The sequence below is a fragment of the Agrobacterium sp. A3-95 genome (assembly GCF_053521785.1).
Window position 1 is genome coordinate 622,021 of record NZ_JBNWDR010000002.1, and the last position, 56,130, is coordinate 678,150.

54 protein-coding genes (2 of these 54 cut by a window edge) are annotated in these 56,130 nt (G+C 58.8%); 28 read left to right on the forward strand and 26 right to left on the reverse strand.

The features are described 5' to 3' along the window. Positions 1–204: the 3' end of a sugar ABC transporter ATP-binding protein gene (locus ACQZ5Y_RS08430; protein WP_174050528.1), read on the forward strand. It extends 1,338 nt beyond the left edge of the window; the window shows 204 of its 1,542 coding nt (coding positions 1,339–1,542); its start codon lies off the left edge, out of view; its stop codon occupies positions 202–204. A gap of 32 nt (positions 205–236) precedes the next feature. Then, on the forward strand, positions 237–1,268 hold the full coding sequence (locus ACQZ5Y_RS08435; RefSeq protein ID WP_003510990.1) for an ABC transporter permease: 1,032 nt from the start codon (positions 237–239) through the stop codon (positions 1,266–1,268). 98 nt (positions 1,269–1,366) lie between these two features. On the opposite strand, the gene ACQZ5Y_RS08440 is transcribed toward ACQZ5Y_RS08435, so the two are convergent. Continuing rightward, positions 1,367–2,122 (reverse strand): gamma-glutamyl-gamma-aminobutyrate hydrolase family protein, encoded by a 756-nt coding sequence (locus ACQZ5Y_RS08440; RefSeq protein WP_174050526.1) that lies wholly within the window; start codon positions 2,120–2,122, stop codon positions 1,367–1,369. A 304-nt stretch (positions 2,123–2,426) separates the two neighbouring features. On the opposite strand from ACQZ5Y_RS08440, the gene ACQZ5Y_RS08445 reads away from it, so the two are divergent. Next, a complete protein-coding gene (locus ACQZ5Y_RS08445; protein ID WP_174050523.1) occupies positions 2,427–3,524 on the forward strand; it encodes a TRAP transporter substrate-binding protein in 1,098 nt (365 codons plus the stop codon). A 313-nt stretch (positions 3,525–3,837) separates the two neighbouring features. Here ACQZ5Y_RS08445 and ACQZ5Y_RS08450 read toward each other — a convergent pair whose 3' ends face one another. Together ACQZ5Y_RS08450 and ACQZ5Y_RS08455 are read right to left on the reverse strand one after the other, a co-directional pair. Further along, complete coding sequence (locus ACQZ5Y_RS08450) at positions 3,838–5,319, reverse strand: TRAP transporter large permease (RefSeq protein WP_003510985.1); 1,482 nt, start codon at positions 5,317–5,319, stop codon at positions 3,838–3,840. A gap of 32 nt (positions 5,320–5,351) precedes the next feature. Continuing rightward, positions 5,352–5,891, reverse strand: a complete 540-nt coding sequence (locus ACQZ5Y_RS08455; RefSeq protein ID WP_003510982.1) for a TRAP transporter small permease subunit — start codon at positions 5,889–5,891, stop codon at positions 5,352–5,354. A gap of 415 nt (positions 5,892–6,306) precedes the next feature. On the opposite strand from ACQZ5Y_RS08455, the gene ACQZ5Y_RS08460 reads away from it, so the two are divergent. Both ACQZ5Y_RS08460 and ACQZ5Y_RS08465 read left to right on the forward strand, forming a co-directional pair. Next, positions 6,307–6,531, forward strand: coding sequence for an aa3-type cytochrome c oxidase subunit IV (locus tag ACQZ5Y_RS08460; protein WP_003510978.1), 225 nt, complete (start codon positions 6,307–6,309; stop codon positions 6,529–6,531). Positions 6,532–6,613: 82 nt separating this feature from the next. After that, positions 6,614–7,147, forward strand: a complete 534-nt coding sequence (locus tag ACQZ5Y_RS08465; RefSeq protein WP_019564701.1) for a hypothetical protein — start codon at positions 6,614–6,616, stop codon at positions 7,145–7,147. 61 nt (positions 7,148–7,208) lie between these two features. On the opposite strand, the gene ACQZ5Y_RS08470 is transcribed toward ACQZ5Y_RS08465, so the two are convergent. After that, the gene (locus ACQZ5Y_RS08470) at positions 7,209–8,462 is read right to left on the reverse strand and encodes an NAD(P)/FAD-dependent oxidoreductase (RefSeq protein WP_003510975.1); all 1,254 of its coding nucleotides are present in this window, start codon (positions 8,460–8,462) and stop codon (positions 7,209–7,211) included. Between the two features lie 332 nt (positions 8,463–8,794). On the opposite strand from ACQZ5Y_RS08470, the gene ACQZ5Y_RS08475 reads away from it, so the two are divergent. After that, a complete protein-coding gene (locus ACQZ5Y_RS08475; RefSeq protein ID WP_019564699.1) occupies positions 8,795–10,531 on the forward strand; it encodes a methyl-accepting chemotaxis protein in 1,737 nt (578 codons plus the stop codon). Between the two features lie 70 nt (positions 10,532–10,601). Here ACQZ5Y_RS08475 and ACQZ5Y_RS08480 read toward each other — a convergent pair whose 3' ends face one another. The 8 genes from ACQZ5Y_RS08480 to ACQZ5Y_RS08515 all read right to left on the reverse strand — a co-directional run bounded on the left by ACQZ5Y_RS08480 (position 10,602) and on the right by ACQZ5Y_RS08515 (position 20,361). Beyond that, complete coding sequence (locus ACQZ5Y_RS08480) at positions 10,602–11,921, reverse strand: LLM class flavin-dependent oxidoreductase (RefSeq protein ID WP_174050521.1); 1,320 nt, start codon at positions 11,919–11,921, stop codon at positions 10,602–10,604. An 18-nt stretch (positions 11,922–11,939) separates the two neighbouring features. Next, on the reverse strand, positions 11,940–13,286 hold the full coding sequence (locus tag ACQZ5Y_RS08485; RefSeq protein WP_111828864.1) for an MmgE/PrpD family protein: 1,347 nt from the start codon (positions 13,284–13,286) through the stop codon (positions 11,940–11,942). Between the two features lie 4 nt (positions 13,287–13,290). Beyond that, entirely contained in the window at positions 13,291–14,091 is an 801-nt protein-coding gene (locus ACQZ5Y_RS08490) for an amino acid ABC transporter ATP-binding protein (protein WP_013761605.1), read from the reverse strand. Positions 14,092–14,103: 12 nt separating this feature from the next. Next, entirely contained in the window at positions 14,104–14,886 is a 783-nt protein-coding gene (locus ACQZ5Y_RS08495; RefSeq protein WP_013761604.1) for an amino acid ABC transporter permease, read from the reverse strand. Continuing rightward, positions 14,883–15,626: an amino acid ABC transporter permease gene (locus ACQZ5Y_RS08500; protein ID WP_003510965.1), complete on the reverse strand. Its 744-nt coding sequence runs from the start codon at positions 15,624–15,626 to the stop codon at positions 14,883–14,885. The genes ACQZ5Y_RS08495 and ACQZ5Y_RS08500 overlap by 4 nt, the downstream gene beginning before the upstream one ends. A gap of 204 nt (positions 15,627–15,830) precedes the next feature. Next, entirely contained in the window at positions 15,831–16,670 is an 840-nt protein-coding gene (locus tag ACQZ5Y_RS08505; RefSeq protein ID WP_112650763.1) for a transporter substrate-binding domain-containing protein, read from the reverse strand. A 267-nt stretch (positions 16,671–16,937) separates the two neighbouring features. Then, positions 16,938–19,226, reverse strand: coding sequence for an NADP-dependent malic enzyme (locus ACQZ5Y_RS08510; protein ID WP_003510961.1), 2,289 nt, complete (start codon positions 19,224–19,226; stop codon positions 16,938–16,940). Between the two features lie 160 nt (positions 19,227–19,386). Then, entirely contained in the window at positions 19,387–20,361 is a 975-nt protein-coding gene (locus ACQZ5Y_RS08515) for a LysR family transcriptional regulator (RefSeq protein ID WP_025595631.1), read from the reverse strand. 327 nt (positions 20,362–20,688) lie between these two features. Here ACQZ5Y_RS08515 and ACQZ5Y_RS08520 point away from each other — a divergent pair, with 327 nt between their 5' ends. Beyond that, positions 20,689–23,118, forward strand: a complete 2,430-nt coding sequence (locus ACQZ5Y_RS08520; RefSeq protein WP_174050519.1) for a glucose/quinate/shikimate family membrane-bound PQQ-dependent dehydrogenase — start codon at positions 20,689–20,691, stop codon at positions 23,116–23,118. A 267-nt stretch (positions 23,119–23,385) separates the two neighbouring features. Further along, positions 23,386–24,816, forward strand: a complete 1,431-nt coding sequence (locus tag ACQZ5Y_RS08525; RefSeq protein WP_025595636.1) for a mannose-1-phosphate guanylyltransferase/mannose-6-phosphate isomerase — start codon at positions 23,386–23,388, stop codon at positions 24,814–24,816. Between the two features lie 86 nt (positions 24,817–24,902). On the opposite strand, the gene ACQZ5Y_RS08530 is transcribed toward ACQZ5Y_RS08525, so the two are convergent. After that, positions 24,903–25,601, reverse strand: coding sequence for a CPBP family intramembrane glutamic endopeptidase (locus ACQZ5Y_RS08530; protein ID WP_236762992.1), 699 nt, complete (start codon positions 25,599–25,601; stop codon positions 24,903–24,905). Between the two features lie 332 nt (positions 25,602–25,933). Here ACQZ5Y_RS08530 and ACQZ5Y_RS08535 point away from each other — a divergent pair, with 332 nt between their 5' ends. The 6 genes from ACQZ5Y_RS08535 to ACQZ5Y_RS08560 all read left to right on the forward strand — a co-directional run bounded on the left by ACQZ5Y_RS08535 (position 25,934) and on the right by ACQZ5Y_RS08560 (position 32,218). Then, on the forward strand, positions 25,934–27,166 hold the full coding sequence (locus ACQZ5Y_RS08535; protein ID WP_026330684.1) for an ABC transporter substrate-binding protein: 1,233 nt from the start codon (positions 25,934–25,936) through the stop codon (positions 27,164–27,166). Positions 27,167–27,307: 141 nt separating this feature from the next. After that, a complete protein-coding gene (locus ACQZ5Y_RS08540; RefSeq protein WP_003510951.1) occupies positions 27,308–28,210 on the forward strand; it encodes a carbohydrate ABC transporter permease in 903 nt (300 codons plus the stop codon). Next, on the forward strand, positions 28,203–29,144 hold the full coding sequence (locus ACQZ5Y_RS08545; protein ID WP_003510950.1) for a carbohydrate ABC transporter permease: 942 nt from the start codon (positions 28,203–28,205) through the stop codon (positions 29,142–29,144). Before ACQZ5Y_RS08540 ends, ACQZ5Y_RS08545 begins: the two co-directional genes overlap by 8 nt. A gap of 5 nt (positions 29,145–29,149) precedes the next feature. Continuing rightward, entirely contained in the window at positions 29,150–30,238 is a 1,089-nt protein-coding gene (locus tag ACQZ5Y_RS08550) for an ABC transporter ATP-binding protein (protein ID WP_003510949.1), read from the forward strand. 60 nt (positions 30,239–30,298) lie between these two features. Then, a complete protein-coding gene (locus tag ACQZ5Y_RS08555) occupies positions 30,299–31,063 on the forward strand; it encodes a sugar phosphate isomerase/epimerase family protein (RefSeq protein ID WP_174050516.1) in 765 nt (254 codons plus the stop codon). 21 nt (positions 31,064–31,084) lie between these two features. Beyond that, on the forward strand, positions 31,085–32,218 hold the full coding sequence (locus ACQZ5Y_RS08560) for a Gfo/Idh/MocA family protein (protein WP_174050514.1): 1,134 nt from the start codon (positions 31,085–31,087) through the stop codon (positions 32,216–32,218). Between the two features lie 249 nt (positions 32,219–32,467). Here the strand turns inward: ACQZ5Y_RS08560 and ACQZ5Y_RS08565 are convergent, their stop codons facing one another. After that, entirely contained in the window at positions 32,468–32,605 is a 138-nt protein-coding gene (locus ACQZ5Y_RS08565) for a hypothetical protein (protein WP_162995256.1), read from the reverse strand. 225 nt (positions 32,606–32,830) lie between these two features. Between ACQZ5Y_RS08565 and queC the strand changes: the two genes are divergently transcribed. From queC to queE, 3 genes are read left to right on the forward strand one after another with little or no spacing between them, the layout of a single operon-like run. After that, complete coding sequence (gene queC, locus ACQZ5Y_RS08570) at positions 32,831–33,541, forward strand: 7-cyano-7-deazaguanine synthase QueC (RefSeq protein ID WP_035199463.1); 711 nt, start codon at positions 32,831–32,833, stop codon at positions 33,539–33,541. After that, a complete protein-coding gene (gene queD / locus ACQZ5Y_RS08575) occupies positions 33,541–33,897 on the forward strand; it encodes a 6-carboxytetrahydropterin synthase QueD (RefSeq protein WP_003510937.1) in 357 nt (118 codons plus the stop codon). The genes queC and queD overlap by 1 nt, the downstream gene beginning before the upstream one ends. Further along, a complete protein-coding gene (gene queE / locus ACQZ5Y_RS08580; RefSeq protein ID WP_174050512.1) occupies positions 33,894–34,649 on the forward strand; it encodes a 7-carboxy-7-deazaguanine synthase QueE in 756 nt (251 codons plus the stop codon). The genes queD and queE overlap by 4 nt, the downstream gene beginning before the upstream one ends. Before the next feature lie 102 nt (positions 34,650–34,751). Here queE and ACQZ5Y_RS08585 read toward each other — a convergent pair whose 3' ends face one another. The 6 genes from ACQZ5Y_RS08585 to ACQZ5Y_RS08610 all read right to left on the reverse strand — a co-directional run bounded on the left by ACQZ5Y_RS08585 (position 34,752) and on the right by ACQZ5Y_RS08610 (position 40,823). Then, positions 34,752–35,801: a Gfo/Idh/MocA family protein gene (locus tag ACQZ5Y_RS08585; RefSeq protein ID WP_003510934.1), complete on the reverse strand. Its 1,050-nt coding sequence runs from the start codon at positions 35,799–35,801 to the stop codon at positions 34,752–34,754. A gap of 6 nt (positions 35,802–35,807) precedes the next feature. Further along, positions 35,808–36,593, reverse strand: coding sequence for a ThuA domain-containing protein (locus ACQZ5Y_RS08590; protein WP_003510932.1), 786 nt, complete (start codon positions 36,591–36,593; stop codon positions 35,808–35,810). A gap of 56 nt (positions 36,594–36,649) precedes the next feature. Then, the gene (locus ACQZ5Y_RS08595; protein WP_013761592.1) at positions 36,650–37,678 is read right to left on the reverse strand and encodes an ABC transporter ATP-binding protein; all 1,029 of its coding nucleotides are present in this window, start codon (positions 37,676–37,678) and stop codon (positions 36,650–36,652) included. 10 nt (positions 37,679–37,688) lie between these two features. Then, a complete protein-coding gene (locus ACQZ5Y_RS08600; protein ID WP_003510927.1) occupies positions 37,689–38,522 on the reverse strand; it encodes a carbohydrate ABC transporter permease in 834 nt (277 codons plus the stop codon). After that, entirely contained in the window at positions 38,519–39,493 is a 975-nt protein-coding gene (locus tag ACQZ5Y_RS08605; protein WP_003510926.1) for a carbohydrate ABC transporter permease, read from the reverse strand. Before ACQZ5Y_RS08605 ends, ACQZ5Y_RS08600 begins: the two co-directional genes overlap by 4 nt. Positions 39,494–39,557: 64 nt before the next feature. Continuing rightward, positions 39,558–40,823, reverse strand: a complete 1,266-nt coding sequence (locus ACQZ5Y_RS08610) for an ABC transporter substrate-binding protein (RefSeq protein WP_111789780.1) — start codon at positions 40,821–40,823, stop codon at positions 39,558–39,560. Between the two features lie 268 nt (positions 40,824–41,091). On the opposite strand from ACQZ5Y_RS08610, the gene ACQZ5Y_RS08615 reads away from it, so the two are divergent. The 3 genes from ACQZ5Y_RS08615 (at position 41,092) to ACQZ5Y_RS08625 (ending at position 42,868) form a co-directional block, all read left to right on the forward strand. Then, the gene (locus ACQZ5Y_RS08615) at positions 41,092–42,105 is read left to right on the forward strand and encodes a substrate-binding domain-containing protein (protein WP_003510924.1); all 1,014 of its coding nucleotides are present in this window, start codon (positions 41,092–41,094) and stop codon (positions 42,103–42,105) included. 173 nt (positions 42,106–42,278) lie between these two features. Continuing rightward, positions 42,279–42,476 carry a hypothetical protein gene (locus ACQZ5Y_RS08620; protein WP_003510923.1) on the forward strand — a complete coding sequence of 66 codons (198 nt, stop codon included), beginning with the start codon at positions 42,279–42,281 and terminating at the stop codon, positions 42,474–42,476. 233 nt (positions 42,477–42,709) lie between these two features. Beyond that, positions 42,710–42,868 (forward strand): hypothetical protein, encoded by a 159-nt coding sequence (locus tag ACQZ5Y_RS08625; RefSeq protein WP_034501930.1) that lies wholly within the window; start codon positions 42,710–42,712, stop codon positions 42,866–42,868. Positions 42,869–42,871: 3 nt separating this feature from the next. On the opposite strand, the gene ACQZ5Y_RS08630 is transcribed toward ACQZ5Y_RS08625, so the two are convergent. Beyond that, entirely contained in the window at positions 42,872–43,447 is a 576-nt protein-coding gene (locus ACQZ5Y_RS08630) for a DNA-3-methyladenine glycosylase (protein ID WP_174050510.1), read from the reverse strand. Between the two features lie 97 nt (positions 43,448–43,544). On the opposite strand from ACQZ5Y_RS08630, the gene ACQZ5Y_RS08635 reads away from it, so the two are divergent. From ACQZ5Y_RS08635 to ACQZ5Y_RS08650, 4 genes are all read left to right on the forward strand, one after another. Further along, positions 43,545–43,928: a hypothetical protein gene (locus ACQZ5Y_RS08635; protein ID WP_174050508.1), complete on the forward strand. Its 384-nt coding sequence runs from the start codon at positions 43,545–43,547 to the stop codon at positions 43,926–43,928. Then, positions 43,925–44,710, forward strand: a complete 786-nt coding sequence (locus ACQZ5Y_RS08640) for an SDR family oxidoreductase (RefSeq protein WP_111800231.1) — start codon at positions 43,925–43,927, stop codon at positions 44,708–44,710. Before ACQZ5Y_RS08635 ends, ACQZ5Y_RS08640 begins: the two co-directional genes overlap by 4 nt. Before the next feature lie 156 nt (positions 44,711–44,866). After that, a complete protein-coding gene (locus ACQZ5Y_RS08645; protein WP_162716301.1) occupies positions 44,867–45,922 on the forward strand; it encodes a L,D-transpeptidase family protein in 1,056 nt (351 codons plus the stop codon). A gap of 19 nt (positions 45,923–45,941) precedes the next feature. Next, a complete protein-coding gene (locus ACQZ5Y_RS08650) occupies positions 45,942–46,727 on the forward strand; it encodes a L,D-transpeptidase (RefSeq protein ID WP_174050506.1) in 786 nt (261 codons plus the stop codon). Between the two features lie 110 nt (positions 46,728–46,837). Here the strand turns inward: ACQZ5Y_RS08650 and ACQZ5Y_RS08655 are convergent, their stop codons facing one another. Next, positions 46,838–48,658, reverse strand: coding sequence for a HAMP domain-containing methyl-accepting chemotaxis protein (locus ACQZ5Y_RS08655; protein ID WP_065662591.1), 1,821 nt, complete (start codon positions 48,656–48,658; stop codon positions 46,838–46,840). A 144-nt stretch (positions 48,659–48,802) separates the two neighbouring features. Beyond that, complete coding sequence (gene aptA / locus ACQZ5Y_RS08660) at positions 48,803–50,137, reverse strand: omega-aminotransferase AptA (protein WP_174050504.1); 1,335 nt, start codon at positions 50,135–50,137, stop codon at positions 48,803–48,805. Positions 50,138–50,283: 146 nt separating this feature from the next. On the opposite strand from aptA, the gene ACQZ5Y_RS08665 reads away from it, so the two are divergent. Next, complete coding sequence (locus ACQZ5Y_RS08665) at positions 50,284–50,832, forward strand: cupin domain-containing protein (protein ID WP_003510910.1); 549 nt, start codon at positions 50,284–50,286, stop codon at positions 50,830–50,832. Between the two features lie 21 nt (positions 50,833–50,853). Here ACQZ5Y_RS08665 and ACQZ5Y_RS08670 read toward each other — a convergent pair whose 3' ends face one another. Next, entirely contained in the window at positions 50,854–51,063 is a 210-nt protein-coding gene (locus ACQZ5Y_RS08670; protein WP_141682936.1) for a hypothetical protein, read from the reverse strand. A gap of 385 nt (positions 51,064–51,448) precedes the next feature. Between ACQZ5Y_RS08670 and ACQZ5Y_RS08675 the strand changes: the two genes are divergently transcribed. From ACQZ5Y_RS08675 to ACQZ5Y_RS08685, 3 genes are all read left to right on the forward strand, one after another. Continuing rightward, positions 51,449–52,129 carry a sugar transferase gene (locus tag ACQZ5Y_RS08675; protein WP_003510909.1) on the forward strand — a complete coding sequence of 227 codons (681 nt, stop codon included), beginning with the start codon at positions 51,449–51,451 and terminating at the stop codon, positions 52,127–52,129. Between the two features lie 194 nt (positions 52,130–52,323). After that, entirely contained in the window at positions 52,324–53,610 is a 1,287-nt protein-coding gene (locus ACQZ5Y_RS08680) for a polysaccharide biosynthesis/export family protein (protein WP_013761580.1), read from the forward strand. 7 nt (positions 53,611–53,617) lie between these two features. Beyond that, positions 53,618–54,886, forward strand: a complete 1,269-nt coding sequence (locus ACQZ5Y_RS08685; RefSeq protein WP_174050502.1) for an O-antigen ligase family protein — start codon at positions 53,618–53,620, stop codon at positions 54,884–54,886. A 19-nt stretch (positions 54,887–54,905) separates the two neighbouring features. On the opposite strand, the gene ACQZ5Y_RS08690 is transcribed toward ACQZ5Y_RS08685, so the two are convergent. Both ACQZ5Y_RS08690 and ACQZ5Y_RS08695 read right to left on the reverse strand, forming a co-directional pair. Next, positions 54,906–55,400, reverse strand: coding sequence for a hypothetical protein (locus ACQZ5Y_RS08690; protein ID WP_013761578.1), 495 nt, complete (start codon positions 55,398–55,400; stop codon positions 54,906–54,908). Positions 55,401–55,537: 137 nt separating this feature from the next. Further along, positions 55,538–56,130: the 3' end of an HlyD family type I secretion periplasmic adaptor subunit gene (locus ACQZ5Y_RS08695; RefSeq protein WP_065662595.1), read on the reverse strand. Its footprint extends 772 nt past the window's final position; only the last 593 of its 1,365 coding nucleotides appear in the window; its start codon lies off the right edge, out of view; the stop codon is at positions 55,538–55,540.

Here is a 56,130-nt window from a genome sequence, read left to right on the forward strand (position 1 = left end):
GATGTCGGGGCAAAAGCCGAAATCCACAAGCTGGTCGGCGAGATGGCGCGCAATGGCGTCGCCGTCATCATGATTTCCTCCGAAATGCCGGAGGTTTTGGGCATGAGCGACCGTATCATGGTCATGCATGAGGGTCGCGTGACGGGCTTCCTTGACAGAAGTGAAGCCACACAGGTGAAGGTGATGGATCTCGCATCGCGGTGAGGCGCGCCGGGATTTCTCGAGGAGGAATGACTATGAATACGAACGCCGCCGCCAACGCAGAGTTGGATGCAAAATCCGGGCGCAAGCCGCACAGGCGCATACCGCCCGAAGCAAATATATTTTTCGTGCTGATTGGCATCGCGCTGGTTTACGAAATTCTTGGCTGGATTTTCATCGGCCAGAGCTTTCTGATGAACCAGCAGCGCCTGACGATCATGATCCTGCAGGTGTCCGTCATCGGCATCATCGCCGTCGGCGTCACGCAGGTCATCATCACCGGCGGCATCGATCTGTCCTCCGGTTCGGTCGTCGGTCTGACGGCGATGTTGTCCGCCAGCGTGGGGCAGTCGTCCACATGGCCGCGGGCGCTTTACCCGGGTCTGACCGATCTGCCTTTCTTCATGCCGCTGGCTGTCGGCATTCTGGCTGGCGCTTTGGCCGGTTTCATCAACGGGCAGCTTATAGCACGCACGAAAATCCCGCCCTTCATCGCAACCCTGGGCATGATGGTGACGGCGCGCGGCCTTTCCAAATGGTACACCAAGGGCCAACCGATTTCCGGTCTGACCGACGGTTTCACCTTCATCGGTACAGGTGTCTGGCCGGTCGTGGTTTTCCTCGTCGTCGCGGTTATTTTCCACGTCGCGCTGCGTTACACCCGTTACGGCAAGTTCACCTATGCCATTGGTGCCAACCAGCAGGCCGCCCGCGTTTCCGGTATCAATATCGAGGCGCATCTGATCAAGGTCTATGCCATTGCCGGCATGCTGGCCGGTCTTGCAGGCGTCGTCACCGCCGCCCGTGCACAGACGGCGCAGGCCGGCATGGGTGTGATGTATGAACTCGACGCCATCGCCGCGGCCGTTATCGGCGGCACTTCGCTCGCCGGCGGTGCTGGCCGTATTACCGGCACAGTGATCGGCACCATCATTCTCGGTGTCATGACATCCGGTTTCACGTTCCTCAGGGTCGATGCCTATTACCAGGAGATCGTCAAGGGACTGATCATCGTGGCTGCGGTCGTCGCTGACGTCTACCGCCAGAAGAAACGCGCAAAACGCTAAGCACTCCTCCTCCCGGACCTGGGGCAGGCCTTCAGGCTTGCCCCTTTTTTTGTCCTATCGACAAGGACCTGAATGGCCTTGGAGGGGAGGGGTCGGTTTCAGGTCTTGCTGTTCCGGTACTCGTGAACTGCCCTGCCGAAAGCTTCGAACAAAGCGCGCGAGGGTGCGTCTGTCTCGGCCCAATATTCCGGGTGCCATTGTACACCAACGGCAAAGCCCTTGGCATTGATGACGGAAACGGCCTCGATCGTGCCGTCTGCCGCCGTCGCCTCCACCTGCAGGCTTGGCGCGGTCTCGGCAATTGCCTGCCGGTGCAGCGAATTGATCTGGATTTCTCCCGACATGCCAAGATGCTGTGCAATGCAGGAGCCTTCGCGCACATGCACCGGCTGGCGGATGGCGAAGGCCACGTCGCGGTCCTCATGTTCCGGCTTGCGGTGGTCCCAAATTCCGGGCTGTTCCTGAATTTCGGAAGCAAGCGTGCCGCCCAGCGCGACGTTCAGCTCCTGAATGCCGCGACAGATGGCAAGCATCGGAATGCCGCGTTCCAACGCCCGGCGGATCAGCGGCAGGCTGGTGGCGTCGCGGGCTGGATCGAACGGGCCGTCACTCTCCTTTGCCTCTTTTCCGTAAAGAGAAGGGTGGACATTTGTGGCCGAGCCGGAGACGAGCAAGCCATCGACCCGGTCGAGGATGGCATCGACCTCATTGCCGTCCTCGAAGGCCGGAACGATGAAGGACATGACATCAGCCACCCTCAGCGCCGCGGAAAGATACTGGTTCTGCGCGGCGTGCCAGTCGGCTCCGGTGAAATGCCGGATGTCGGCGGGGACGGCGATAATCGGTTTTGGCATGGTGGCTCCGGGGGCGAATCTTCGAAAATTTGTGCGACTGCAAGCGGGCCAAGTCAAGCATGTGTTTCGTCTTCGGAACGCGATATATGCGGCTAAAGTATAAGGCGGCGTCGCGATATTTCAGTTGCAAATAAAATAGCGAAGAGGCCACCGAAAAAATCCTGATATGGCTGGTTTTCCGGCAATTAATTCTTGGCGCGGGTGCTTGTCAGCTGGGCGGTAACCGTGCTTACTTTGCTGCGATGCCTGAACAGCACGAGGGGAATTCAAGCTGCGGGCAGCGTTGATATCTGGGAGGATATAGATGGATCGCCGTTCCTTTATGAAAAAAGGTGCGCTGGCGGGGGCTGCTGCGACAGCCTTGGCTGCGCCCGCAATTGCACAACAGAATACAAAGATCACCTGGCGGCTGACGTCGTCGTTTCCGAAGTCTCTCGATACAATCTATGGCGGCGCCGAGGATATTGCCAAACATGTGGCGGCCGCTACCGACGGCAATTTCACCATCCAGCCCTTTGCGGCTGGTGAAATCGTGCCCGGCCTGCAGGCGGCCGATGCCGTATCATCGGGTACGGTGGAAATGTGCCATACCTGCTCCTATTATTACGTCGGCAAGGATCCGACCTTCGCTATCGGCACGGCGATACCGTTCGGTCTTAATGCCCGCCTGACCAATTCCTGGTTCTACGAAGGCAACGGCAACAAGCTGCTCAACGATTTTTACGCCAAGCACAATCTCTACGGCATGATATCAGGTAATACCGGCGCCCAGATGGGCGGCTGGTTCCGCAAGGAAATCAACACCGTCGACGATTTCAAGGGCGTGAAGATGCGCATTGCCGGTCTTGCCGGCAAGGTGGTGGAAAAGCTCGGCGTGGTCCCGCAGCAGATCGCCGGCGGCGATATCTATCCGGCGCTGGAAAAAGGCACCATTGATGCCGCCGAATGGGTTGGTCCGTATGACGACCACAAGCTCGGTTTCCAGAAGGTGGCGAAATATTATTATTACCCGGCCTTCTGGGAAGGCGGCCCGGTCATCCATTCCTTCGTCAATCTGGACAAGTGGAACAGCCTGCCGAAGAATTACCAGACGGTGCTGCAGGATGCCTGCGCTTTCGCCAATACCAGCATGATGGCGAAATACGACGCGAAAAACCCGATCGCCATCAAGCAGCTGGTTTCGGAAGGTGCCGTGCTGCGGCCCTTCAGCCAGGAAATCCTCGAGGCCTGCTATAAGGCGGCGTTGGAAGTCTATGCCAATATTTCAGCAACCAACCCGGACTTCAAGAAGATCTACGAGGATCAGGTCGCCTTCAAGCGCGAGGGTTACCTGTGGATGCAGCTCGCGGAATATACTTTCGATACTTTCATGATGATCCAGCAACGTAACGGCAAGCTCTGATTATTCGGTGCGGCGGACCGGACAAAAGCCTCGGGGACTTCGGTCCCCGGGGTTTTTGTTGTGCCGTCGCGCCTGCATCCGCCCGATAGAAAAGGGCGATTGACGATCAGGGCTGTCGGAAGCAAAAGCAGCAGGCTCAGTAACCAGGCGCAGTCTCGGCAAGGATTGGCCGCGCTGACCTCGGAAAAACCGGACAGGCTGGTCGATGACTGTCAGGTTCAATTTCAACACAGAGTAAATGGAAGACAGGGGTGCAACCCTGTCTTCCACTCAGCAATGATAATTTCTCCGAAAAATCCTTAAAAGACGCCGGTTAAGGCCCGATCTTCGGTGGTTCACCGAGGTTAGGCATGCCTGGCAACCCACCCGGCTGGCCTCCTGGCAGGCCGAAATTGGGCATGGTGTTGCCGCCCTGATTGCCGAAGGCAGGCACTTCGATCTTGATGGAGTTGAGGTCCACCTGGGGTGCTTTGTCCAACCAGTAGGTGACGGATTCCGGCCAGAAGATCACGATGGCGACGAGGATGAGCTGCATGCCGAGCCAGGGAATGGCACCCATGTAGATATCCGAGGTCTTGACCGTGCGCGGCGCGATTGAGCGCAGGTAGAACAGCGCGAAACCGAAGGGCGGGTGCATGAAGCTGGTCTGCATGTTGATGCAGATCAGCACGCCGAACCAGATCAGGTCGATGCCGAGCGCCTGCGCGATGGGTGCGAGCATCGGGATGACGATGAAGGCGATCTCGAAGAAATCGAGGAAGAAGGCGAGGAAGAAGATGAAGATGTTGACGAAGATCAGGAAGCCGATCGGGCCGCCTGGAATGCCCGACAACATGTGCTCGATCCACAGCGAACCGTCCATGCCCTGAAAGACGAGGGAAAAGCAGGTGGCGCCTACCAGAATGAACACCACCATGGACGTGATGTGCATGGTGGAATGCATGCCCTGCTTGACGAGATCCCAGGTGAGGCGGCGGTGGGCTGCGGCCAGCGCCATGGCGCCGACGACGCCGAGCGCGCCGGCTTCCGTTGGTGTTGCAAGGCCGAGGAAGATGGTGCCGAGCACGAGGAAGATCAGCACGATGGAGGGCACCATGCCCGCCAGCACGCGAAATACCAGTGCACGGTTGAGTTCGCCCCGCGCTTCTGGCGGCAAAGCAGGCAGATCCTTCGGCCGCACGATCGACATGAACAGGATGAAGAGCATGAAGATGGCGACTTGCAGGATCGACGGGCCAATTGCGCCGAGATACATGTCGCCGACGGATTTACCGAGCTGGTCGGCAAGAACGATCAGCACGAGCGAAGGCGGAATGACCTGCGTGATGGTGCCGGATGCGGCGATGACGCCGGTGGCGAGGCGCGGATTGTAACCGTATTTCAGCATGATCGGCAGCGAGATGACGCCCATGGTGATGACGGAGGCGGCAACCGTGCCGGTGATCGCGCCAAGGATTGCGCCGACGATGATGACGGCATAGGCGAGGCCGCCCGGAATGGCGCCGAACAGCTTGCCCGTGCCTTCAAGCAAATCTTCGGCAAGCCCGCATCGCTCCAGAATAGCGCCCATGAAGGTGAAGAACGGAATGGCGAGCAGCAGGTCGTTCGAGACGATGCCGAAGATGCGCAGCGGCAAGGCCTGAAGGAAGGCCGGCGAAAAATGCTCGGTGAAGATGCCGATGACGCCGAAAACCAGACCGACGGTGGCAAGAGAGAAAGCAACCGGAAATCCGTAGAGCATGAAGATGATCATGCCGAGGAACATCAGTGGCGGAAGAATACCATATTCGAACATGGGAAATATCCTGAAGGTTCAGATCGCGGCGATCATTGCAGGGGTTTTTCGTACTTCGTATCGAGCGCATAAAGCCCGTTGAGGGCGCCGATGCGCTTGATGAGTTCGGAAAATCCCTGAAGAACCAGAAGGGCGAAACCGGCGAAGATGATGAGTTTCACCGGCCAGCGGATAAGCCCGCCGGCATTGGAGGACATTTCGTTCTGATGCCAGGAAAGCATGAACATCGGCCATGAAAGCCAGGCCAGATAAAAGCAGGCGGGCATAAGAAAAAGTACGATGCCGATGATGTCCACCCACAGGCGCGTGCGAGACGAGATAGCCCCGTAGATGATGTCCACCCGCACATGTTCATTCATGCGCAGCGTGTAGGAGGCACCCACCAGCACGATGAAGGCAAACATGTACCACTGGATTTCGAGCCAGCCGTTTGAACTATAGTTGAAGGTATAACGCACCATGGCGTTTCCGGCGCTGACGAGGCAGCAGACAAGCACCAGATAACCGGCGACCTTGCCCAGAGCTTCGCTGACAAGGTCGATCAGCGCACTTAATTTCAAAAGCGGTTTCATGACTTTCCCCTCTTCCCTTGCCGGGCCCTTTGCGGGTTATGGTGGCAAGCAAGCCGGTCGGCCATCGTGACGGGCACGCCTCCACGCGTATCCGCACAGCCAAATTCCGGCGTTCCTCCCCACAGAATCCCGTGTATGGGCAGGCTGTCCGAAAAGCAACCGAAACCACTATTAAACCGGCCGCATGGCCGCCGTTTTCAACCGTTTACAAAAGAATGTTGCACGACGGCACGCTTTGCACGGCATACCGTTTGCCCCGCTTGTCAGCGATGTTCTTTCGTGTGGAACGCATTGCACTTTTCGCCGACTTCATGTTACCTCTGGCTCCGGAGAATCCGGCATGGGCCCGTTATCGTCCGCAGGGCAAATTGTCTTGTGCGGCGGGTATGGCGGATGGAGCAGAAGGGGAAGCGGAATGAGCGAACACCACACAGGTCCGGTCGAAGTTGGCGCCGAGATGAACTACGCCGAGCATGAAAAGACCTACAACGCTTTTCTTGCCATGACGAAGTACGGCACGATGCTGGTCTGCGTGCTGATGCTGGCCATGGTCGCGGGTTTCTTTACGTCCGTGGGTTTCCTTGGCGGCCTTATCGTTTTCCTCGTGCTTTCGGCTGCGGGTTTCATTCTGCTGCGCTGAGCAACGCTGTTCACAAGCGTTTCGCGGCGCGGACGTTGCGATGCCGTGCAACCGGCAAGCCCAAACCTGGAAAGGCGAAACAATGAAACGCCTGTTTTCCTGGCTGTTATTGCTGGCGGTGATGTCGCATCCCGCTTTGTCGCGCGATCTTTTGCCGTCTGAGCAAGACAAGCTGCAAACACAGATCGAGCGGTTCAGCGCCGCCTTGAATGCGCAGGATTTTGATTTTGTCGGCCGGACGGTGCCACCGAAAATCTTTGAATTCATTGCAAACGACGCGGGTGTTTCCGTCGGGCAGTTGCGTAGCGCTCTGACCACGCAGATGCAAATGGCGCTTGCAGCAGTCAAGATCACCGAATTCACCATGGACACGGCGGCGATCAGTGTGCAGCAGACGCCTGATGGAACGCCCTATGCGCTCGTTCCGACGAAAACGGTGATGGAAACCGGCGGCCAGACGATCGAAGCGAAATCCCATACCCTGGCGCTTATCGACGGTACGCAATGGTATTTGCTGCGTGTGAGCGATCAGCAGCAGGTGACCATCCTGCGAAAGGTCTATCCATCCTTCGCCACGGTGGAGTTTCCGGAAGATTCCGTACAGCAGGTGAAATAGCGTGCAGGCGTCCGCTAAACCGTAGAAACTCTAACCGGCTTGAAACCGGATTTCCGCATTGTCAGGAAAAACGCCCAGGACGGAACGGATCGACCGATATTGCGGTCTCCTCGCCGTTTGCCAGTTGGGTCACGAGGCGGGCGGTAGCTGCCGATTGCGTCAGCCCCAAATGACCATGGCCAAAGGCATAGATGACGGAAGGTGTGGTGCGCGCCGTGCCGATGACGGGAAGACAGTCCGGCATCGAAGGGCGGAACCCCATCCATTGCTGGCCGCCTTCAACCTTGAGACCGGGCAGGAAACGACCGGCTTTCTTGAGCATGGCCTCGGATCGTTTGAAGTTCGGTTTCAACTCCAGACCGCCCAACTCGACTGCGCCGCCAACGCGGATGCCAGACGATAGCGGTGTAACGACAAAACCGTGGTCGTTGAAATAAAGCTGGCGCGTGAGGTTGAAGGCGCCGGCGGGCAGGGTGGTGTTATAGCCGCGTTCGGTTTCCAGCGGCACGATGTTGCCAAGTGTTGCGGCAAGCGGCTTGGACCACGCGCCGCAGGCGATCACCACCTTGTCGGCGTCGATCTTGTCGCCGTTTTCCAGGGTCACGATCGTACTTTCGCCGACGGCGTCGATGCGTTCTGCCTCGCCCTTGCGCAGCTTTCCGCCACGGGCGATCACCAGGTCGAAAATGGCACGGGTGAAGTCGTAGGGATCGGAGACCTGCAAGCCATCAGGCGAGAACATGGCGTGGCGGAATTGCGGGGCAAGACCCGGCTGCAATTCGTCTATCTCGTTGCGGGCGACGCGCTTGGAAGAGAAGCCTGCCTGTTCCTTTTCATCCCAGTCCTTGCGGGCAGCGTTGAGGCTGGCTTCGCTGTCGTAAAGATCGAGCGTGCCGGTTTTCGCGACAAAGTGCGAGAGCTCCGGCATGGCCGCGACATGGGCCATTTCGGTGGCAGACAGCCGGTTGATCTCGCTGAGCGTTCTCAGGCCGTGGCGAAAGTTGCGCTCAGCGCTGGCGCGCCAGAAACGCCACAGCCACGGCGCGATCTTCGGCGCATAAGCAGGCGGCACACTGAGCGGGCCAAGCGGATCGAAAAGCCAGCGCGGTGCTTTTCTCATGATGCCGGGGGCGGGAATGGGGATGATTTCGGGAAAGGCCAGGATGCCGGCATTACCGGAGCTTGCGCCGCGGGCAACTTCACCGCGCTCCAGAAGAAAGACCTCACGCCCGGCATTTTGCAGGTAAAGCGCCGCCATGGAACCGATAATGCCGGTGCCGATCACCAGCACGTCGCATTTCAGGGTTTTGGTCATCGGCGCTCCTGCAACACAAATCTTTCAAGCCCGCCATAACAATGAATGCCGTACCGATGAAAGCCCGTATCGCTCTGCGGCGGCAGAAATATCAGCACTGTGGCAAATAAGCGGTTCTCATCCGGTGAGGACGGGTTGGTAAAGGCAGCTCGGTCTGAAGTATTCTTGCCAACAGTTTCGGTCATTGGACCAATAGTTATGGGTCATCATTAATTGCTATTTAACGGTGTCCGGCTAGGTTTCGCGTACACGCAGACCGATCCTTTATTTTCATCTCCTTGGCATCGAGGAGGAAAGGTCCGCATACAAGTTATTGTTGGGAGTTCAAAGACATGTCTCAATTTTTCAAACTCGGTACGGACGCATCTGCGGTACTTGATGCCCTAAGCCGCTCGCAAGCCATCATTGAGTTCGATCTGACTGGCAAAATTCTGAAAGCGAACGACAATTTCTGCAAGGCGGTCGGCTATCAGCAATCAGAAATCATCGGACGCCCCCACAGCATGTTCCTGTCTCCCGAAGATGCAGCGTCACCCGAATACAAGGCCTTCTGGGCGAAACTCTCACGCGGCGAATACGATCAGGGCCAATATCGGCGGCGGTCGAAAACCGGCGACGACATCTGGATTGAAGCCTCCTACAATCCGGTTTTTCGTTTCGGCAAACCTTACAAGGTGGTCAAGATCGCTTCCGATATCACGGCGACGAAGCGCCGAAGCACCGAGGATAACGGCAAGCTGGCAGCGCTTTCGCGTGCGCAGGCGATGATCGAGTTCACGCCCGAGGGGAAAATTCTCTCCGCGAATGAAAACTTCCTCACAGCACTCGGCTACACGGCGGAAGAGATCATCGGCAACCATCATTCGATGTTTTGTGAGCGTGGCTACGTGCAGTCCGAAGAGTACCGCAATTTCTGGAAGGATCTTGGTAAGGGAGAGTTCTCGACCGGTCAGTTCATGCGGCTTGGCAAGAACGAAAAACGCGTCTTCATCCAGGCGTCCTACAACCCGATCATCGACGAGCGGGGAAAAGTCGTCAAGGTGGTGAAATTTGCCTTCGATGTAACGGACCGCGTGCATGCGGTGGAAGAACTGGGCGCGGCGCTTGAGCGTCTTTCCCAGTGCAACATCCGCGTCACGCTCGACAAGCCTTTCGTGGGTGAGTTCGAGGGGCTGAGACGGGATTTCAACAAGTCCATCGCCGAATTCCAGAAAACCCTGGAAAATGTTCTTGGGCAGACCGATGACCTGACCAGAAGCAGCCAGGAAGTCAGCGAAGCCTCTGTTCATCTCGCCGAAAGATCGCGTGAGCAGGCCGTGGCGCTGGAGGAAACCTCGGCGGCGCTGGAAGAAATCACCGCGACTGTACGGGCATCGACGGAAAACACCAAGGAAACCCGAAAACTCGTTCAGAGTGCGCGGACGTCAACGGCGGCTTCCACCGAAGTCGTTGGGCGTACCGTCAACGCCATGCAGCGCATCGAGACGGCATCGCGGGAAATCAGCCAGATTATCGGCGTTATCGATGAAATCGCCTTCCAGACCAACCTTCTTGCCCTGAATGCGGGCGTCGAAGCCGCGCGCGCGGGCGATGCGGGCAAGGGTTTTGCGGTCGTGGCACAGGAGGTGCGCGAACTTGCGCAACGCTCCGCCAGTGCCGCCAAGGAAATCAAGGCGCTCATCAACAATTCCGGCACCGAGGTTATGGAAGGCGTGCGGCTTGTCGGCGAGACGGGTGAGGCGCTGAAGCAGATCGATGCGCTGGTGAAGCACATTGACGGCAATGTCGATATGATCGCCAAGGCCGCCGATGAACAGGCCTTAGGCATCAGCGAAATCAACCGTGCAGTCAACCAGCTCGACCGGATGACGCAGGAAAACGCGGCGATGAGCGCGCGCACGACCGCCATTAGCGCTACCCTTGCCCAGGGTGCGGATGTGCTGGCGCAACTGGTCAGCCTGTTCAAGCTGAACCGCCGCGCGACCCAGCGCGACGACGGGGCATCCATTTCATCCAACTCGTCGCGGACGAGCCATAGTGTGAAACTGTCGGGAAGGAAAGCAGCCTGACGGATCGGCGACAGCCTGCTTCCACGTGAGCCTATTGTCATGCGGATGCCCGTCGCCGGGCATCCGTTTTTTATGCCCGCAGGGCAGGCCTGTTGATGCCGAGATGGTCGCGCAACGTCGAGCCTTCGTATTCCTTGCGGAACAGGCCACGTTCCTGCAAGAGCGGCACGACTTCGCGGTTGAATTCTTCCAACCCACCGGGGAAGAAGGGCGGCATGACGTTGAAGCCGTCTGCTGCGCCGTTCTCGAACCACTCCTGCATGCGATCCGCAACGTCCTTGGCCGTGCCCATAACGATATGGTGGCCACGACCAGCTGCAACGCGCAGCGCCAGTTCCCGGATCGTCAACTTTTCGCGGCGCGCCAGTTCGGTCAAAAGTTCGGCGCGGCTGCGCAACTGGTCGGAAATAGGCAGGTCCGGCAGCGGGCCGTCAAGATCGTACTCGGTAAGGCTATGGCCGATGCGTTCCTCAAGCAACGGCATGGCGCTCTTGATATCGGTCCAACGGTTCAGCTCCTTCAGCTTTTCGCCGGCCTCTTCGAAGCTCTTGCCGATGATGGGCATGAAACCGGGCATCACGGCGACGCTTGATGGATCGCGGCCGAATTTCTCCACTCGCGCCTTTAGGCTGGTGTAAAAGGCCTGCGCCTCGGAAATGGCCTGCTGGGCGGTGAAGACGATATCGGCAGTGCGGGCGGCGAGATCCTGCCCCGGGCCGGAGGAGCCGGCCTGAATGAGAACCGGGTGACCCTGCGGCGAACGCGGAATGTTCAGCGGCCCCTTCACCGTGAAATATTTGCCTTCATGATCGAGAATATGGACCTTCTGCGGATCGACGTAACGGCCGCCTTCCTTGTCCTTGACGAAGGCGTCGTCGTCCCAGCTGTCCCACAGGCCACGCACGACGTTCACATATTCTTCCGCAACGGCATAACGCTCGTCATGCTCGGGATGGCTCTTGGAGAAGTTCGCCGCCGTGCGGGCATAGGAGGTGGTAACGATGTTCCACGCCGCACGCCCGTGGCTGAGATGGTCGATGGAGGCGAAGGCGCGTGCGGTGTGGTAGGGCTCACCATAGGTGGTGGAGGCGGTGGCGGCCAGTCCAATCTTGCTTGTCACCATGGCAAGCGCCGCAAGCAGGGTAAGCGGCTCGAAACGGGCGATCATCGAGGGATGGGCGTCGACGCCGCTTGTGAGGCCATCGGCCAGAAAGACCATGTCGAACTTGGCATCTTCGGCCATTTTCGTGACACGGGTCAACAGGTCGAAATTCTCGCTGCCGGCTTCCGCATCCGGGTGACGCCAGCCGGAAACGTGGTGGCCGGCTCCTTGCAGGAACAGGCCAAGATGCATCTGTCTTTTGCGGGTATTCGTGGTCATGGTGATCATGCCTTTATTTCGGTCGTGTTATATTTGCGTTGCCAGAAGCGCTTCTAGCTTCTTGAGGTCGGCTGAGGTTTTCATGGTCCGCACCAGTGCCGGAATTCCGGCGAATTTTTCATTGCCGCCGGTGGCGTCGGCAAATTTTTCCGTGGGGTCATCAATGCCGGGAAGTCCGTCAATACGGCGCGACAGCACCGTGCCATCCTTCTTCGTCACGTCGATGACCACGAAACGGGTGGTCGGATCCGGCGAGAGGCGGCGGGCGGTCTCATCGTGCCGGCGCGAGACTTTTGCGGAAAGTCCAAGCAGGTCGGCGCGTGCAGGGCTTTCGTCGAAATGGCTGATGCCGAGTGCGCCATCCGTCAGTGCGGCGGCGAAGACATATTCGGCGCTGAAACGCGCATCGATGCCCGTGGCGGGTGTGGCCGAACCCACAAGAGCGGCATCGCCTCCCGGGGGAAAGGTGATGACGACAGTTTCGATTTCATCTGGTGCCAGATCATTGGCGCTGCGCAGTGCAAGCGCACCAACGGCAACAGGGTGGCTGGCGGTGCAGCAGGGAAATGCCTTGAGCGTCAATCCGGGAGAGACGATCTGCCACGGTGTACCCCAGCCGGACAGGAGCCGTTTCGGCTGTTCCGCGCCAAAGGCGAAGGCGGAATAAAAGCCGATAGGGTTTTCCAGAAAATCCGGCGCGCCCTGAAAACCTGATCTTGCCAGCTGCGCGGCGGTGAGGCCAGCGCGTGTCGCAAGCCCGGCATGCAGGGGCTTCGCATCATAACCAAATTGCAGGCGAAGTCCGGCCGACTGCGTGGCGGCAAGGCCGAGTGCAATAGCGGTCGTCTGCGGGGTGAATTTGAGAAGATGGGCAATGGCCGCCGCCGCACCGATGGGGCCGAGGGTCGCGGTGGCGTGGAAGCCATTTTCGTAATGCTTGGTGCCGAGCGACAGGCCAAGCCGCGCCATGGTTTCCAGCCCTACAATATAGGCGGCGATAAATGCATCCGCCGTAGAGCCTTCCTCGACCGCAACAGCCAATAGAGCGGGAACGATGGCGACGGTGGGGTGGCCACGCACACTGCCATGGACGTCGTCATAATCCAGCACGTGCCCCGCATGACCATTGATGAGTGCGGCGGTGAATGCGTCCGTGCGCAGATCATGGCCGACAATGCCCGCCGTGCCGGATGTGCCTGACGTAAAGCTGTCGATGAGGATTTTCGTGCTTCGGTCGGAAGCGCCACCCAGCATACAGGCAAAAAAGTCGATCAGCGCCGTGCGGGCGATCGTCACAGCCTCTTCGTCGCGGAGCGGATCAGAGGCGGCGATGGCTTCTGCCAGATGAAGGGTGAGTTTTTCGTCGGCGGTCATGGCGTCAGATCCCTTCACCGTCGGCGACCCGTGCCACTTGTCCGCCGAGACCCTTTACGAAGGCATTGATACGCGGATTGGTCGACTTGTAGAAGATGTGCTCCGGTGTGCCCTGATCAACGATCAGTCCGTTTTCCGTGAAGACGATATTGTCGCTGATTTCCTCGGCGAAGCGCATTTCGTGGGTCACGAGAATGCTGGTCATGCCGTCATTGACGAGATCGCGGATGACGGCGAGCACTTCGCCCACGGTTTCCGGATCAAGTGCGGAGGTAACCTCGTCGAACAGCACCAATTCAGGCCGCATGGCAAGCGCGCGGGCAATGGCCACACGCTGCTGCTGGCCGCCGGACAGCTGACCGGGATAGGCATCCACCTTCTGCGACAGGCGGACTTTTTCCAGCAATTCGCGGGCATGACGCTCGGCTTCCGCCTTCGGCGTGCCGAGGATTTTAATCGGCGCGATGGTGATATTTTCCATGACAGTCAGATGCGGGAAGAGGTTGAACTGCTGGAAGACAATGCCGATGCGCTTGCGCAGCGTTATGCGCTCAGCTTCCGTTTTCAGCTGATCGACGCGGGTGCCCCCCACGGTGATCTTGCCAGATTGCGGAATGAGCAGGCCGTTGATGCAGCGCAGGATCGTGGATTTGCCCGAGCCGGAAGGGCCGATGATGGAGACGGCGTCGCCCTTGTTGACGGTGAGATCAATGCCTTTGAGCACTTGATTGTCGCCGAAGGACAGGTGCACGCCTTCCAGTTCAACCAGAGCTTTGGCGGCGGTTTGGGGGGCGGATGCGGACATGGTGTATTCCAATCAGCGGGAAGCGAAGCGCCGTTCAAGGCGCTGCGTGAAACGGGACACGGGATAGCAGAACAGGAAGAACGCCATCAGGACGGTGAGATAGACCACGACGGTGAAATCGTTGCGCTGCACGGCGGTGCTGGCATCGGTTGCGGCGTGGAGAAGCTCATGCACGCCGACCAGCGAGGCAAGCGCCGTGCCCATGGTGATGGAGGCGTAAAGGTTCATCCACGGCGGCAGCGAGCGCTTCACGCATTGCGGCAGGATGATCCAGCGCAGCGTCTGGTTGCGCGAAAACCCGAGGCCCTGCGCCGCTTCCCATTGTGCGGTGGGAATGGACTGGATGGCGCCTCGGGTGATTTCGGCGATGTGGGCGCTAGCCGGAATCGCAAGCCCGACCACGGCCTTGATCCAGTCTGGAAACGGAATGTAGTTGCCGAAGGCGACGATCTCGAAGGGGAAGATGTAGGTCGCGGCGAAAATCAGCACCAGATGCGGGGCGTTGCGGAAGATTTGCACGTAGGTGAGCGCCGGCGCGCGCACGAGCCGATAGGGCGCAAGCTCCATGATGCCAAGCACGACGCCGATGATGGTGCCGATGGCAATCGCCAGGATGCTGATCAGCACATTCATGGCAAAACCCTTGCCGAGATAGGGCAGCCATTCCAGCAGCACCTGTCCGAGCGAGGGATCGAGAACCAGCCACAGCACGACAGCAACCAGCACGCCGCACAGAAGAATGGTGCCGAAAGGCAGCTTCTTCGCCGCCTGTGTTGGAGAGACCACCGCGCTCATTGACCGAACCCCGGAACCGCAAGACGCCGCTCAAGCCACAGGCCCGCCCTTGCGACGATGAAATTGATGACACTGAAAAAGATGAGGATCACCAGCATCAGTTCGACCACATTGTCGCGCTGCGTCCAGATCAGGATCGAGGCATAGGTGATTTCACCGACCGCAATCGCCGAGCCGACGGTGGTGAGCTTCACCAGATTGATGAGATTGTTGATGATGGAAGGAAGTGCCGTGCGGATTGCCAGCGGAAATTCCACGTAACGTAAAATCTCGAAAGAGCTGAAACCGATGGCGCGTGCCGCCTCGATGGTGGTAGCCGGCACCGCCTCGATACCGCCGCGCAAGGCTTCCGCATGGAAGGCGGCAACGTGCAGGCCGGTGATGGCGACGACCCAGAAGAACGGTGTGAGCGGATTGTTCTGCGCGCCGCCGAGCGCGTTTGAAATCAACATGTTGAGCACAAGGAAACCACACATCAGCTGCACCAGCGTCGGCGTGTTGCGCGTCAATTCCACATAGGCGCGCACTGGACCGGCGAGCCAGCCTTTGCCTGACGTGAGCATGGCGGCGAAAATGAAGCCGAAAACGAGGCTGAGCGGCAGGGTGACGGCGACGAGGATGAGCGTCATCTTCATGCCGTCGAGCCAGATCTGAACCTCGTAGCCGCTGTTCAGAAAGTCATAGTTGAGGCCTATATGCGCGGCCAACTCTATGAAACGCGCTGTAAATCCATCCTGCATCGGATATCCATGCTGTTGTCGCGGCTGCCGCCCGGCAGGCGGGGCCAGAATGACCTGTCTTGCTATAAAGCAGAAAAGAACGGCGGGCGAAACCGGCCGTTCTCAGTGGTGAGGGGGAAATCTCCGTGATGGCAGATGCCCCTACGACATGCCGGTCCCCCGGACCAGATCCGGGGTGACGGAGCAAGCGGGATTGCCCAGCCTTTACTGCGCCGCGGAGAGCTTCGTCTTCTGCTCTTCCATGAAGCCGATGCTCGGCAGGCGGTTGGCCTTGGCGAATTCGATCATTTTGCCGGAAGCGTGCAGCTCCTTGACGATCTTGTCGAGCGCAGCCTGCGTGTCGGCCTCGCCCTTGCGCAGCCAGATGACGGAGTCAGAAGGGATAAGGTCGGTGGGGATCAGGATGCCGTAATCCTTCCACTCATCGGCGCGGTCCTGAAGCATCAGGCTCAGCGTGCCGTTGACGTGCACTGAGACATCGCAATTGCCGCCCTTCAGCGCGAGCAGCGATTCCGGCTGGCTCGGCAACGCCTTTACCTGCGCGCCATATTGCTCGATCAGCGGCTGGGTGTAGTTGGAGCCCTGCGATACGCAGGCAATCTTGCCCTTCAGGTCCGGCCAGTCCTTGATGCCCGAGTCCTTTCGACCGATGGCTGCGCCGCCCTGGCGGTCATAGGGGGTGGGCACGTAATCGAGCGTTTTGGCGCGCTCTTCCGTGTACTGCATGTTGGCGATCAGAATATCGACCTTGCCCTGCTGCAGGAACTGCACGCGGTTGGGCGGGGTCACGGTTTCGGTCACCAGCTCCACACCGAGACCGGCGGCCAGCGCCTTGGCGACGTCGATGTTGAGGCCCTTCTGCTCCTGCGTCTTCGGATCGATGAAGCCGAAAGGCGCGCCGGACAGGATGACGCCGACGGTGAGCTTGCTGCGACCCTTGATACGGTCGAGCGTCGCATCCGCGTGAGCGGCGGTGGCCATCGAAGCGATGACGACGGTTCCGGCGATGAGTTTGGCGGCAAATCTGGAGAAGGAGAGGGCCATGGGTATTTCCTTTTGGTTGTGGGTGGAAACTACATGAGGCGTCCGTCGAGAGCGAGAATTGGCGTTGCGCAAAAAATCGTATAAATAAAATCGTGTTCCAATAAGTTCTCTGGTGAGAAAAAATAACCTAATAATTTGAAATCGTAGAATCTTGTTCTTACGGTGGCGGGGTTCGGCGCTTTGGCATATCCTCGCCACGGGGCGAGGATATGCTGGCTATGCTTGGGCATTTTGAGCGCCCTTCTCCCGAAGAGCGCTCCCACATCGTTACCGACCGGCGTTATAGGCCGCGATCGCCGCCATATTGACGATGTCGCTGTCCTTGGCACCCATCGAGGTGATCTGCACCGATTTGTCGAGGCCGACGAGAAGCGGGCCGATGACGGTCGCGCCGCCCAGTTCCTGTAGCATCTTGGTGGAGATCGAGGCGGAATGGATGGCTGGCATGACCAGCACGTTGGCCGCACCGGAAAGGCGGGCAAAGGGATACTGGCTCTGCATGCGATGATGGTTCAGCGCCACATCGGCCGACATTTCCCCGTCGACCTCAAAATTGACGTTGCGCTTGTCGAGGATTTTAACCGCTTCGCGCACCTTGTCGGAGCGTTCGCCAACAGGCTGGCCGAAGGTGGAATAGGCGAGCATCGCCACACGCGGTTCGTAGCCGAAACGGCGGGCGAGACCGGCTGCTTCTTCGGCGATATCGGCAAGGTCTTCGGCAGACGGCATGTCGTGCACGGCGGTATCTGCCACGAAGACCGTTCGGTTGCGCGACACGACAAGCGAAACGCCGATGACACGGTGGCCGGGTTTGGTGTTGATGCAGCGGCGGATATCCTCGAGCGCCGTGGAATAGTTGCGGGTAACGCCGGTGACCACGGCGTCCGCATCGCCCATCGCCACCATGCAGGCGGCGAAATGGTTACGGTCGTTGTGGATCAGGCGCTGCACGTCGCGCAGCAAGAAGCCGCCGCGCTGCAACCGCGCATAGAGATAATCGACATAGGCATCGACTCGGCTGGAAAGGCGGGCATTGGTGATCTCTATATTGGCGCGGTCGAGATCGATGCCAGCACGCTCCGCATTGGCCTTGATGATGTCGTCACGGCCGAGCAGGATGGCGGTGCCAAGCCCCTGCGCGGTAAACGAGATCGCTGCGCGCATCACCTGTTCTTCTTCCGCTTCGGCGAAAACGACACGCTTCGGAGAGCGGCGCACACGCTCGTAAAGGCGCTGCGTGGTCGACGCCATGGGGTCGCGGCGGGCGGAAAGCTCGCGGGCATAGGCATCGAGATCGGGCAATTCGCGGCGAGCGACGCCGGTTTCGATGGCGGCCTTGGCCACGGCCACCGGAATTGCCGAGATCAGGCGCGGATCGAAGGGAACGGGAATGATATATTGCGATCCGAAGCGCGGGCGGTTGCCCTGATAGGCGGCGGCCACATCATCCGGAACATCCTCGCGGGCAAGATCGGCCAGCGCCTGTGCGGCGGCAATCTTCATCGCGTCGTTGATCTGGCTTGCGCGGACATCGAGCGCGCCGCGGAAGATATAGGGAAAGCCGAGGACGTTGTTGACCTGGTTCGGATAATCCGAACGCCCCGTCGCCATGATGGCGTCATCGCGGATGCGGGCGACTTCTTCCGGGGTGATTTCCGGGTCAGGGTTGGCCATTGCGAAAATGATCGGCTTCGGCGCCATGGAGCGGATCATCTCTTCGGTGAAGGCACCCTTCTGCGACAGGCCGAAGACGACATCCGCGCCCTTCATGGCCTCAGTCAGCGTGCGGTTGTCAGTCTTTACCGCATGGGCGGATTTCCACTGGTTCATGCCTTCGGTGCGGCCCTGGTAGATCACGCCCTTGGTGTCGCAAAGCGTGATGTTTTCGGGGTTGAAACCCATGGCCTTGATGAGGTCCATGCAGGCGATGGCAGCAGCACCTGCGCCGTTACAGACGAGCTTCGTCGTCTTGAAGTCTCGGCCAGTCAGTTCGATGGCGTTGATGAGACCGGCGGCGGCGATGATGGCGGTTCCGTGCTGGTCGTCATGGAAAACGGGAATGTCCATCAGCTCACGCAGGCGGCTTTCGATGATGAAACATTCCGGCGCCTTGATGTCTTCCAGATTGATGCCGCCGAAAGAGGGGCCAAGGTAGCGCACGCAATTGATGAATTCGTCGGCGTCTTCGGTATCGACCTCGAGATCGATGGAATCCACATCCGCAAAGCGCTTGAACAGAACGGACTTGCCTTCCATGACAGGCTTGGAGGCGAGCGCGCCGAGATTGCCGAGACCGAGGATCGCCGTGCCGTTGGAGATCACTGCTACCATGTTGCCGCGTGTCGTATAATCGTAGGCGGTCGCCGGATTTTCGGCGATGGCTTTCACCGGCACGGCCACTCCCGGCGAATAGGCAAGCGACAGATCCCGCTGAGTCGCCATCGGCTTGGTCGGGGTGATTTCCAGTTTCCCCGGTCTGCCTTGCGCGTGGAAATCCAGTGCTTCCTGATCTGTAACCGATGTTCTGGGGCTGGCGGGCTTCGTCGTGTCGGACATGGGCTGAGTGTGCTTTCGTGTCGATAACAGTGCAAAAATATCCGTCGTTGTTATTGTATTTTTCGCGCGCGTGCCAAGCGTTGAATGTTGTTCAGTGCAGCAAATTTAGCCGTGGCGAAATTTGTGGCCGATTCAATCGATTAAGTGCGTATTGTCGGCATTATAGGTGGGACTGGTAGGCCTGCCGTACCATATTCACGAAGGCCTCCACGTGGAGGGCAAGCGGACCGCGTCTGACGACCAGCACGCTATCTGACCAGGCATCGGCGCTTTCGAGCGGCACACCTGTGATGCCCCTTGTGGAGCGCACGGTGCTTTCCGGCAGAATGGAAATTCCCGCGCCAGCTTCCACGAGGGCAAGGATGGTGTTGACGTTAGCGATGCGCATGCCGATTTCCGGCTCACAGCCTGCATCCTCGAAAAGGGAAAGCGCGCTGCTGCTGAGCCCCAGGCCGATCTCGTCCACCGGTAGCAGCAGTTTTTCCTGCACGATATCGCCAACCGAAACTCTGGGGCGGGAGGCGAGCGGATGGCGCTCCGGCAGGGCGACGCACAGTTTGGAGCGGTCGAAGGGCATGGCCCGCAAGCTCTGCGGCAATTGGGGCAGGGGTGCGCGAATGAAAGCGACGTCTGTCTTGCGCGTCGCCACCTGCTCGATCAATTGTTCCATCGTCATGCCGGGCAGGAGTTCAAGCGTCACCTCCCTGTGGTCGTTGCCATAGCGGGTGATCAGCGCCGGCAATTTTCGTTCCGCCATTACGCTGGTGCCGAAGCCGATGCGCAGCGTGCCGAGCTGGCCGCGCCTGATCTGGTGTGCCTTTTCCAGCGCGCCCTTGGTGCGGGCAAGAATTTCCTCCGCATCTAGCAGCATCGACTGCCCAGCCGGCGTAAGTTCCACACCGCGGTTGACACGGAGGAAAAGCTTGAAGCCCAGATTCTCTTCCAGTTGCCGGATACGCTGCGTTACGGCCGGTTGGGCGATGCCCAGCTGCAAAGCGGCCGCGCGGAAATTTTTGGCCCTTGCGGCTTCCACAAAAATGGCGAGTTGGCGAATATCCATCGGCGGAGAGGTCTTTGTGTTGTAGGTGTTGATATGGTATAAGCGCAGCTTATCAAAAATGCCCGTCTTGCGCATTGTCATCTTGTCGCAGGCGACGTTATACCGCACCGAGGTTTCGGTCGCCCAGTGCCCGCATGCGGGCCTCTGCGATACGAACTTGGGAGGATTTGTTCGAGCACATTGTCCGCCGTCCATTGGGGCCGGCGATAAACTGCAGTGAATGGGTCAACATGACAGTCACCACGGAAGTCTCCCCCACCATTGTTCCCCATTTCGTCTCGTCGCCTTCAGCGCATCTTCGCTCAGCCGTAAGTGCGGCGGACTGTCTGGCCTGGGCCGGGCATTGAAAGATCATCGGGCGTCAGCCTTCGCGGCGGCTCTCTTAACCGGATATTTAATTTCATGAGTAAACCAGCAACCTCAACGTCGCTTGCAGCCAGATTATGGCTCTTCGTGCTCGGCGCCGTCATTGTCGCTGCGGGACTGTTCTTCGCCATTGGCGGCGGGCAGCTCGCAAAACTCGGCGGCAGCCTCTATTTCGTCTTGGCGGGTATCGCGCTGATCGTCTCCGGCTTGCTTATTCTCCTGCGCAAGCCCGCCGGCGCGCTACTCTTCGGCCTTGTCTTCATCGTTAGCGGTGTTTGGGCAGTGTGGGAAGCCGGACTGCACTTCTGGCCGCTCATCTCCCGCCTGCTGGCGTTGGGCGTGGGCGCCACGGTGGTTACGCTCTCCTATCCGCTGCTGCGGCGCGCGGCTGGCAAGACGCCTGCTTACGGCGCGTCCTTTGCCCTTGCTGGCGTTCTGGCCATTGCGTCCGCTGCCGGTTTTGCCGGCATGTTCGTGCCGCATCCGACCGTCGCCTTCAAGGGTGAGGTTGCTGCACTGACGCCGGTAACGCCGGAAAAAGAGCAGAAGAACTGGGAACATTACGGCAATACGGCGGGCGGCAGCCGCTTTGTTGCGCTTGACGAAATCAACCGCGATAACGTCAAGAACCTTGAGGTGGCATGGACCTATCGGACCGGCGACATCCCGATCAGCCCCGGCGCGAACGGTGCGGAAGATCAGGAAACGCCGCTTCAGGTCGACGATACCGTGTTTGTGTGCACACCGCACAACAATGTCATCGCGCTCGACGCCGATACCGGCGCGCAGAAGTGGAAGACCGAAATCAACGCCAAATCCACCGTCTGGATGCGTTGCCGTGGTCTTGCCTATTTCGATGCCAAGGCGCCGCTGAAGCAGCCGACCGCTCCGGGCGCAACGCCTGTCACCCCGGCGATCGTAGCCGACGGGGCGCTTTGCCAGCGCCGCATCCTCATGAACACCATCAACGCGGAACTCATCGCGCTCGACGCCGACACCGGCGCGTTTTGCCCGGATTTCGGCACCAACGGCCGCGTCGATCTGAAGATCGGTCTTGGTGATGCGCCGGACCCGCAATATGTGCTGACATCGGCCCCCACACTGGCCGGCACCACCGTCGTGGTCGGCGGGCGTATCGCTGACAACGTACAGGTGGATATGCCTGGCGGCGTGATGCGCGGTTTCGACGTGGTGACGGGTGAGCTTCGCTGGGCTTTCGATCCCGGCAACCCTGAAATCACCAAACTGCCGCCCGAGGGCCAGACCTATACCCGTTCCACGCCGAACGTCTGGGCATCCATGTCCTACGATCCGGAGCTGAACACGGTCTTCATGCCGGTGGGCAGCCCCTCGGTCGATCTTTATGGCGCGACGCGCACACCGCTCGATCATAAATACGGCGCTTCCATGCTGGCGCTCGATGCCACGACCGGCCGCGAAAAGTGGGTCTACCAGACGGTTCATAACGACCTATGGGACTTCGACGTGCCGATGCAGCCGAGCTTCATCGATTTCCCGAAGGCTGACGGAACGACCGTTCCGGCTCTGGTCTTCGGCACCAAGGCCGGTCAGATCTATGTGCTGGACCGTGCGACTGGCCAGCCGCTGACCAAGGTGGAAGACGTTCCGGTCAAGGCCGGCAACATTCCGAACGAGCCATATGCACCAACGCAGCCGCGTTCGGTGGGCATGCCGCAAATCGGCGCGCAGACGCTGACGGAAGCCGATATGTGGGGTGCCACCCCTTTCGATCAGCTTTTGTGCCGTATCGCTTTCAAGGGCATGCGTTATGAAGGCCTCTATACGGCGCCGGGCACGGACCTCTCCCTCGCCTTCCCGGGCTCGCTCGGCGGCATGAACTGGGGCGGCATCTCGACTGACCCGACGACCAACACAATCTTCATCAACGATATGCGCCTCGGCCTGTGGATTGAGATGAAGGAAGCTGCTCCCACCAAGGCAACGGCAAGCGGCGGCGAAAGCGTCAATACCGGCATGGGCGTCGTTCCCATGAAGGGCACGCCCTATGCGGTGAACAAGAACCGTTTCCTGTCTGCTCTCGGCATTCCCTGCCAGGCTCCGCCCTATGGCTCGATGACTGCGATTGACATGAAGACGCAGCAGATCAAGTGGCAGGTTCCTGTCGGCACTGTTGAGGATACCGGTCCGCTTGGCATCAAGATGGGTCTGCCGATCCCGATCGGCATGCCCACGCTCGGCGGAACGCTTGCCACCCAGGGCGGTCTCGTCTTCATCGCCGGCACACAGGATTATTATCTGCGCGCCTTCGATACGGCGACCGGCAAGGAAGTCTGGAAGGCCCGCCTTCCTGTCGGCAGCCAGGGCGGCCCGATGAGCTACAAGTCTCCGAAAACAGGCAAGCAATATGTCGTCATCTCGGCCGGCGGTGCACGTCAGTCTCCTGACCGTGGCGACTACGTGATCGCTTACGCGCTGCCGAACTGATCCTGACAGGACATCGCTCTGAAAACGGAAACCCGGGCCATTCGCCCGGGTTTTTCTTTGCGGCCTGTCAAAGCGACTGATCGCCCTTTGCGCGGAACCTCACCCTGTGCGTTGCGTTAGCAAAACGGGTCCGACATTCACCAAGCTTTCACAAGGCGAACTTATGAACTTGCGCTTATCCGCCCGTGAACCGATGATGGCAGCATTGGTAAATATGTATATTGTCCGGCCAGCCAGAAGTTTTTTAAAGTTGGAAAGGTTTTTATTGTGACGGAACAATCTCGAAAGATCACGCCGGTTCTTCTTGCTGGTGGGGCGGGATCACGGCTTTGGCCGGTATCACGCGATCAGTTGCCCAAGCAATTCCAGCCGCTGGTCGGCAATCTTTCGACCTATCAGCAGACACTCACGCGCGTGGCCGACAAGGCGCTTTATGCCGAGCCGCTGGTGATCACCAACGAGGATTTCCGCTTCTTCGCACGCCGCCAGGCTGAGGAGATCGATCTTCCGGCGACGGTGGTTCTCGAACCCGCCCGCCGCGACAGTGCCGCCGCCATGGCCGCTGCCGCCGTGCTGGCCGAGCGCCGGGAGCCGGGATGCCTGGTGCTGGCGCTCGCCGCCGACCATGTGGTGCTGGATGCCGACAAATTTTCAGAGTCCGTGAGGCTTGGCGCCAAGGCCGCCGATCAGGGCAATATCGTCGTTTTCGGTCTGGTGCCAACCGAGCCGCGCACCTCTTACGGCTACATCAAGCCTGGTGAAGCAATTGATGGTGAGGCTGACCTGAGCATCGTCGAGGCATTCGTGGAAAAACCGGATGTGAAGACGGCAATCTCCTATCTGGAGAAGGGTTATCTCTGGAATTCCGGCAACTTCCTGTTCCGTTCCGACGTGATGATTGCCGAACTCAAGGCATTCGCGCCGGAAATTCTTGCGGCAGTAACGCAGTCGGTCGAACAATATGAAAGCGACCTTGGCTTCGTGCGCCTGCATCAGGCGAGCTTCGAAGCCTCGCCGAAAAACTCCATCGACTATGCGGTGATCGAGAAGACCAAGCGCATGGCGGTGGTGCACGGCCATTTCCGCTGGTCGGATATTGGCAGCTGGGACGCGATCTGGGAAATCGCCGACAAGCACGGCAACGACAATGCGCTCGAGGGCGACGGCGTCTTCATCGATTCCGAGGGCTGCCTGATCCATTCCACGCAATTGCTGACGACCGTGGTGGGGGCAAAGGATCTGGTGGTGGTGGCCACCAAGGATGCGGTTCTGGTGGTGCCAAAAAACCGGGTGCAGGACGTGAAGGGCTTGGTGGAGACACTGAAGGATGGCGAACACGCGCCGCGGACGCAAGCGCACAGGCGAGTGTATCGTCCATGGGGTTACATCGAACATATGTATGTGGACGAGCGCTACCGCGTGGGCCACATCACGGTTGATCCTGGCCACCGCATCTCGTTCCAGAAACACTATCACCGCTCGGAGCACTGGATCATCGTCAAGGGCACGGCAACCGTAACGATTGGCGACGAAACCCGGCTGCTGACGGAAAACCAGTCCGTCTATATCCCGATTGGCCAACCGCACCGGCTTGCCAATGAGGGGCAGATTCCGCTTGAGTTGGTCGAAATCCAGACCGGCGCCTATCTTGGCGAAGACGACGTCATCCGCATCGAGGATGATTATAAGAGGCATTAGGGCTGCTGCCCGCACCGAAGCGGCATTTTATCCCGGCCGGCGAGGCCGGGATTATAAATCCCTGACTTATCTGTCGGCTCCACGGATCAGGCGACAGTTGCATTCACGCAGTGGGCGAAAGCGTGGGAAAGCATCGCTGCTTCCAGCCCGCGACGCCAGAACAGCCACCCGAACATCAGGCCGGGGATAAAATTGCCGAGCATGACACTGACAATCAGCAATGGTTGCGGATGAACGGTAATGGCAAACAGAAAGGGCAGGTGGCCCACGGCAAAAAGGGCCGCTGCGATGACAATGGCAGTCCACAGCATGACCGGCTGGACTTGCCCCTTGCCCACTACTCGCCAGAGCGCCCATGCGAATAATGCCATCAAGCCCCATCGGGTCAGCAGCTCCTCCGTTATGCCGCCATAGAGAAGCCGGGTGACAAGTGGGACTTCAAACGCCGCCATTTTTTCCATGGTTGCCGTATCGGTGAAGGCAGGCAGGATCACAGACGAATAAGCGATCATCAACAGGCCGACGAGAAGACCCGTCAGCAAAGCTGAAGGGGCTTGCCTGCGCAAGACTGGCCCGAACCCGGTTCCTTTCAGCCAGGCATCGATCAGCGGAGTGCCGAGCCCGAGTTTGCCGGCGAGCGCTTGACCCGTCGCCACCGCACCAATGATCAGGACTGCCGGCTGGACGAGCATCACAACCCGTATCGTGAAGGAAAGATCCTGTCCCGACGCCAGTCGTTCAAACGGTGCGAGCAAAAGCGATAACACGCCCGCCAGACCGATCATCAAAAGAATGTGCCAACGTTTCACGATCGCTCACCTTATGTTCGCCCGTCCATGCGGGCTTGGCACTCTGTGCGCAGGAACCGACGCCAAAGTCGGAAGACGATGAAGATACTACGTTGCCTGCAGATTACCGGTGCGCAGTCTTTGTCGTGCCATTCGGCATCCTTCCAATTTCCCAATCTTCTTTCTCAACAAAATCTAGCCGTTCGGCACGTTTGTAGCTGCTCGACACAGCGCGGCGAGCTGCGGCGAGATTCATTTTTTAGGCGGTTGCCTAATCAAAAATCTTCGCTTACGTTCCAACTGCAACGTTTCAGTGAGGGAGGAGACTCATGCGAATGCGCTTTATTTCTGCGGCCTTTTTGGCCAGTGTTATGATTCCGGCGGGTGTCGCTGGGGCTACCGATCTTGAAGTTACCCATTGGTGGACATCGGGCGGTGAAGCCGCTGCCGTTGCCGAACTTGCCAAGGCTTTTGATGCCACCGGCAACAAGTGGGTGGACGGCGCTATTGCCGGTTCGGGCGGCACCGCCCGTCCGATCATGATCAGCCGTATCACCGGCGGCGACCCGATGGGTGCCACCCAGTTCAACCATGGCAGACAGGCGGAAGAGCTGGTGCAGGCTGGCCTGATGCGCGACCTGACCGACGTTGCCGAAAAGGGCAAGTGGAAAGACGTCATAAAGCCGGCAAGCCTGCTCGACAGCTGCACCATCGACGGCAAGATCTATTGCGCGCCGGTCAACATCCATTCCTGGCAATGGCTGTGGCTTTCCAACGAAGCGTTCAAGAAAGCGGGCGTCGAAGTTCCCAAGAACTGGACTGAATTTGCTGCCGCAGCACCGGCACTGAAAAAAGCCGGTATCCAGCCGCTCGCGCTCGGCGGTCAGGCATGGCAGGCCAACGGTCTGTTTGACACACTGACACTTTCGATCGGCGGCAAGGATCTTTATCAGAAGGTCTATGGCGACAAGGATGCCGAAGCAGCTGCCGGTCCCGACATGGCCAAGATTTTTGCGGCCGCCGTCGAGGCCCGCGACATGGCCAAGGGCACCAATGTTCAGGACTGGAACCAGGCCACCAACATGGTCATAACAGGCAAGGCTGGCGGCCAGATCATGGGCGACTGGGCGCAGGGCGAGTTCCAGCTTGCCAACCAGAAGGCGGGTACGGACTACACTTGCCTGCCGGGTCTCGGCCTTAATGACTATCTCACCACCGGCGGCGACGCCTTTTATTTCCCGCTGCTGAAGGATGAAGCAAAATCCAAGGCGCAGGACGTTCTGGCCGCAACCATCGTCGATCCTAAAACGCAGGTGGCTTTCAACCTTAAGAAGGGCTCGCTGCCGATCCGTGGCGACGTCGACCTCAATGCGGCCAATGACTGCATGAAGAAGGGTCTGGAAATTCTGGCCAAGGGCAATGCGCTGACCAGCACAGACCAGCTGATTTCTGCTGATACGCAGAAGCAGAAAGAAGACCTGATGGCAGAGTTTTTTGCCAGCGCGATGACTGCAGAAGATGCACAGAAGCGCTTCGCCGGCATCATCGGTTCCGCTGACTAACCGCAACCTCTTGTGCGGCGGGTGGCATCCATCCGCCGCAAGCTCCCTGCGGGATGCGTAAACGCGCAAGCCCGGAGGATTGGGGCAAGGTCTTTGAGACCTTGCCTGGCTATCAACGGCAACGTTACAGGAGGGTCATCCATGGCGGGTCTAGCGCGCTCCGGCCGCCCCAACCAGCTTTTCCGCAATCTCAATTCGAAGATTGCTTCCATTCCCATGATATTGACCGCCGTCGTGATTTTTCTCGGCGGAACGGTCTGGACGGTGATTTATTCATTCACCAATTCCAAGCTTCTGCCACGTGCAAGCTTCATCGGTTTCGACCAGTATGAGCGGTTGTGGGCCGCGCCGCGCTGGATCATTTCCATCCAGAATCTGGCGATCTACGGCATTCTGTCGCTGATCTTCAGTCTGGTGATCGGCTTCGTGCTGGCGGCGCTGATGGATCAGAAGATCCGTTTCGAGAACACCTTCCGCACCATCTTCCTTTATCCCTTTGCTCTGTCGTTCATCGTAACCGGCCTTGTCTGGCAATGGCTGTTGAACCCGGAATTCGGCATTCAGTCGGTGGTCCGCTCGATGGGGTGGGAAAGCTTCACCTTCGACCCGCTTTATAATTCCGAGATCGTTATCTACGGCATCCTGATCGCGGCGCTCTGGCAGGGCACGGGGCTCGTCATGTGCCTGATGCTGGCCGGTCTTCGCGGCATAGACGAGGATATCTGGAAGGCGACGCGCGTCGACGGCATTCCGATGTGGAAGACCTATATCCTCATCATTATTCCCATGATGCGGCCGGTCTTCATCACCACGCTTGTCATTATCGCGAGCGGCATCGTCAAGGTGTACGATCTGGTGGTGGCGCAGACCAGTGGCGGACCGGGCATCGCATCCGAAGTGCCGGCGAAATATGTCTATGACTACATGTTCCAGGCGCAGAACCTGGGGCAGGGCTTTGCCGCCTCGACCATGATGCTTCTGACCGTCGCCATTATCGTCATTCCATGGGCGTACCTCGAATTCGGAGGCAAGAAGCGTGGCTAATATCAGCACATTGAACACGGTCGCCGCCGCAACCGATGCGGTTGCCACGGACCTTTCCGGTCCCCGCGGCAAGAAGCCGAAAAAAACGTTTTCCCGCCGCAACATCATTCTCTATGGCACGCTGTTTGTCGCTGCCGCCTATTACCTGCTTCCGCTTTACGTGATGGTCGTCACCTCTCTGAAGGGCATGCCGGAAATACGGCTCGGCAACATTTTCGCGCCACCGGTGGAAATCACCTTCGAACCCTGGGTGAAAGCCTGGGCGAATGCCTGCACCGGGCTGAACTGCGACGGGCTTTCACGCGGCTTCTGGAACTCGGTACGCATCCTCATACCGTCGGTCGTGATCTCGATCATCGTGGCTTCCGTCAGCGGTTACGCCATCGCGAACTGGAAGTTCAAGGGTTCGGAACTGTTCTTCTCGATCCTCATCATCGGCGCCTTCATCCCCTATCAGGTAATGATCTACCCGATCGTCATCGTGCTGCGCGAATTGGGCATTTATGGCACGCTGACCGGCCTCGTGATCGTGCACACGATTTTCGGTATGCCGATCCTGACGCTGCTCTTCCGCAACTATTTTGCGTCGCTGCCGGAGGAATTGTTCAAGGCGGCACGTATTGATGGCGCCAATTTCTGGCAGATCTATTTTCGCATCATGCTGCCCATGTCGCTGCCGATCTTCGTCGTGGCGATGATCCTGCAGGTCACCGGCATCTGGAACGACTTCCTGTTCGGTGTCGTGTTCACGCGGCCGGAATATTACCCGATGACGGTGCAGCTCAATAATATCGTCAACTCCGTGCAGGGCGTGAAGGAATACAACGTCAACATGGCTGCAACCCTTCTCACCGGGGCCGTGCCGTTGATCGTTTATTTCGTCTCCGGCAGGCTTTTCGTCCGTGGCATCGCCGCAGGCGCAGTAAAAGGTTGAGTTATATGAACAAAAGCGTTTCCATTCGCGATCTTTCCCTGTCCTTCGGTGCCGTTACCGTCCTGAAAGACCTCAATCTCGATATTTACGACGGCGAGTTCCTCGTGCTGCTCGGCTCTTCCGGCTGCGGCAAGTCGACACTTCTCAATTGCATTGCGGGCCTTCTGGAGCCAACTGACGGGCAAATCTTCATCAAGGACCGCAACGTTACCTGGGAGGAGCCGAAGGATCGTGGCATCGGCATGGTGTTCCAGTCCTATGCGCTTTATCCGCAGATGACGGTGGAGAAGAACCTCTCCTTCGGCCTTCAGGTCGCCAAGGTTCCGAAAGAGGAAATCGACCGGCGCGTCAAAAGGGCGGCGGGCATATTGCAGATCGAACCACTCCTGAAGCGCAAGCCCGCCGAGCTTTCCGGCGGCCAGCGCCAGCGCGTGGCGATCGGCCGGGCGCTGGTGCGCGATGTGGATGTGTTCCTGTTCGATGAACCGCTTTCCAACCTCGATGCCAAGCTGCGCTCGGAACTGCGCGTCGAGATCAAACGGCTGCACCAGGCGCTGAAAAACACCATGATCTACGTGACACACGATCAGATCGAGGCGCTGACACTGGCTGATCGTATCGCCATCATGAAAAGCGGCGTCATCCAGCAGCTTGCCGATCCCGTCACCATCTACAACAAGCCAAGGAACCTCTTCGTCGCGGGCTTCATCGGTTCGCCCTCGATGAATTTCCTGCGTGGCGAATTGATCGAGAAGGACGGCAAGGTGGTCTTCACCACCAACGGCGTCACCTTCTCACTGGATGGTTATCAGCCGGAGGCGCCGCTTGTCGCCGGTCGTGCCGTGGTTCTCGGTGTGCGTCCCGAACATGTGCGCGTCGATGCCGACATCGTCAGCGGCGAGGTGCATGAGGCGATCGTTGACATCGAGGAGCCGATGGGCGCCGACAATCTGATCTGGCTCAAACATGCCGGTCATACCTTGTCCGTGCGCGTTGGCGGCCACAGGCGGTTTGCGCCGGGCACCCGGGTTCGCCTCGGCCTAGACCTCACCATGGCCTCGCTGTTCGACGCACAGAGCGAAGAGCGGCTTTAGGAAGGGCCCCGTTTTACCCCCAACACCATCCCAAGCACCCACATCTCTATGGAGGAGATAATGACAGAACTCGGTTTCCAGCTTTACAGCGCCCGCAATTTCCAGCCGTTTTCCAATATTTTGAAGAAGCTTTCGGCGGCTGGTTACAAACAGGTCGAAGGTTACGGCGCCATGTACGCCTCGCTTGATGACGCTGGGTTGAACAGCCTGCGCTCCGAACTCGATGCCAATGGTCTTGCCATGCCGACCGGCCATTTCGGCCTCGACCTTCTCGAGGGTGATCCGAAAAAGGCTCTGAACATCGCCAAGGTTCTGGGCGTGGAAGCGATTTATTGCCCTTACCTGATGCCCGACCAGCGCCCGGCGGACGCGGCTGGTTGGTTCGCCTTCGGCAAGCGCCTGCAGGAAGTGGGTAAACCATTCGTGGATGCCGGGCTGACCTTCGGTTGGCACAACCACGATTTCGAGTTCAAGGTGCTCCCGGACGGCTCCACCCCGCAGGCGCAGATTTTTGCCGGCGGACCGGACCTGAAATGGGAAGCGGATATTGCCTGGATTATCAGAGGCAATGCCGATCCGCTCGCCTGGATCGAAAGCTACGGCAAGCGCATCACCGCCGTGCACGTGAAGGACATCGCGCCATCAGGCGAAAATACGGATGAGGACGGCTGGGCGGATGTCGGCCACGGCACGGTGGACTGGAAGGCCCTCGTGGCAGCACTGAGGGCAAAATCCGCCACGAAACATTTCGTGGTCGAACACGACAATCCCAAGGATATCGATCGGCTGATCACGCGCTCCATCGCATCCTTCAAAACCTATTGAGCATCAATCCGGAGTTTCATCATGCAAAGGGAACTGGGCGTCGGCATCATCGGGTGCGGCAACATCTCGTCTGCTTACTTTTCGCTGGCACCGCTCTTCAAGGGCATCAAGGTGCTGGCCTGCGCCGACCTTAACCGCAATGCGGCGGAACTGAGGGCAGAAGAATTTGGTGTCACGGCGCAGTCGATCGAGGAACTCCTCGCCAACAAGGACATCGACGTGGTGGTGAACCTCACCATTCCCGCCGCGCATTTTCCCGTGTCGAAAGCGGCACTCGAGGCGGGTAAACACGTCTATTCGGAAAAGCCGCTGGTGCTTTCGCTGGAGGAAGGCGAGGAGTTGCGGCGCATCGCCCGCGAGAAGAACCTTTCCGTTGGCTGCGCGCCTGATACTTTCCTTGGCGGCGCGCATCAGCTTGCCCGGCAATATATCGACGAGGGCAAGGTCGGTCGCATCACCTCCGGCACCTGCCATGTGATGAGCCCCGGCATGGAGATGTGGCACCCCAATCCGGGCTTCTTCTTTCTGAAGGGGGGCGGGCCAATCCTCGATCTTGGCCCCTATTATGTGGCGAACCTCATCAACCTCATCGGCCCGGTCAAGCGCGTTGGCGCACTGACATCAATGGCCAACCCCACCCGAACGGTGACCAGCCAGCCGCTGAACGGCGAGATCATCCCGGTAGAAACGCCTACCAACATCCATGCGCTTCTGGAATTCGTGAACGGAGCAACGGTCACACTTTCGGCCAGCTGGGATGTGTGGTCGCATCGCCACGCCAATATGGAACTTTACGGAACGGAAGGATCGATATACGTGCCGGACCCCAACTTCTTCGGCGGTGTGGTGGAGGCGAGCGGACGCGACAAAAATATCCAGCCGCTGGAAGACTGGGCGCATCCCTTCGGCATTGCCAACCAGGAAAGCCCGAATGGCCCGCGCGCCAACTATCGCACGGCAGGCCTGGCCGATATGGCGATTGCTATCCTTGAAGGCCGCGATGCCCGCTGCTCGCTGGATCGCTCCCTGCACGGTATCGACGTGATGACCTCCATCCTCAAATCCGGGGAAGAAGGCCGCTTCATCGAGATGACCACAACCTGCACGCAGCCGGCAGCACTCGGCATCGAGGAGGCGCAGGCGCTGCTGCGCTGAGCCCGGTCTATCGAAAAAAAGAGCCCGGCGCACTGCCGCTTTGCCGGGCTCCTTCCGCTCCGCCGCATCATGGCGAGCTTCGTGTCTCAAAAACCGATGAAAAAACCAAGCCATCGTGCGACGGTCGTGACCATCCAGATCAGGAAAACGAACGGGGCGATCCCTATCGTGGCGACGAGCGTCGCGGAGGCCACGAAAAGTAAGACTGCAAGATTGCGCCTGAGCCCTGGGCGCCTGTTGCCGAGTGCCTTATCCATGACGCACGGTGGCCATCAGCCCACGAACGGTAAGGGTGACATAAAGCGTGCCTGCCAACGCCATCAAAATGCCGGAGCCGATGGAGCTGAGATCGCTTAGCGAAAAGAGGAACATATAACCGGACGTCATCGGCAACACCCTTCAAGAACTGCAACGTTCAATCCGTTCTAGATCAAGCCGGTTTCCCGCTTATGTCGCGATTGTTTCGTCTTGTTGCTGCGGCGGGGCAATTTCGTGGATTGCGCGGAATTTCCGCTATTTCCGCAAAGCCCTTCACAATCGCTTCGCTTTGGTTTAAAGCCGCCCCCGTAATCCGGTCGCAGCCCACCCGGTCAAAACAAGGGATCCCAACGTATGAAAACCATCGTCATCTGCTCCGGCGGATTGGACTCCGTTTCGCTTGCGCACAAAATCGCGGCGGAACATGAACTTCTCGCTCTTGTCTCCTTCGATTACGGCCAGCGCCACAAGAAGGAGCTGGATTTCGCAGCCGACTGCGCAAAACGTCTCGGCGTGCCGCATCATGTCATCGACATCACAACCATCGGCGCGCACCTCACCGGTTCCGCGCTGACGGACGATATCGAAGTGCCGGACGGACATTATGCGGAAGAGACCATGCGCTCCACGGTGGTGCCGAACCGCAACGCCATCATGCTGACCATCGCCTTCGGCCTTGCCGCCGCCCAGCAGGCGGATGCGGTGGCGATCGCCGTGCATGGCGGCGACCATTTCATCTATCCCGATTGCCGGCCGGGCTTCATCGACAGCTTTAATGCCATGCAGGCGCATGCCCTGGAAGGCTACGCAGACGTCACCTTGTTTGCGCCCTATGTCACCGTCTCCAAAGCGGCGATTGTGACTGACGCGGTCAAATACGGGACCCCATTTGGCGAAACCTGGTCCTGTTACAAGGGCGGCTCTCGCCATTGTGGCCGTTGCGGCACCTGCGTGGAGCGGCGCGAGGCCTTCCATCTGGCAGGTGTTACCGATCCGACGGACTATGAGGACCCGGATTTCTGGGTGGCGGCCACCCATGCCTATGCGGCACAGGAGGTGCGTTGATGTTTCGCATCACCAAGGAGTTCCATTTCTCCGCCTCTCACCAACTGAAAAGCCTGCCCGCCGACCATCAGTGCGCCCGCCTGCACGGGCATAATTACATCGTTGAGGTCGAACTATCAGGCGAAGAGCTGAACGAGCACGGTTTCGTGCGTGATTACCACGAACTCGCGCCGCTGAAGCGCTACATCGACGATCATTTCGATCATCGCCACCTGAACGACGTTCTCGGCCATGACCGGGTCACCGCGGAATGTCTGGCGAAGCACTTTTACGATTGGTGCAAGACGAGCCTGCCGGAAACCAGCGCCGTGCGAGTGAGCGAAACCGCCAAGACCTGGGCGGAATACCGGCCATGACGGCGGCTGCACAGAAAGTTGCAGCGAAGGAAACAGCGATCCGCATCAGCGAAATCTTCGGCCCGACCATTCAGGGCGAGGGTTTGCTGATTGGTCTGCCTACCGTTTTCGTTCGCACTGGCGGCTGCGATTACCGCTGCTCCTGGTGCGATACGCTGCATGCCGTCGACAGCGAGTATCGCGACACATGGAAACCGATGTCCGTCGAGGCGATCTGGCAGGAGGTGCGACGGCTTTCCGGCGGTGTGCCGCTGACGGTGTCGCTTTCGGGCGGCAATCCCGCCATCCAGCCCCTTGGGCAACTAATCGCGAAGGGACAGGGCGAGGGCTATAGGTTCGCGCTGGAAACGCAGGGCAGCATCGCAAAAGACTGGTTTGGCGATCTCGATCATCTGGTGCTGAGCCCGAAGCCACCATCGAGCGGCATGGAAACCGACTGGCAGGCCTTTGAAGACTGTCTTGCCGCCGCCGGCGATGGACCGCAGGTGGCGCTGAAGATCGTGGTGTTTGACGATGCGGACTATTCTTATGCCAAGGCTGCATCGGCCCGTTTCCCGCATTTGCCGATTTACCTCCAGCCCGGGAACCACACCCCGCCGCCGCCGGATGACGACGACGCGCGTGTGGATATCGATGGGATCATGGATCGCATGTTGTGGCTGGTGGACAAGGTCAGCGAAGACCGTTGGTTTTCCGCCCGGGTGCTGCCGCAGTTGCATGTGCTCTTGTGGGGGAATAGGCGAGGCGTTTGAGGTAGTACCTCCGTCATGCAGCGCTAGATTCGGGGTGACGGGAGATAATAGTACACGCTGCAGTATTGGAAGCGGCGGCTTACGCCGCCGCGCCCTTGCAATTCAAGCAGAGACGGCCAGCTCCCGCCGTTCGCGGTCGGCGATGATCGAGAGATCAAGCACCTTCTGCAAATTCGCCGCGTGGCGGAAGTCCGGATCAGCAATGCCACCTTCCATGACGGCCTTGGCGAATTTTTCGTAATTCGTCGGCACCGGGTCGACATCGATTGTCTTCCAGATCGCCTTTTCCACATCGTCGCCGATGCAGGCTCGCAGGCTGGAATAGTCAGGCGTGTGAATCACCTCCAGCGCACCCTTGTCGCCGTGAATGCGCAGGCGCAGTTCGTTGAGATGGCCCGTTGCCCAGCGGCTGGCGTGAATGACGCCCATGGCGCCGTTTTCCAACTCGGCGGTCATGGTGAAACTGTCATTGGCGTCGAGATCGTAGGCGCCGATCTTGTTGCCTTCATATTTGTCGAAGGTCTTCAGGCGCGTGAAGATGCGCTCCACATCGCTGCCCGCGCCATAGGAGGCGAAGTCGAGAATGTGGATGCCGACATCACCCAGAACACCGTTTGAGCCGTGCTTGGTGGAAAGCCGCCACAGCCACTTGCTCTCCGTCATCCAGTCGCCCCAGGCCTTGGAAACGAGCCAGCTCTGGAGATAGGAGGCTTCCAGATGGCGCACCTTGCCGATCTTGCCAGCCAGCACCATTTCGCGTGCCGCCTGCAAGGGGGCGACATTGCGATAGGTGAGGTTGACCATGGCAACAAGGCCCGCTTTTTCTGCGGCATCGGCCATTTCGGCGGCCTTGGCGTAGTTTTCCGCCAGCGGCTTTTCGCAGAAAACATGTTTGCCCGCCGCCAGAAGCTTAAGGCTGGTTGGGTGGTGGATGGCATCCGGCGTGACGTTTGCCGCCGCGTCGAACTCGCCCCAGGCAATCGCGTCATCCAGCGAGGTAAAGGAGAGTGGAATGTTGTGGCGAAGCGCAAAGCCCCGCACAACCACATCATCCACATCCACCGCAGCCACCAGTTCGACGCCGGGGATTTGCGAGAAATATGTGGCATGGTTGTTGGCCATGCCGCCGGTTCCGAGAATGAGAAGTCTCATGGCTGTTTACCTGTAACCTGCTTCGCCTGCCTTGTGCAGCTTGGGGCCGCGTTCTTCGATAGGCTCCAGCGCCTTGTCGACGGGAACGTTGGGGGCGTCATGAATGCTTTTCAGTGCGCCGACCGGATTATAGGCCCATTTCACCGAATTGCTGATGACCTTCTGTACATTGGCGTCGTGATAGGTCGGATAAGTTTCGTGACCGGGGCGGAAATAGAAGATGTTGCCTGCGCCACGGCGCCAGGTGAGGCCAGAACGGAAGACTTCGCCGCCCTGGAACCAGGAGATGAACACGGTTTCCAGCGGCTCCGGCACGGAGAACTGCTCGCCATACATCTCTTCGTTTTCCAGCTCGAAATGCTCGGGCAGGCCGGCTGCAATCGGGTGACGCGGATTGATCGTCCACAGGCGTTCGCGTTCGCCCGCCTCACGCCATTTAAGCGCGCAGGGCGTACCCATCAGTCGCTTGAAAGGCTTGGAGAAGTGGCCGGAATGGAGGACGATGAGGCCCATGCCTTCCCAGACACGCTTGGCAACGCGCTCGACGATCTCATCCTGAACCGCACCGTGGTCCTTGTGGCCCCACCAGACCAGAACGTCGGTCTTGTCCAGACGCTCCTGCGAAAGGCCGTGTTCCGGTTCCTGAAGCGTGGCGGTGGTGGCGCTGATCTCAGGGTTGGTATTCAGCGCATCGGCAATGGTGTTGTGCATACCATCAGGGTAGATCGAACGCACCGTCTCGTTGATGTGTTCGTGGATATTTTCGCCCCATACAACGGTGTTGATGGTCATTTTCTTGCTCCTTGGTGAAAGCCGGAAGCTAGGGTGATCCGGCGAAAGTTAACTGTTCAGGCGGCGCCGCGCACGGGATTGCGCGCAAGGGCCTGGCCCTGCGCGTCGAAGCGGTGGATCTGCGCCGCATCCGGCACGAGAACGATTTTTTCTCCCGGCTTGCGGTCGGTCACGCCTTCCTCACGAACGACGATGGGTTCGCCAGCACCAATCTCGACATAGATGTAGCTGTCCGATCCCAGCATTTCCGAATGGATGATTTCGCCGTTCCAGCCGGTCTCACCGGCACCGATCGCAAGGTGTTCGGGGCGGATGCCGATGGTCGCGGCACCTTCGACTTCCGCATATTTGCCGGCAAGGAAGTTCATCTTCGGCGAGCCGATGAAGCCGGCAACGAAGGTGTTGACCGGGCTTTCGTAAAGCTCGAGCGGCGTGCCGATCTGTTCGACGCGGCCATCGCGCAGAACGCAGATGCGGTCTGCAAGCGTCATGGCTTCCACCTGGTCGTGGGTGACGTAGATCATCGTCGTGTCATGCATCTCCCGGTGCAGCTTGGCGATTTCGAGACGGGTTGCGACGCGAAGCGCCGCATCGAGGTTGGAGAGCGGTTCGTCGAACAGGAACACCTTCGGATCACGCACGATGGCACGGCCGATGGCGACACGCTGGCGCTGGCCGCCGGAAAGCTGCTTCGGCAGACGTTCCAGATAGGGCGTGAGCTGCAGCATTTCCGCTGCCGCCTCTACACGCTTGCGGCGCTGCTCCTTGTCGGCGCCTGATAGTTTCATCCCGAATGCCATGTTTTCGAATACGGTCATATGCGGATAAAGCGCATAGGACTGGAAGACCATGGCGACGCCACGCTTGGCGGGTGGCAGGCGGTTGACGGCCTCTCCGTCAAAGGAGAGCGTGCCGCCAGTGATTTCCTCGAGCCCGCAGATGAGGCGTAGCAGCGTGGACTTGCCGCAACCGGAAGGGCCGACGAAAACCATGAACTCGCCGGAGCGGATGTCCATGTCGATGCCCTTGATGACATCGAAGGCGCCGAAGGATTTGCGAAGATTGCGCAGTTGAATGGTGGTCATAAGTTTTCTCCTAGCCTTTGACGCCGCCGGCGGTGAGGCCGGAAATGATGCGTCGCTGGAAGATAAGAACGAGGACGACGAGCGGGGCGGTGACGATGACGGAGGCCGCCATGATCGTTCCCCAGGGGATTTCAAACTGCGAACCGCCCGAAAGAAGTGCGATGGCGACGGGCACCGTGCGCTGTTCGTTCGATGAGGTGAAGGTGAGCGCGAAGAGGAACTCGTTCCACGCCGCAATGAAGGCGAGGAGCCCGGTGGTGACGAGCGCCGGCCACATCAGCGGCATGAAGACCTGGGTGATGATGACCCATGGCGTTGCGCCATCGACGATTGCCGCTTCCTCGATTTCGATCGGCAGGTCGCGCATGAATGTCGTCAGCACCCAGACAGTGAAGGGCAGGGTGAAGATCATGTAGGAAAAGATCAGCGCGAGCGGCGTGTTGAAGATGCCAGCCCAGCGGATGAGTTCGAACAGGCCGGCGAGAACGGCGATCTGTGGAAACATCGAGACCGAGAGGATGGTGAGCAGAAGCAGCGAGCGGCCCCGGAAACGGACACGGGCGAGAGCATAGGACGCCGTTACCGCAAGGAACAGCGACAGTACGACGACTGAAGATGCAACGAACAGCGAATTGCCGAGATTGCGCAGGAACGTGCCGTTGCCGATGACGAAGTTGTAATTGGTCAGCGAGAATTCACGCGGCCAGTAATTCACCTGGAACAGCGCTGAGCCGGATTTCAGGCTGGTCAGTATCGCGTAATAGAACGGGAATACCGAAATCACCATGATGACGGCGACCAGCGCATAAAAGGCGGTGGTTTTCAGGATGCTTGGCAGGGTCATCGCGAAGCTCCATCTGTGTTGACGCGCCCGAGCCACATATAAACGACTGTTATCGAGGCGATGATGAGGAACAGCATGGTGGAAGCGGCTGCGCCATAGGCGAACTTGTCGAAATCGAACAGGTTCTCACGCGCCAGCACCGACATCGTGCGGGTCTGGGCGTTATTCGGCGTCAGAATGTAGATGAGGTCAAAGACGCGCATCGCATCCAGCATACGGAAGATGACGGCAACCATGAGCGCTGGCCGGATCATGGGCAGGGTGACGCGGAAGAACACTTTGACGGGGTGGATACCGTCCACCTTCGCCGCCTCATACATGTCCTTCGGCACCATTTGCAGGCCGGCGAGAATGAGCAGCGCCATGAAGGGCGTCGTCTTCCAGATATCGACAATAAGAACGGCGACCATTGCGGTGTCCGGATTGGCGGTCCATGCGATCTTGTGGGAGATCAGCCCGAGATTGAGGAACAGGTCGTTCAAGATACCGAACTGGTCGTTCAGCATCCACGCCCACATCTGCGCCGAAACGATGGTGGGAATGGCCCATGGAACGAGGATGGCGGCGCGCACGAGGCCGCGTCCCTTGAATTCCGCGTTCAGCACCAGCGCAACGATAAGGCCGAGAACGGTTTCGAAGCTGACCGAAAGGATGGTGAATTTCAGCGTGTTCAGAACCGCGCCCCACCAGGCGGGATCAGCCAACAGGCCGCGATAGATGGTTCGGCCGCTGCTGAGCGTGATCCAGGTGAGGTAGTTCTTGAAGCCAACGAATTGTGCGCCGTCGAGATTGGTCAGCGACGCGTCGGTGAGGCTGAACCAGACGGTGCGTACCAGCGGCCAGCCGGCCACCATCGCAAGTACCAGAAACGTGGGGGCAAGGAACAGCCATGCGGATTTCAGGCGTTCCGACTGAAGGTCGGAGCCGGTGCCGGATGCCGCGGCCGGTCTTTGAAGGGCGGTATCGTTCATGGGGATATCTCGCAGTTGGGGTGTGGGAAACGCTCAGGCGAGACCGCTTCCCACACGGGCCGGATTACCAGCCGTTGCCTTTGAGATCGGTCAATTCGACTTCAAGGAGCTCAAGGTTTTCCGCCGCCGTGCCGTTGCCGGAGAGCGTGTTGTGCACGGCACCCCAGAATTTGGCCGAAACCTCGTTGTATTTCACCTTCGCCGAGGCAGAGGGGCGTGGAACGGCGGTCTGGAAAATTGGCTTCCATGTCGGCATGAAAGGCTGTGCGTCCGCGACATCCTTGTCGTCGTAAAGCGAGGCGATCGTGGGCATGTTGGAAAGCTGGATCGCACGCATCTTCTGGGTATCCTTCGATGCGAGGAACTTCACGAGCTGGATGGCAGCTTCTTGATCGTCGGAATATTTCGAAACGGCGAGGTTCCAGCCGCCGAGCGTTGAGGCGGGTGCCGCACCCTCTTCACCGGCCGGCAACGGCGTGACGCCGAATTTGCCCTTGATGGCGCTGTCGGCACCGTTTCCAAGCGCATATGCATAGGGCCAGTTGCGCATGAAGACAGAATTGCCGGTCTGCCAGACGCCGCGTGCTTCCTCTTCCTTGTAGGCAAGCACGCCCTGCGGCGCGATGGTGCCGACCCAGCCCTTGGCGGCTTCGATCGCGGCTGCGGCTTTCTCGTTGTTGATGGAGATGTCGCCGTTGGTCTCAACGATATGACCGCCACCGGCGGATGCAATCCATTCCAGCGCGTTGCAGGTCAGACCTTCATAGGCGCTGCCCTGGAAGACGAAGCCCCAGAGGTCCTTCTGCCCGTCTTCGCGTTCCTTGTCCTGAATTTCCTTGGCGGTCTCGCCCAGTTCCTTCCAGGTTTTCGGCGGCTGCTTGCCGTATTTTTCCAGAAGGTCCTTGCGGTAGAACAGAGCGGGTGCATCGGTGAACATCGGCATGGCGACGAGCTTGCCGTCCACCGTCTGTGACGCCACGATGGAGGGGAAATGATCGCCAATGACATCCTTGGTTGCTTCGGTCAGATCCACGAATTGGTCGGAGAGCTGCGGCGCCCAGATCACGTCCGTCTGGTAGACGTCGACATCCTTGTTACCCGCTGCAAGCCATAGCCTGTACTGGCTGAACTGCTCACTGGACGATGACGGCATGGTGACGAGATTGACCTTGTGGCCGGTCTCTTTTTCGAAGGCGGCGATCCGCTCCTTGAAAAATGCAATGTTCTTGCCGGTCGAGTTGGCGGCGATGGAAAGTTCGGCCGCCTGCGCGGAAACTGCCGCAGACAGCACGCTGCCACACAGCAACAAAGTCTTCATGGAAATATTCATTGTCAAACTCCTCCGTTGACGCTTCCAATCATCCTCAAAATTGAAAGCGCTTTTGACTGGTGTGAAGTTCGCAAAAGCCGACAAATCTGTCAATACTCTTTCTTATGGCGTGGAAATTGGGCGTCTTCGGGTGTTGTCACGGAGGGTTTGCCTTTCGAAACGGCGAACTGTAAGGTTTCAGGTGGGAATAAATTGAAAGCGATTTCAATTTTTGTCCGCTTGAAAAATCTGCGGCGGCGACGCATGCAGGAGCAAATTGGCAGAAAACATGAAGCTCAAGGAATTCGCAGAAAAGGTCGGGCTGTCGCCCACCACCGTCAGCCGTGCGCTTGGCGGCTATCCCGAGGTGCGTGAAGAGACGCGCCAGCGGGTGATGGATGCTGCGCTGAAATACGGCTACCGGCCCAATGCCAACGCGGTCAGGCTGGCAACAGGCAGGGCCGGCGCCATCGGTGTCGTGATGGGCCGTTCGGGCGGCGGGCATTTCTTTTCGGAATTCATGGGCGGCATGGCGACGCGGCTGGAAGGCGAAGAGACCGACATTCTCGTCAGCGTCACCGTCGACAATAACATTGAGGAAGAGCTCGCGATTTTCAGCCGGCTGGCGTCGAGCGGACGGGTGGATGGCATAATCGTGCATTCGCCGCGTCCGGAGGACGAGCGCATCGCGCTGCTCAATCGGCTGGGCGTGCCTTTCATCGTGCATGGTCGCTCGAAGACGGCGTTCGAGCACGCCTGGCTCGATATCGACAATCATGATGTGACGTATCGTCCGACAATCCATTTTCTGGAACGTGGCCACCGTCGCATCGCGATGATCAACGGCCCGACAGGCCGTACATTCGTGCAGGACCGCGAACAGGGTTTTCGTGACGCGCTCGCGACCCATGGCATCACGCCTGATCCGCGCCTCATGATGAGCGAGCATTTCAGCGAAGATGCCGCCTTCCGTTTCGCCCGCTCGCTGCTGGAGCAGACGCCGCGCCCGACCGCCTTCGTCGCCGGCGCGATGATGACGGCGCAGGGCGTCTATCGCGCGGCAACCCAACTGGGACTGGTGATCGGTAAGGACGTGTCCGTCATCGCCCATGACGACGTGTTTCCTTACCTCACTCCGGAAAGCATGATGCCGCCGCTTTCCACCACACGCTCGCCCATGCGCATGGCTGGCATGCGGGTTACGGACCTGCTTCTGCAGATCGTCGGCGGCCGTCCCGTCCGCGAGGTTCAGGAATTGTGGCCGGTCGAACTGATCCTGCGGGAATCGGTCGGTCCAGCCTGAGCTCTTCGCCATAGCTCACTGATTCCATTCCATTTTGTGAACGTCAATTGATTGCCGTTCGTCTTTCATCGCCTATACGGCAGCGTCATCTCGTGTATAATCGAAGCTGCACAGGCCTTTTGGAACAGGACCTGGGCCAGCGCGTTGAGGGGACGTGTTGAAGGAGGTGACCGATGTTTGAATTTTTAAAGCCGCAACAACAGACTGTGATCGATGATGTGGAGGCAACCGGTACCTATGCCGATGCGCTGCTCAACGTACCCAGCCCGGAACTGACCCGTTCCACCGCTCGCGAACACGGCCATGAGGCCCACTCCCGCGACTATTGCGAAAACCGCGATATTTCCCGCAGCTCGCTGGGTTTCGCCTGAGCCCTCGCAACAGCTTTCCAAAAAAAAACGGAACTGACCGGCGTTTTCCTGCGTTTGCCCTGTACAATCCGCAGGGCGGCGCAATGAAACCGAAGGGACCTGATCGGCATTTGACCGATGGGCGAGTTGGGTGTTGCGCCGCCTGAGGAGGGGCGGCGCGCTCGCGTTGTCTCAGCAGATGAAAGCGCATTTCGATTCCGCATTGGACGAAGCGCTTATATCCAGGAGCTGCAATGCCAACTGTTCCCGTTGAACCCTATCCAGACCCGCCAATGCCGGTGCCGCCACAGCCGGATATACCGCCGGTCAAAGAGCCGGAGCCCGACAGGCTGCCGGACGAGGCGCCAACCCCCAATCCAGATGAAAACGACGGACCGCCCAAGGTCTTGTAGGTTTCAGGCCTGTTCGAATTTCCTGCTGAGGAAGGCCGAGCCTTCAAGTCCGAACCGCCACGGATAATCCTGCGCGCGGCTTATGCCGATGCGTCTGCCGCTGGTAACGGCAGCGGCCTCCTTTGGCAGACGGAGGAAAAACGGCGGGCGGTCCAGCGGTGCTCCGTCCATTTCTCCGGTAATGGCCAAGGCCTGACAAAGCCTGCCGGGGCCGGAACATAACAGTTTCAGTTTGTCAGTTCCTCTCCGCAGTTTCATCATGTCTATGCCGGTGAGGGGTTCGATGGCGCGCAGAAGCACGGCGGAGCCCGGAGCGCATACGAAGTTTGCGCACCAGTGAATGCCGTAGGACCGGTAGACATAGAGATGGCCGGCCGGGCCGAACATCGCCTTGGTGCGCGGGGTCTGCCCATTGAAACTATGGGATGCCGGATCATCAGGATGGTAGGCTTCGGTTTCCACGATGATGCCGCCTGTATTGCCAACGCGCAATTCCACGCCGATGAGGGCGCGGGCAACGTCAACGGGATCGCGCTGAAAGAAGCGCTCCTGCATTTCCGGGCCCAAGGCCTGATCCATCTGGAACCCCTTCTGCTCTGCCATCGTTGTGAATTCAGGTTTCAGTGTGTTGTCGCATCGGATTACGCCGATGCTTTTTCAAATCGGAGGGCATGTCATGCAACTTTCTACGACCTATGTAAAACGGGATAGCGGAGTGATTTCCGTGGAATTTGTCGGCGGCGACGGCGATCAGGTCTCGGTCCGCCTTGCCGACGGTCTTGATGGCATCGACGATGCGGAGGCCATCAAACGCGCGAGCGCGGTGATGGTTCAGCTGACGGCATTCGGAACGCGTCAAGGCGCCGATGCGCCGTCGCAGTTTTCCGCTCTCGGCACGGCGCAGGATGAAGTCCCGCACGGTCAGGCGAGCGCCCGCACATCGAAGGATCGTGACATTCTTGAAGAGGAACTGGAAGAGGGGCTGGAAGACAGTTTTCCGGCGAGCGACCCCGTCTCGGCAACGGTCACCTCGATCGCGTCTAGAAAAGGAGGGCTTTGACCTTGGCCACTGGTAAAGTCGCCCTCGTCACCGGCGCTGGCTCCGGCATTGGCCGGGCTGCTGCCCTTCATCTGGCTGCGGAAGGCTTTTCCGTAGGCCTTCTCGGCCGTACCGAATCTGAATTGCAGGCGGTGAAAAATGAGATTTCCGCCTTATCCGGCGCTTCTAAGGTCCTCGTCGCCGATGTGGCGGAAGAGGCAGTCATGCGACACTCCGTAGCAGAGCTTGTGGATGCTTTCGGCCGTCTGGATGTCGTGGTGGCCAATGCGGGCGTCAACGGCGTCTGGGCACCGATTGACGAGCTGACGCCTTCGGAGTGGGACGATACGATCCGCATCAACCTGCGAGGCACCTATCTCACTATCCATGCCAGTGTGCCGCATCTGAAGGCGGCAGGTGGCGGCTCCATCATCATCGTCTCTTCCATCAACGGCACACGCACTTTCAACTCGCCGGGCGCTACCGCCTATTCGGTGACGAAGGCCGGGCAGCTTGCCATGGCCCAGCAACTGGCGCTGGAGCTCGGGCGTCATCGCATCCGTGTCAACGCGGTGTGTCCGGGCGAAATTGAAACGGCGATTGATGAAAATACGGACATACGCGGGCGCGACAGGACCGAAGTGCCAGTCCGTTTCCCGGCGGGTGACATTCCGGTCACCGGCGGGGTTGCAGGGACGAGCGAGGATGTTGCTGCATTGATCGGTTTTCTGGCATCGGACCAGTCGCGCCATATCACCGGAACGCCGGTATGGATCGATGGCGGGCAGGGGCTTCTTCGGTAGCGGCAGTTCCATCACAGGCTTGTGTGCGTATGATTAACGAATGGGTAACGTCTGTTCACGAGACTTTGTCCTTGCGGGAGGTTGCCGCCATATGGCCACCTTCGCTAGTTAAGCCTCTGCCACAAAGGCGGGCAAATCGGGCGGGCAGAACGATCCATGGGTATGAATGCATTGCTGAACTTCGCAAGTGCGGGGCTGCGGCGCAGGGTAAAAGCGGGAATGAGAATAGCTGCGGTCGTCGCGATCGGCAGCGGTCTCGCCGCGTGCACCTCCATGGGTCTCGACAGCGTTAAAAAGGACCCGCCGAAGCTGTCATCCAAGATGATGGCGCAGATGTCTGCCAAGAGCATGCGCCCGGAAAGCCCGGTTCTCGTTCGCATTTTCAAGCAGGAAAGCGAGCTTGAGGTCTGGAAGATCGACAAGACCGGTAATTATGCGCTGCTCAAGACCTATCCCATGTGCCGCTGGTCCGGAAAACTTGGCCCGAAGACGAAGACGGGCGACCGGCAGGCGCCGGAAGGGTTTTATCATGTCTCCGCAGGCATGCTGAACCCCAATTCGCAATATTACGTCTCCTTCAATCTCGGCTATCCCAACCGGCTGGAATCGGCGCTTGGTTACACCGGCGAAGCGTTGATGGTGCATGGTGCCTGTTCTTCGTCGGGCTGTTACGCGATGACCGATCAACAGGTCGGCGAGATTTATGCGGTCGTGGCGCGCGCACTGCAAGGCGGGCAGGACCGCTTTCAGGTTCAGGCCTATCCCTTCCGCATGAGCGCCCGAAACATGGTGGCGAATCGGGACGATCCCAATATGCCCTTCTGGAAGACGCTCAAGGAAGGCTATGACTATTTCGAGGTAACGCGCCGCCAGCCAAAGGTTTCCGTTTGCGGCCGGCGATACGTTTTTAACAGCGAATTTGCCGGCGGTGAGCCTGCCGATCCGCTGGCGGCCTGCCCACCTGCGATAAACCAGCCGGACCCCTTGGTGGCGTCGAAAATGGCCGAAGAGCAACAGAAATTTGCCGCCGCGATGAACGAGGGAACTTCTGCCCCGGTCAGCTCGTATGTAGACGGCGGCATGCACCCGAGCTTCCGTGCCATCCTGAAATCCAGTGGCGCAAAGGCCATGGCATCGCAGGTCTCCGGCACGAAGTACCCTATAAGCCGCCCCGAGGCGGCGCTGGCAGATCCCTTTGCCAGCGCAAGATGACGCAGATGAGGTTTTTCAATTGAACGACACGACAACGACCCGGCGAGGTTTCCTGCTTGGAGCGGGCGGATTGGCGCTGGCCGGCCTTGCAGGCTGCAACACCACCGCGCGTGAGGCCACACGGCCAACAGCCCCCGCCGACGACCCGATGTATGCCTTGATGTACGGTCCGAAGCCCGACGAGCAGTTTCCGTTGCCGGAAATTCCCTACAAGCGGATCCCGCGCCAGTTCCTGCGTCAAATGGTGGAAAATCCCACCGGTGAGCGTCCCGGCATCATTGTGGTCGATACCGCCAACCATTTCCTTTATCTCACCTACGAGAACAACCAGGCCATGCGTTATGGCGTCGGTCTCGGCCGCGCGGGCTTCGAATGGGCCGGACGCGGCGTTATCCAGTACAAGCGTCAATGGCCGCGCTGGACGCCGCCCGACGAGATGATTGCCCGCCAGCCTGAGCTGGAACCCTATAGCGGCCGCAATGGCGGCATGGAGCCAGGCCTCAAGAACCCGCTCGGTGCGCGTGCACTTTATATCTTCAAGGACGGCAAGGACACGATCTACCGTCTGCACGGCTCGCCGGAATGGTGGACGATCGGTAAGTCGGTTTCCTCCGGCTGCGTGCGTCTGCTGAACCAGGATATTGTCGACCTCTATAACCGTGTGCCTGATGGTACGCCGATTGTGGTGACGGCGCTCGGGCCGGCACAGCAGGGTGTTCCTATCGGGCAGGCGGGCGTGCCCGTGGCGCAGTATGCCGGCGGCGTGGTCGGCGACGGCCTGTCGCAACCAATGCAGACCTATTGATAGACAAAATTTCCAGCCGCCTGAGAGGGCGGCTGGAAATGGCTATTGAATGAAGGCGCAATCACAGCGCTTCGATACTGCTGCTGCCGGCTCGATCTGCGGCAGCGACCTCAGGCAACGCGACGGGTAACGTCGCGGCTACCGGCACTTTCCATTTCCAGACGGAACCGCGATACAAGCGAGCGCAGCTTTGCCGTTTCGGCGGCGAGCATTGCAGAAGCCGCAGTGGATTGTTCCACCATGGCAGCATTTTGCTGGGTGGCGTGATCCATGGAGTTTACCGCCGCGTTGATTTCGGCAAGACCGGTCGATTGTTCGGTCGCCGATGTGGCGATGGCGTTCATATGGCGATCGATCCCGGCGATACGCTCGCCGATCTCCTTCAGCGCCGTGCCGGTGTCGAGAACCAGTTTCACGCCGCTTTCCACTTCCGTCGAGGATTGCCGGATATGATCGCGGATTTCGCTTGCGGCCTTTGCTGCGCGCTGGGCGAGATCGCGAACTTCCTGCGCCACTACCGCAAATCCCTTGCCGGCTTCACCGGCGCGCGCGGCTTCCACGCCTGCATTCAACGCCAGAAGATTTGTCTGGAAGGCGATCTCGTCTATGGCGCCGACGATGCCGGTGATCTGCCGGGACGAGGTTTCGATGCGGCGCATCGCCTCTTCCGCATGGCTGACAACCTCCACAGATTTCAGTGCGCTGTGGTTGGCATCGGTGGCGGCGAGCCGCGCTTCGGCGGCACGCTTGTTGGCGTTTGAAACATTGACCGTGATTTCATCGAGCGCTGCTGCGGTCTGTTCCAGAGACGCTGCCTGATTTTCCGTGCGGCGGGAAAGATCGCCGGCACCTGCGGCGATTTCCCGGCTGCTGCCGTCAATCGTGCTGATGCCATCGGAAATGGCGAACAGCGTTTCGCCGAGTTGACGCACTGAGCTGTTGAAATCGTGACGCAAGGCCTCGAATTGAGGGGCAAAGGCCTGATCGAGCTGAAAGGCCAGATCGCCCGATGCCAGCCGCTTCAGTCCTGTCGCAAGGCCGGAAGTGGCGATGCGCAGCCGCTCAGACGCATCGTCCTCCGCTTGCTGTCGCGCGGCCGCCTGATCGGCTTCTGCCTGCAGTCTGGCTGCTGCTGCCTGTTCTTCGAGCGCCCGATTGGCAATCGCCGCCTGCCGGAATATTTCGACCGCGGCGGACATGGAGCCGATCTCATCCTTCCGGTCCATGCCGGAAGGAGGTTGTGACGTGTCGCCGCTGGCAAGGATTTCCATTGTCTTCGACAGGCGCAGGATTGGACCCGTTACCGTTTTGCGGGTGAGGATAAAGAGGCCTACGCAGAAGAGTGTCGCCAGAACCAGCAGCCCTTCTAATACGAGCTCGATTACCGCCTTCGTCTCCTGGCTTTCCGCGACAGTTGCTTCGGAAAGCGCGTCGATCTGTTCGCTCGCCGTTTCCATCGCGGTTTCGAGAGTGGTGAACTGGCGCATGAAGTCCGGAATCATTTTTGTCGCCGCGCCCGGATCGGCTTTGACGAGGCCAACCACCGTTTTGGCGCTTTCAAGATAGGACTGAAGCGGTTTTTCAACGCTCTCGATAACGGCTTTGGCGTTCGTACCTTCGGTAAGCGCCTTGTTTAGCTTCATTGCTTCAAGGAAAGTGGCTTCATGTTCGGCAAGGTCGGCCTTTACCGCGTCGAACGACAGGCCCATCGTATCATTCGTGGAAAGAATGGCTGCCAGCACGTCTGAGCGCAGCGCATCGTGCATCATGTCGGCTCGCATATGATTGTGAAGTATCTCGGCGGACCGCGATACATCCGTACTATTGCGATTAAGCGTATGCGTCGCCCAGATACCGACCCCCGCCGCGCTTCCGGTGATGGAAAAGATTGCAATGCTTGCCAATATGATTTTTTTCTGAATCGACGCCATGAGGCCATTCCCGCTCGGTTGGTTATACTACGGGAAATTAATAGAATATGCTTAAGAAATGATCTATTTTTGTTGCGGTATTGATAAATGCAAAAAAGGCTGCAATAGAAATTGCAGCCTTTTATTTATTAGAGATTTATACTTTTAATCCGCTCTTTTCAGCGCGTCGCCCAAGATCGAGACGATATCGTCGAAATGGGATTTTTCGGCGATAAGCGGCGGCGAAAGGGCAATGATATCGCCGGTGACGCGAATGAGCAGACCGCGCTCGAAGCAATCCACGAAAACGTCATAGGCGCGTGCGCCGATAGCTCCATCACGCGATTGCAGCTCGATGCCGGCGATGAAGCCGATGGTGCGTATGTCGATGACATTGGGCAGGCCCTTCAGCGAATGGATGGCGTCGTGCCAGACATCCTGCATTTCTGCCGCGCGGGTAAAGAGCCCTTCGTCGCGGTAGATGTTGAGCGTGGCGATGCCGGCGGCGCAGGCAACCGGATGTCCGGAATAGGTATAGCCGTGGAACAGCTCTATCTGGTTGTCCGGCCCATGCATCAACGCATCGTGCACCTTGCGGCTGGTGAAAACCGCACCCATCGGGATTGCGCCGTTGGTCAGCCCCTTGGCGGTGGTAACGATGTCAGGCGTCACGCCGAAGTAGTTGCTGGCAAAGGACGAGCCCATACGGCCGAAACCGGTGATAACCTCATCGAAGATCAACAGAATGCCGTGCTTGTCGCAGATGGCCCGCATGCGCTCCAGATAACCCTTCGGCGGCACCAGCACGCCGGTGGAGCCGGCTACCGGTTCAACGATACAGGCCGCGATTGTTTCGGCCCCATGCAGAGCAACCAGCCGTTCCAGATCGTCTGCCAGTTCGGCACCATGCTCGGGCTGGCCCTTTACGAAGCTGTTTTTCGCCAAATCGTGGGTATGACGCAGGTGGTCGGCCGGGATTTGCGGAAAAACACGGCGGTTGTTGACAAGGCCGCCAACGGAGATGCCGCCGAAACCGACGCCGTGATAACCGCGCTCACGGCCGATCAGACGGCTGCGGGTGCCCTGACCGATGGCGCGCTGATAGGCGATGGCAATCTTCAGCGCCGTATCGACTGATTCAGAACCCGAGCCGGTGTAGAACACGCGGTCGAGCTTTGCGCCTTCCGGGCCGGGCGCGATTTCCGCCAGCCGCTCGGCGAATTCGAATGCGACGGGATGGCCCATCTGAAACGAGGGCGCATAATCCATGGTCGAAAGCTGGTGTTTGACGGCGGATGCAATCTGGTGGCGGCCATGGCCGACATTGACGCACCACAGGCCAGCTGTGCCGTCGAGAACCTGACGACCGTCATTGCTGGTGTAATACATGCCCTCCGCGCTCGTCAGCAGGCGGGGATTGGCCTTGAACTGCCGGTTGGCGGTGAATGGCATCCAGTAGCTGTCGAGTGAGGTGGAGTTGGATCGGTTGGGGTTGTCCATAACGGTTCTCCTGTTCGGTGCCGGTGATTGAAAGCTATTTTCCGGGCTGAACAAGCCCTTTTCTCGCTGTGGCCAAGCCATTGAAAATGTTATAGGCGGGAAAGGTAGTTTTCGATATTTCGAACAACGGCAACGGGGGATCACGCATGTCGGTGGATATAGGCGGGCGTTTGCGCCATTTGCGGCTGCGTCACAATATTTCCCAGCGTGAACTGGCAAGACGTGCTGGTGTTACCAATTCGACGATTTCCCTGATCGAATCCAACACCTCCAACCCGTCCGTCGGCGCGCTGAAGCGCATTCTCGACGGTATACCGATCGGCCTTGCCGAATTTTTCGCCTACGAGCCGGAGACCAGCCGCAAGGCATTTTACCGCGCGGATGAACTTGTCGAAATCGGCAAAGGACCGATATCCTTCCGGCAGGTGGGCGAAAATGTTTTCGGCCGCAGCCTGCAAATCCTGAAGGAATGTTACCAGCCGGGTGCCGATACCGGCAAGGTGCCACTGGTCCACGATGGAGAAGAGGGTGGTATCATCCTCTCCGGGCGTCTGGAGGTGACGGTCGACGAGGAGCGGCGGGTTCTCGGTCCGGGGGATGCCTATTATTTCGAAAGCCGCAGGCCGCACCGCTTCCGCTGCGTTGGTCCAGTGCCGTGCGAGGTTATCAGCGCCTGCACACCACCCACCTTCTGATTCTATGGCTTTCGGGTAAAGTCACGCCGGAATGGTGGTCGGACCGTTGCAGCCGGAGATAATATGGTCCAGCCGGAGAGATTTTCTACGAGCCGACCGAACTTTGATACGGGTTCCCGCCATTATTTTGCCGCTTTTGCGCCGCTTTTGCAATTTTTCCATCGCTTTTTCTTGGCGAAGTTGGCGTGCCGGCAAAAAAATCCCGGCTAATATGTCAAATTTTATATGCATTGCCACAATCTTGCTGCGCTGCAAAAAAATTTAATATTCTTCCTGACGCATGGCTGTTCTTGGCGTTCCTGTCTCACCTGATTAAGTCACAAGAAACATATAAGAAAAGACTATCTGTTGTCGAAAACGCAATACATGCGGGAGCGGCACCCATGCTCTCAACACATGGCCGCCGGCACATTTGTTGCTTTTTTATGCAACCGTTAATATTGCCCTGACGTTGATCGGCCGCTCTCGCAAGAAATCGCATAGACGGTCAGGGGCAATGTGCCTTACAAAAAATCCATTAGCATCAAATTCAGAACACAGACTTGTTATCTCTTTTAGACGGAAAGACACGCCTCCGGGCACCGACCAATCGCAAAACATAAATGGAGTTCTCTCTATGAAGTCCGCGACCCAATCGGCTGAACAGACACTCAGCAGTTCCGAAGACTTCGATGTCAGTTTCCCTATCGGGGGCATCGCAAAACGCAGCTTCGATATGACATCGGCCCTGCTTGCGCTGCTCATCTTCAGCCCGATTTTTCTGTTGATCGCCGCACTGGTGAAATTGTCCGATCCCGGCCCGATCTTTTATGGGCACCGGCGTGTGGGACATAATGGCCGCTATTTCCATTGCCTGAAATTCAGGACGATGGCGATGAACGGTGATGAAATGTTGCGGCAATATCTTGCCGCCAATCCGGAGGCCGCCGAGGAATGGCGTGCGACCCGCAAACTCAAGAATGATCCGCGCGTAACCGCAGTTGGTGCCGTGCTGCGAAAGCTCAGCCTTGATGAGCTGCCGCAGCTTCTCAACATCATCCGCGGCGAAATGAGCGTCGTTGGCCCGCGCCCCGTCGTCGACGAGGAGCTGAGCTACTACGAAAGCGATGCCGCCTATTACCTCAGCACCCGTCCGGGCCTGACCGGCCTTTGGCAGATCAGCGGCCGCAATGACGTAAGCTACAAGACCCGCGTGGCTTTCGACACGCAATATGTGCAGAACTGGTCGATGCGACAGGACGTCTTCATCATCGTCAAGACCATTCCCGCCGTGTGCCTTTCACGCGGAAGCTACTGAAAACCGATATTGAGTTTGGCTTTATCGATCTTTGTTTTGCCACGCACCCTGACCGGGATCCCAAGTCCGGTCTTTGGGTGCGTCATTGGTGCAAATCATAATGGCCGCTTTTTGCGGCGCTGTGCAGCCGGCACCGTCCGGCTGCTCTATCGCCTGATCGCCCGCGCGGCGATCCGCAAACAGGGAGTTTCCCGATGAACGGTCCTATTGCCGTCGCTAGCCGTCCGCTTGCAAAAAGAACCGCCGGACGCACTTTCTCCGCCCTTCTGCTTGTCGCATCCGTCGCATTTGGAGCGCCGCTTTCCGCAATGGCTGCGGAAGGCGCTCAATACAAGCTTGGCACCGCCGACAAGCTGCGCATCCGCGTTGCCGAATGGCAGCCGGCCGATGGCAGCATCCGCAACTGGGATGTCATCAACGGCGATTATTCCGTCGGCCCATCCGGCGCGCTGTCGCTGCCCTTCATCGGCCAGCTGGATGTGGCGGGGAAGACGTCCGCAGAGGTCGGTGAGGCGATTGGAGCCCAGCTTCAGAGCAAGTTCGCCCTTCGCAACCTGCCGTCGGCTTCTGTCGAAATTGCCCAGTTCCGGCCGATCTTCCTCAGCGGAGATGTACAGACGCCAGGCGAATATCCCTATGCTGCCAATCTCACGGTGTTGAAGGCCGTAAGCCTTGCCGGCGGGTTGCGGCGCTCCGATGCCGGGCAGCGTTTTGCCCGCGACTTCATAAATGCCCGCGGCGACGCAGCCGTTTACGACAACCAGCGCGCAAGGCTGCTTGCCCGTCAGGCGCGGTTGATCGCCGAGGTCAAGGGTGACACGGTCATCGCCAAGACGCCGGAGATGGAAAAGATTGCCGAGATCGACGCGCTTCTCGCCAGCGAAAGTGCGCTGATGAAATCGCGCACCGAGCGTTACACTTTGCAGCTCAAGGCACTGACGGATCTGCATGCGCTTCTGGAAAGCGAAGTCGAATCGCTGAAAAAGAAATCGGAAACGCAAAACCGCCAGCTCGAGCTTGCCAATGAGGACCGAGACCGCGTCAACCGGCTGAACGAGCAGGGCCTTGCACTATCGCAACGGCGTATTTCCGCGGAAGAACGTGCAGCGGAGGTGGAAGCCGCACTGCTTGATATCGACACGCAGTCATTGCGTGCCAAGCAGGATATCAACAAGGCGACCCAGGATGAAATCAACCTGCGCAATGACTGGGTGGCACAGCGCTCCAAGGAATTGCAGGACACGGAAGCGGAACTCGACAAGCTCAATCTGCAACTGGGTACAAGCCGGGAATTGATGTCGGAGGCGCTCGCACAATCGGCTGAGGCGATCCGTTTCGATCCGTCGGGAAAATCCGCGACAATCAGCTACGTCGTGGTGCGTGAGGAAAACGGCAAGCCGAAAGAAGTGAAGGTGGATGAAAACGCCATGCTTCAGCCAGGCGACGTCATCAAGGTCTCGTCCGAAATCCTGATGCAGTGAGGTTTTCATGCGGATCGCCAAATCGGCACTGATCGATCCCGAACGCAATGAGGTCTACGGAATGGCGGCGATTGCGCTGTCATTCTTCGTTTTCGCCTATTCGTCGCGTTTCGGGCAAATCTCGATTCTGGCCTATTATGGCATGTGGCTGCCCCTTGTAGTGGTCAATTACCGGCGCGTGCTGGGTAACTATCCGCGCTATCTGTGGATATTCGCCTTCGGCATCCTGACCGTGCTGTCGAGCTTCTGGTCGGAGGCAGCATCGGTCACCATGCGCGCTTCCATCCAGTATATGACGCATATCGTCTGTGCACTTATCGCCATGCGGGTGGTCTTCATCCGCACGCTGACGCGTGGGGCGTTGATCGGCATCACCGTCATTCTGCTCTATTCGCTGCTGTTCGGTGTCCACCTTTTCGATGCGCTTGATGGAACCTACAGTTTTGTCGGGGCTTTCTCATCGAAGAACCAGCTTGGCTTTTACGCCTCGCTCGGCGTCATTTTCGCCGTCTCATCCGTGCTGATCCTCAAGCAAAGAGGTATCTGGCTGCCGATCGCGGGCATCACCGGACTCTTATCGGCCTATAGCCTAATTGCTTCGCAATCGGCCACATCCACCATTACCACGGCGGCGGTGGTCGCCCTCATCATCGGTTTCATCCCGATTGGCATGCTTTCACCGGCCAACCGCAAGATGACCTTTTTCGCACTCGGCGGTATTGGCATATTGCTGGTGGTCGCGTCCCTGCAGTTCGGCTTGCTTGATGCCATTCTCGGCCTTTTCGGCAAGGATTCGACACTGACAGGACGCACCTATCTCTGGCAGCAGGGCATCGAAGCGGCAAAGCGGACACCGATCCTCGGCGTTGGTTACCAGGGGTTCTGGGTGGTGGGTTTTGCCGATGCCGAGCGCCTGTGGAACGACTTCTTCATTACCGGACGCAGCGGCTTCCATTTTCACAACACCTATATCGAGACGGTGGTGGAGAATGGCATCGTCGGCATGGTTCTGCTCGGCATGGTGCTTTACGGAACGCTGCTCGGCCATCTGCGCTCGGTCCTGATGCGCCAGCGCGATCCGCAGGGCGTCATTCTCTTTGCCATCTGCGCGCTGTTCGTCGTCCGCTCCTTCGTGGAGATCGATATCATCTTCCCATTCCAGATCGGCTCGTTCCTGCTGTATTTCGCCGCCGGAAAACTATGCCTGCCGGCGAAAGCCACGCAGAACAGCGAAACTCATCCCGCGATTGGCGTGCGGTTACAGACGCGAGCCTGAGCATTCGCTCTGCCCGATCCTAGAGGTAATCCGATGAGACGTGCGGGCTGGCGTGGATGAAACTCCACATGTCCTTGCTGACAGAGACGATGTCGGCGATGGATTTCTCGAGGTGTTCGATTTCTTTCTCGTCCATGCGTTCTACCTTGCCGTAACGGACCTGGGTTTCGTCCTCCACCAGTCGCATGAGCTGGGTGCTGGCAATTTCGCCCTTTTCGTCGAAGGAGTAGATGCAATGATTGTATTTGTTGCGCGTTTTCGATTCTTTCTTGAGCCGCGCCATGATGGAGAGAATGGTCTTGCGATCCGGCGCTGGCGTTGAGGGAAGTTTTGCCAGACGCTCGATGAGATCCATGCGCGCGCGCGTGGTGTTGAGCGTCAGAAACACGACGATGGCCGCTTCCTTCTCCACTTTCAGGAGATGGACGATCAGATAGATCATCAGGCTTTCGGTGTTGGTCCACACGTAATTCAGCCTGCCGACCATCAGCAATATATCCGACATTGCCGCCATGCTGTTCTCCCGCTCCACCAGACATATACTGGCATTCTATGCCGATCTGGACGGGATTGACAGTGTAGGTCCTTCTGCGTTCCGCATTTTCCCGACGCAAAACCGCCGTCCAACCTTCCTGGAAAAGCGGTATCTCTTCATCTTTCCTTGAATGCTCGGGACATGCTGTCGGAGATAGGCTTGGTAAGATATTCGAAGAAGGTTCGCTCCGAAGTCTGGATCAGGACATCCGCCGGCATGCCAGGAACGGGATGGAAATTATGGACCTTCGCGATCTCCTCGTCTGAAACCTGCACGCGCACGATATAGACGTCCTTAACCTGCAGGCCTGCATTTTCCTCGATGCTATCGGCGGAGACGTAAAAGACCTTGCCGTTCAGAACAGGCGTGGTGCGGCGGTTCAGTGCCGAAAGGCGGATGGCTGCCGTCTGGCCCTCATGCAACTGGTCGATGGAGGTTCTGAGAACCTGCGCCTCAAGGATCAGGGGAACGTGGGCGGGCAGGATTTCCATGATCGGCTTGCCGGTGGTGATGACGCCGCCTGCCGTGTGGTAATAGGCGCGCACCACGGTACCGTTGACGGGGGAGCGGATGACGGTGCGTTCCAGCACTTCAGCGGCACCGCGCACCTGCTCGCGCACGCTGTCCAGATCGGCTTCGGCGGTTTCGAGCGCGTCGAGAGCAGCCTGCTTGTTGGCGTTGATGGCAATGACCGCTTCCTGCTTGAACT

Excerpts from the sequence above, each read along its gene's own strand:
- ACQZ5Y_RS08665 (WP_003510910.1), top strand. The coding sequence starts at position 50,284 with ATGTCGGTGGATATAGGCGGGCGTTTGCGCCATTTGCGGCTGCGTCAC.
- ACQZ5Y_RS08680 (WP_013761580.1), top strand. The coding sequence starts at position 52,324 with ATGAACGGTCCTATTGCCGTCGCTAGCCGTCCGCTTGCAAAAAGAACC.
- ACQZ5Y_RS08585 (WP_003510934.1), bottom strand. The coding sequence starts at position 35,801 with ATGAGACTTCTCATTCTCGGAACCGGCGGCATGGCCAACAACCATGCC.
- ACQZ5Y_RS08485 (WP_111828864.1), bottom strand. The coding sequence starts at position 13,286 with ATGACCGCCGACGAAAAACTCACCCTTCATCTGGCAGAAGCCATCGCC.
- ACQZ5Y_RS08500 (WP_003510965.1), bottom strand. The coding sequence starts at position 15,626 with ATGCAGGATGGATTTACAGCGCGTTTCATAGAGTTGGCCGCGCATATA.
- ACQZ5Y_RS08470 (WP_003510975.1), bottom strand. The coding sequence starts at position 8,462 with ATGACCAAAACCCTGAAATGCGACGTGCTGGTGATCGGCACCGGCATT.
- ACQZ5Y_RS08440 (WP_174050526.1), bottom strand. The coding sequence starts at position 2,122 with ATGCCAAAACCGATTATCGCCGTCCCCGCCGACATCCGGCATTTCACC.
- ACQZ5Y_RS08435 (WP_003510990.1), top strand. The coding sequence starts at position 237 with ATGAATACGAACGCCGCCGCCAACGCAGAGTTGGATGCAAAATCCGGG.
- ACQZ5Y_RS08590 (WP_003510932.1), bottom strand. The coding sequence starts at position 36,593 with ATGACCATCAACACCGTTGTATGGGGCGAAAATATCCACGAACACATC.
- ACQZ5Y_RS08540 (WP_003510951.1), top strand. The coding sequence starts at position 27,308 with ATGGCGGGTCTAGCGCGCTCCGGCCGCCCCAACCAGCTTTTCCGCAAT.
- ACQZ5Y_RS08685 (WP_174050502.1), top strand. The coding sequence starts at position 53,618 with ATGCGGATCGCCAAATCGGCACTGATCGATCCCGAACGCAATGAGGTC.
- ACQZ5Y_RS08510 (WP_003510961.1), bottom strand. The coding sequence starts at position 19,226 with ATGTCCGACACGACGAAGCCCGCCAGCCCCAGAACATCGGTTACAGAT.
- ACQZ5Y_RS08465 (WP_019564701.1), top strand. The coding sequence starts at position 6,614 with ATGAAACGCCTGTTTTCCTGGCTGTTATTGCTGGCGGTGATGTCGCAT.
- ACQZ5Y_RS08475 (WP_019564699.1), top strand. The coding sequence starts at position 8,795 with ATGTCTCAATTTTTCAAACTCGGTACGGACGCATCTGCGGTACTTGAT.
- ACQZ5Y_RS08495 (WP_013761604.1), bottom strand. The coding sequence starts at position 14,886 with ATGAGCGCGGTGGTCTCTCCAACACAGGCGGCGAAGAAGCTGCCTTTC.
- ACQZ5Y_RS08625 (WP_034501930.1), top strand. The coding sequence starts at position 42,710 with ATGCCAACTGTTCCCGTTGAACCCTATCCAGACCCGCCAATGCCGGTG.
- ACQZ5Y_RS08630 (WP_174050510.1), bottom strand. The coding sequence starts at position 43,447 with ATGGATCAGGCCTTGGGCCCGGAAATGCAGGAGCGCTTCTTTCAGCGC.
- ACQZ5Y_RS08455 (WP_003510982.1), bottom strand. The coding sequence starts at position 5,891 with ATGAAACCGCTTTTGAAATTAAGTGCGCTGATCGACCTTGTCAGCGAA.
- ACQZ5Y_RS08670 (WP_141682936.1), bottom strand. The coding sequence starts at position 51,063 with ATGCATATAAAATTTGACATATTAGCCGGGATTTTTTTGCCGGCACGC.
- ACQZ5Y_RS08550 (WP_003510949.1), top strand. The coding sequence starts at position 29,150 with ATGAACAAAAGCGTTTCCATTCGCGATCTTTCCCTGTCCTTCGGTGCC.
- queD (WP_003510937.1), top strand. The coding sequence starts at position 33,541 with ATGTTTCGCATCACCAAGGAGTTCCATTTCTCCGCCTCTCACCAACTG.
- ACQZ5Y_RS08620 (WP_003510923.1), top strand. The coding sequence starts at position 42,279 with ATGTTTGAATTTTTAAAGCCGCAACAACAGACTGTGATCGATGATGTG.
- ACQZ5Y_RS08460 (WP_003510978.1), top strand. The coding sequence starts at position 6,307 with ATGAGCGAACACCACACAGGTCCGGTCGAAGTTGGCGCCGAGATGAAC.
- ACQZ5Y_RS08490 (WP_013761605.1), bottom strand. The coding sequence starts at position 14,091 with ATGTCCGCATCCGCCCCCCAAACCGCCGCCAAAGCTCTGGTTGAACTG.
- ACQZ5Y_RS08675 (WP_003510909.1), top strand. The coding sequence starts at position 51,449 with ATGAAGTCCGCGACCCAATCGGCTGAACAGACACTCAGCAGTTCCGAA.
- ACQZ5Y_RS08515 (WP_025595631.1), bottom strand. The coding sequence starts at position 20,361 with ATGCGCAAGACGGGCATTTTTGATAAGCTGCGCTTATACCATATCAAC.
- ACQZ5Y_RS08450 (WP_003510985.1), bottom strand. The coding sequence starts at position 5,319 with ATGTTCGAATATGGTATTCTTCCGCCACTGATGTTCCTCGGCATGATC.
- ACQZ5Y_RS08655 (WP_065662591.1), bottom strand. The coding sequence starts at position 48,658 with ATGGCGTCGATTCAGAAAAAAATCATATTGGCAAGCATTGCAATCTTT.
- ACQZ5Y_RS08605 (WP_003510926.1), bottom strand. The coding sequence starts at position 39,493 with ATGAACGATACCGCCCTTCAAAGACCGGCCGCGGCATCCGGCACCGGC.
- ACQZ5Y_RS08445 (WP_174050523.1), top strand. The coding sequence starts at position 2,427 with ATGGATCGCCGTTCCTTTATGAAAAAAGGTGCGCTGGCGGGGGCTGCT.
- aptA (WP_174050504.1), bottom strand. The coding sequence starts at position 50,137 with ATGGACAACCCCAACCGATCCAACTCCACCTCACTCGACAGCTACTGG.
- queC (WP_035199463.1), top strand. The coding sequence starts at position 32,831 with ATGAAAACCATCGTCATCTGCTCCGGCGGATTGGACTCCGTTTCGCTT.
- ACQZ5Y_RS08560 (WP_174050514.1), top strand. The coding sequence starts at position 31,085 with ATGCAAAGGGAACTGGGCGTCGGCATCATCGGGTGCGGCAACATCTCG.
- ACQZ5Y_RS08635 (WP_174050508.1), top strand. The coding sequence starts at position 43,545 with ATGCAACTTTCTACGACCTATGTAAAACGGGATAGCGGAGTGATTTCC.
- ACQZ5Y_RS08480 (WP_174050521.1), bottom strand. The coding sequence starts at position 11,921 with ATGATCACCATGACCACGAATACCCGCAAAAGACAGATGCATCTTGGC.
- ACQZ5Y_RS08595 (WP_013761592.1), bottom strand. The coding sequence starts at position 37,678 with ATGACCACCATTCAACTGCGCAATCTTCGCAAATCCTTCGGCGCCTTC.
- ACQZ5Y_RS08535 (WP_026330684.1), top strand. The coding sequence starts at position 25,934 with ATGCGAATGCGCTTTATTTCTGCGGCCTTTTTGGCCAGTGTTATGATT.
- ACQZ5Y_RS08555 (WP_174050516.1), top strand. The coding sequence starts at position 30,299 with ATGACAGAACTCGGTTTCCAGCTTTACAGCGCCCGCAATTTCCAGCCG.
- ACQZ5Y_RS08615 (WP_003510924.1), top strand. The coding sequence starts at position 41,092 with ATGAAGCTCAAGGAATTCGCAGAAAAGGTCGGGCTGTCGCCCACCACC.
- ACQZ5Y_RS08690 (WP_013761578.1), bottom strand. The coding sequence starts at position 55,400 with ATGGCGGCAATGTCGGATATATTGCTGATGGTCGGCAGGCTGAATTAC.
- ACQZ5Y_RS08610 (WP_111789780.1), bottom strand. The coding sequence starts at position 40,823 with ATGAATATTTCCATGAAGACTTTGTTGCTGTGTGGCAGCGTGCTGTCT.
- ACQZ5Y_RS08645 (WP_162716301.1), top strand. The coding sequence starts at position 44,867 with ATGGGTATGAATGCATTGCTGAACTTCGCAAGTGCGGGGCTGCGGCGC.
- ACQZ5Y_RS08530 (WP_236762992.1), bottom strand. The coding sequence starts at position 25,601 with ATGATCGGTCTGGCGGGCGTGTTATCGCTTTTGCTCGCACCGTTTGAA.
- ACQZ5Y_RS08565 (WP_162995256.1), bottom strand. The coding sequence starts at position 32,605 with ATGACGTCCGGTTATATGTTCCTCTTTTCGCTAAGCGATCTCAGCTCC.
- queE (WP_174050512.1), top strand. The coding sequence starts at position 33,894 with ATGACGGCGGCTGCACAGAAAGTTGCAGCGAAGGAAACAGCGATCCGC.
- ACQZ5Y_RS08520 (WP_174050519.1), top strand. The coding sequence starts at position 20,689 with ATGAGTAAACCAGCAACCTCAACGTCGCTTGCAGCCAGATTATGGCTC.
- ACQZ5Y_RS08600 (WP_003510927.1), bottom strand. The coding sequence starts at position 38,522 with ATGACCCTGCCAAGCATCCTGAAAACCACCGCCTTTTATGCGCTGGTC.
- ACQZ5Y_RS08505 (WP_112650763.1), bottom strand. The coding sequence starts at position 16,670 with ATGGCCCTCTCCTTCTCCAGATTTGCCGCCAAACTCATCGCCGGAACC.